Here is a 57671-nt window from a genome sequence, read left to right as displayed (position 1 = left end):
GGACGAAGTAGCCACCTACCAACAGAATCAAAGCAACATGTCGGAACAGGAAATACAGCAACGCGAGCAGCAACTGGCCGACCAGGAAGCGGAAATGCGTAAGTTCCAGCAAAGTTTACAATCGCAGATTCAACAGCGGCGCGCCGAACTCCTGCAACCCCTTTATGATGCCATGGATCAGGCTATTGCAGATGTGGCAGAAAGCAATGATCTGGATTTTGTTCTGAATGAAGCCACCACCAATGGAGAAAATGTGGTTTACTACTCTGCTGATCAGCAATTGAATATTACACAGCAGGTCATTGATAAAGTAAAGGCAGATTCTGAGTAAAAAGAATCCCGAAAAAATTAACACCGTAAATAGACTAAGTATTATGTTAAAACGACTACTATCAACATCTCTACTCTTTTTATTATTCATAGGATTTGCAGGAACTGCATCTGCGCAGGTTCAGCAAGATCTTAAAATCGGTTATGTTGACCCCCAGGCTATTCTAAGCAAGATGCCGGAAATGAAAGCGGTTCAACAGCGTCTCCAGAATTTTATGGAGAAGAAGCAGCAGGAACTGGCTACCAAACGTGAGGATTATCAGACACAGGTAACTGAATATCAGCAAAAGGAATCAGTTATCTCTGAAAGCGCTAAGCAGAAAGAAGAAGAGCGACTGGGCCAATTGGGGTCGGAATTGCAGCAGTTCCAGGCTCAGCTTCAACAGGAAGTTCAACAGAAGCAGCAAGAACTGGTAGGCCCACTGTTAGATCAGATTAATACCGCCATCAGTACGGTAGCAGATAATATGGATCTGACCTATGTGCTTAATACCACAACGAGCCAGGGCGATGTTATTATCCTTTATGCCTCAGACGAAGCACAGCAAAAATATGATATTACGGATCAGGTTATGACCGAGCTGGATATGTAAATATAAGCAGCATAACCAATCTTGATCTTATAAAAAGAGCAGTTTACTTCGGTAAGCTGCTCTTTTTTATTGAACCCTTCGTTTGCGATTGCGGATATAATCCTCGAAGATATATCCGCCTAAATTATCCAGTGAAGCAAAATAGGCCCGACCTTTGTTGGCTTCCGAAAGCTCCCGAACAAAATCTTGCAGGTAGGGATCGCGAGCAATCATAAAGGTAGTAATATCGATATTGTCTCGCCGGCATTTCACAGCCTCATCAAGCACCTTGTTGACAATCTTTCGATCCAGTCCAAAGCTGTTTTTGTACATGCGCCCGTTTTCAATAATACAGGAGGGTTTGCCATCGGTGATCATAAAAATCTGTTTATTGGCATATTTGCGCCGATGTAGCGTATGTCGTGCCAGCTGCAGTGCTTGTTGGGTGTTGGTGTGGTACGGGCCCACTTTAAGATAGGGCAGGTCTTCGATGTCAACTTTCCACGCTTCATTCCCGAAGGCTACAATATCCAGTGAATCCTTGGCATAGTTGTTAAGGATAAGCTCTGACAGTGCCATAGCAACTTTCTTAGCGGGCGTAATGCGGTCTTCACCATAGAGGATCATTGAGTGGCTGAGGTCGATCAGCAGCACGGTTGCTACAGAAGTATAATGATCGGTGTCATGCACACGGATATCATCTTCGTGCAGCCTCATCTGATCAATGTTGCTGTGTTTGAGCATGTTCACCATCGTGCCAACGCTATCGATGTTAGCGATGTCATCACCCTGTTGCCAGGCACGAGTTTCTGGTTGTCGCTCGAGACCACGACCCGTATGGTTAGTCTGATGCCCCCCAACGGAGCCTTTTTCGAGGTTCTTAAAAATTTCTTCGAGTGAACGCTTTCGCAGGCTACGCTCAGCCTTACGAGTTATAACCAGCATATTTTGTTCACGATCCTGCTCAATATACCCTCGTTCTTTCAGTTCATCCACAAAGTCACCGATGCCAAAATCATCAAACTGGTCGGTGATGCTATATTGGTCATCAAGTTCGGTGAGCCAGCGCAAGGCTTGAGAAACATCGCCGCTGGCAATGGTAAGGAGTTCTTCGAAAAGATCCATGAGCGTGTCAAAAGGAGATTGCTGAGCTCCTTTAGCAAATCGCGGGTCCCATTCTTGATACTTGAAATGCATAATAAAAACATTGACTTTAGCAGGAGTCTATTGTAACACTGCAAACCGCAAATTAATTCACATCAATGAAAAAATCAGCCACCTCATCCAATGAATTGAAAGATCGAATTCGCTTTGAGAAACAGCTTTGGGATGAAGGGTTTGAGCGGATTATGGGGCTTGACGAAGTGGGGCGTGGTTGTCTGGCAGGACCAGTAGTGGCCGGTGGAGTTATCTTTGAACCCGGAACTTTTGTGGAGGAAATCAGGGATAGTAAATCTCTCTCTCTAAATGAACGCCAGGACCTGACAGAAAAAATCAAGGAGATGGCAGCGTTTTGGACTATCCAATGGTGCATGCCCACAAAAATTGATGAGCTCAATATTTTGCACGCATCTATCAAGGCAATGACCAAATGCAGCGAGGCCGAGCAGGCAGAACCCGATTATTTGTTGGTGGATGGCAACCGGTTTAGCGGAGGTTTATGCCCGCATAAATGCTTGGTTAAGGGCGATGATCGTTCGATGAGCATTGCAGCAGCTTCGATTATTGCCAAAGTGTATCGGGATGAGTGGATGATTCGATTGCATGAAGAATATCCGCACTACAGCTGGGATACGAATGTGGGGTATCCTACGGCTCAACACTACGAAGGCCTGCAAGAATATGGGTATACCAAATATCATCGGCAGAGTTTTAAGCTGCGTACGGATAAAATGATTGATGATTCGTAACCAAGAAGAAACTATTGCGGAAGCAAACTTATCGGTAGATACTAAACTGTCGTTTGTGAAAGTCAAGGTTTAGGCAAATACCCAACATTAAGGTATTGGTAAGGAGCGCTGATCCACCATAACTAATAAAAGGCAGGGGCACTCCAATGACGGGAATAAGGGCGGTAGCAGAACCCACATTGATGAAAAAGTGGATGAAAAAGATGGTAGCAACACTTACAATCACCAGCTGGGCAAAAGGATGTCGGTGATTGAAGGCCGTTCGTAATAGTGTCAGGGTAAAGCCAAGGAGCAATAGAATAACCAGGCCGGCACCGATAAATCCAAACTCTTCACCGATAACGCAGAAGATAAAATCTGTCCATTGCTCTGGCAAAAAGCGAAGCTGGGTCTGCGTACCCTCCATATATCCCTTGCCATAGAGCCCTCCCGAACCAATGGCTGTCTTGGCTTGGATGACATTCCAGCCGGCACCCTGTGGATCAAAAGAGGGATTAGTAAATGCTTCGATGCGGGCACGCTGATGCGGCTGTAATATCTGGAATAAGGCGACCTGTACCCCAATGACCAGTAACAGGCCCGTTGCGAAAGAGGTAAATGTAAGCCAGGTACTTCGCTGCAGGATGAACACAAGCAAGGTAAGTAGAATAGCAGCAATAAGTCCCCAGTACCAGCCTATGATACTCATATATCCGATAACAGCCGGGGAAATAATGAAAAGGGAGATGCCGTAGGGCAGACCCGACCAAAAGAGAACAACGGGGATTAAAGATAAAAAGACGATAGCGGTACCGGAGTCATTTTGTAAGAAGACCAAAAGAGTGGGTACCAAAATAAGGGCAACTGTGATGAGCGCCGTTTTCAGGTTTTCTGCGGATATATCACGACGACTGGTTAGGTAATTCGCCACGGCCAGGATGGTGGCTATTTTCATAAGTTCGCTGGTTTGCAGGTTAAACGAACCAAGGGCAAGCCAGCTTTTAGCACCGTTCACTTCTCGGCCAACAAGAAGGGTGAGTACCATAAGTAGTAAGCCCACAATATAGAAAACATAGGAGCCCTCTTGAAAAGTACGGGGCGGAACGTATTGCAACGCCACCAGAAGAAAAAGCGCAATACCAAAAGAGATAAGTTGCTTATAAAAGTTTACCTGGATATAAGAAGGTAGAAACTGGGCTACAGGTCCCTGGGTTGCGCTATAGATAGCAATCAATCCCACTGTAACCAACCCAACCCACAGTGTGGTAAGCGACCAGTTGTATTCACTGATATTCATTCTTTTAGCTATCTTCTGTTTGATATTTAAATTCTTTTACTCGCTCATAAACATAAGGCCGGTCAATTTTACCGGTGAGATACCTTTCTACTAACAGGGATGCAATAGGTGAGGCAGATTGTGAGCCATAGCCTCCATTTTCGATAAGAACCGCAACGGCTATCTGCGGATTATCCAACGGGGCAAAACAGATAAACCAACCGTGGTCTTCGCCATGTGGGTTTTGGGCCGTTCCTGTTTTGCCAGCAACCTTTACGCTATCCAGGTCGGCATAGTAACGTCCACTTCCTGTGGTTACCACCCGACGCATACCAGCCTTAACAGTCTCGATTTCTTGTTGTCCAATCCAGCTAATTTTGATGGTATCCGGATTTACAAGATTGACTGTGCCATTACTTTGGGCAATGGAGTGAACGAGATGGGGTTTAACAGCATAACCTCCGTTGGCAATTTGTGAAGCAACCGTTGCCATTTGTAGTGGGGAGGCAGCCATAAATCCCTGGCCAATTCCCAAGCTAAGCTGATCACCAATTCCCCATGTTCCTTCGCCTAAAACATCATTCAGGTAGGTACTGTCCGGTAAAATGCCGGCCGTTTCGTTGGGCAGATCAATTCCAGTAGGTTGACCGAGGCCAAATGTAGAGGCAAGCTCATACCATCGGTCAATACTGTAGGTATGCACCATCTTATCCATCAACCAAAAGAAGAAAGTATTGCTTGATTCCTGTAGCGCCTTTCCAATGTTATACTGTCCGGGATCCGCAAGGTCGTTATAACGGCGCCCACGGGAGTAATAACCAGGATTGTAAATAGTTTTCCGGGGAGTTATAAGGTCCATTTCGAGCCCCATGAGTCCCATTAACGGCTTAAAAGTAGAGCCGGGCGGTTGTTTGCTGGAGCTGGCCCTGTTAAAAAGCGGGTTTTCGGGATCGGTATTAATATTTTTCCAATAGTCTCCATCAATACGGCCTGAGAGCCGGCGAATATCGTACTGAGGGGCGCTCACCATACTCAGGATACCCCCTGTTTGGGGATTCATTGCTACAACAGCCCCTCGTTTGCCGTCCATAAGATCCTCGGCCAAAAGTTGAAGGTCAGCATCAATGGTTGTACGCAGGTCAGCACCTTTGACCGGAGCTTCATCAATAGCCCCATCTTGGTATGATCCCAGGTTCTGCCCCATGGCATTTACCAGAACGTATTCGGTACCATATTCCCCTTTAAGCTGAGGTTCGTAGGTCTTTTCAAGTCCGGTCTTTCCTATCTTATCTCCCAGATGATAATTTTTCTGCTGTAGATATTCTTCTTTGGATACTTCGCGCAGGTAGCCAAATACATGGGAGGCCTGCAGGCTATCAATAGGATAGTCGCGTTTACTTTCAATCTGATGGCCTATCCCGGGAAGCTGCCAAATATTTTCCTGGATCATTGAGAAAGTTTTGAAATCAATTTCTGTGAAGAGGCGGGACGTTCGGTACCGGGAATACGAGCGGGCCTCCTCAATTTTATTTCGTACCTCTTTAACCGGCACGTTGAGCAATTCCGCCAATAGAGGGGTTTTAGTCGAGTCGTAACTGGCCGGCATTATGGTGATAGAATAAATTGGCTTATTATCAACCATAAGCTTACCATGCCGATCATAGATAAGTCCACGTGCCGGGTTTACATTTTGCTGACGCAGTGCATTTTGACGACTAAGGGGCTCGTAGGTTTTATAGTCCAGAATTTGCAGCTGGAATAACCGGCCCAAGATCACCAACCCAAGCAGAATGATGATTGCCTGTAAAACGCGAATCGAAATTTGGGTACGTTTCTTTTTGCGTTGTGCCATTTAGTTGCTGTTAACTTTTATTCCTAAACAGGTATATAACGCTTGCGATAACTGCCGAGTATAAGCTACTCCCAATTAAATGATTCCAAAACAGTAATTCTGCAGAATAGTTCTGGATGAACATATTGAGTCCTAAAAAAATGAGGTTTTGTAAAAAAGCAGCTAATAGTACGGTTAAGCCTACCGGGCCTATCGATAAGGTTATGGCTCGTGTCTTTGGGATGAAGCGATGGCTTATATAAACTAATAGGGTTTTGGTAAACATGTGCAAGCCCCAAAGATCCAGTAAGAAGTCCTGAAAGAAACCCAGAAGTGCTGCCATCAATAAGGCGGCTGTTCTGTTTTGCCTGCTCATGTACCACACCAGAAAAATGAGTACCAGATCCGGTTGTGCATGAAAAACAGTTAAATGCCTAAATAAAACAACTTGTAGAAGTAGAAAAACAAGCCCTATGCCTAAATGTGTTAGCTGTTTTTTACTCATTCTAATACTTCTTTATACTGTTCCCGGAGGTCTTGTATGGAAGTATCAGGAGTAAACTTTATCACAAAGCCAGCGTCCATTTGATACAGGTTAACCAAGGGTTTTAGAAAAATATTTTGGGTATCTTTTCCTTTTTGAGGTTCTGCCCGTATAACCTTTCCAATAGGAATATCCGGTGGAAATTGGTTGCTATAACCGGAGGTAATAACCGTTTCACCCGTATCTACAGCCACAGTCTGTGGAATATAATCAAGTTGTAACTCATCAATAGTTTGAGGGTTCGTGGAAACAATGCCATAGGCATTAGACTGTTGTAGTTTAGCACTAACTCTAAAAAGGCTGTTCAAAAAGGGCATAACCTGGGAATAGTTCTTATTTGTGAGAACAACTTTGCCGGCTAAGCCCTCGGAGGAGACCACCGGCATCCCTTTTTCTATACCTTGATTTGTACCGGCATCAATGGTAAAAAAGTTGGAAGTTTCTTTTAACTCTTTGGCAACTACTTGAACAGGGTAGAGGCTTAGGTTACTTTCCCGGCCAAATTCCAACAGCTGTCGTAACCGCTTGTTTTCCTGGTCTGCCGCTCGAAGGCGGCTAAGTTCATCCAGTAGCAGAACATTCTGTTTTCGCAGATAGGTATTGGTTTTAAGAGCCTGTCGGTAAATTCGGATACTGGAGAGTGGTTCTTCCAGATAACTAAATACAGTAACAGATGCTTTTCGAAGGTTATCGAGCCCTCCTTGATGCCGACCCATCATAAGCGCAATAGCAGCGACCAAAATAATCGCTGTAAGAATGTGATCTTTTAAATGAGCTATGCCGGGAAAAGGTAGTTGCATTCACTCTGATGTGGCTTATGTAATTACTGTTCGATAGTGTTCCAGATCTTCAAGGATGGATCCTGTACCACGTACAACAGCCGTTAGAGGTTCTTCGGCTATGTGAACCGGTAGCTCTGTTGTTTCCCTGATGAGCTTATCCAGGTTTTTAAGTTTGGCGCCTCCACCGGTTAACAAAATCCCGCGATCCAGGATATCAGCTGAAAGCTCGGGAGGAGTCTGTTCGAGCGATTTTGTAATAGATTCAACAATGGTATTTACCGATTCTGAGATGGCTTCTCGAACATCTTTGGAGGTTACGTGGCGTGTCCGGGGCACCCCGTTGACCAGATCCCGCCCTTTCGTATCCATTTCTAACTCTTCATCAAGCGGAGCAGCAGAACCGATCTCACACTTAATTTTTTCAGCGGTTCGTTCACCAATCAACAGGTTATGATTACGGCGGAAATAGTTGATGATATCTTCGTTCATTTCGTCGCCACCCAGCCGGACAGATTGTGCAAAAACAATACCCGAAAGAGCAATAACGGCAATTTCAGTCGTTCCACCTCCCACATCGACAATCATATTTCCGATGGGTTCATGAACGTTTAGGCCAATTCCAATTGCAGCGGCCATCGGCTCATCAACCAAGTGGACTGATTTGGCACCAGCATGTTCAGCGCTGTCGCGCACGGCTCGTCGCTCAACCTCGGTAATGCCGCTGGGCACACAAACGACCATTTGACGCGTGCTGGAATACCATTTCATTTTCACTTTATCGATCATGCCGCGAATCATCTGCTCGGCCACTTCAAAGTCGGCAATGACGCCGTCGCGCAAAGGGCGAACGGTACGAATATTCTTATGAGTTTTCTCGTGCATCAGCCGAGCCTCATGGCCCGTGGCAACTGGCTCGTTTTGCATGTTGAGTGCTACAATTGAAGGTTCGTTTAATACGATCCCTTCTCCTCGGGCATAGATAAGTGTGTTGGCTGTGCCTAAGTCAATGGCAATATCGGTATAGAGCCAATCAAACCAGCCTTTTTTGTTTTTTCTCCTTTTTGTTTTTTGTGCGTTTTTATCCATGTGTTAAGAATGTAGATGAGCTGACAGTAATCGAATTATGTCCTGATAAAAATATCAAAGTGAAAATACAATTTTGTCCGTCTATTTGCGAATAAATAAGAATAAAAGTGAAAATGAAAATCTGGGCCGAAATTAGTGTCTAAACAGTCGTTTTCCGGTGAATACCATTGTTAAATCAAGCTTGTTGGCGGCTTCTATAACTTGTTCGTCGCGAATGCTTCCTCCCGGTTGGATGACAGCGGTTGCGCCAGCTTCAGCGGCAGCTTCAACACCATCGGGGAAAGGAAAGAATGCATCGGAGGCAATGGCCGTGCCGTCGAGCGCTAACCCTTCTTCCTCTGCTTTGGCAATAGCTATTTGTGAAGCTTCCACCCGGCTTGTTTGTCCGGTGCCAATACCTATGGTCTGCTGATCTTTGGCATACACAATAGCATTCGATTTTACATGCTTAACGACCTGCCAGGCAAACAGCATATCCTGGATTTCTTTTTCGGTCGGTTCGCGCTGAGTTACAACTTTTAAATCATCTTCTGTGGTCACCTCAAAGTCGGCGTCTTGGCTTAACGCTCCCCCAAAGATAGAGCGAAACTGTTTTTCGGCTTTGCTGCTGAGCTGTTTCTTATGGAGGATGAGGCGCCGGTTCTTCTTTTGCTTGAGCAAGTCCAGAGCATCATCGGAGTATGAAGGAGCAATGATGATTTCAGTAAAAATTTCGTCAATGGATTCGGCGGTTGCAAGGTCCAGCTCCCTGTTTACTACCACAATGCCTCCGAATGGAGATTTGGTATCTGTCTGGAAGGCTTTATCCCAGGCTTTATGGAGGTTTTTATCCGTAGCAATACCGCAGGGTACTGTATGTTTGAAGATGGCGCAAGTCGGATCAGCCTGCTGAAAATCGGCAATCAGTCGCAGGGCTCCATCCACATCCAGGAAGTTATTATAGCTCAACTGTTTACCGTGGAAGCAGTCAATAAATTCATCCTGATAGCCATAGACCGCCGCTTTTTGATGCGGGTTTTCGCCGTACCGTAGTCCCTGCGACTTGGGCAGTGAGATATTCAGTTGTTCGGGCTGATCGTCTTCTTCTGCCGTCAATTCATTGAAATAGTTGGCAATGTGGGCATCATAGTGTGCTGTATGATTAAAGGCTTCTTTAGCCCACTGCCGACGTTTTTCAAAGGTGATTTTGCCTTCATTTTTAAATTCATCAATAAACTCCTGATACTGTTCCGGAGCCGTTAGGGTACACACATGCGCAAAGTTTTTCGCTGAGGCTCGAATCATAGTGGGACCACCGATGTCAATGTTTTCAGTGGCAATAGCCGGTGTGCAGTTGGGGTCAGCAGTAGCCTCTTGGAAAGGGTAGAGGTTTACAACGACCAACTCGATGGGAGCAATGCTCAACCGTTTCATTTCATCAACATCCGCTTGGTGGCTGGTTCGGCCCAACAGCGCGCCGTGGATAAGTGGATGCAAGGTTTTTACCCGTCCGTCAAGGCATTCCTCGAAACCGGTAATGTCGCTTACATCAGTTACCGGGATATCGGCCTCCCGAATAGTACGGGCTGTGCCGCCCGTGGAAATAAGCTCTACATCTGCATCGTGTAAAGCTTTAGCTAACGGAATGATATTTGTTTTATCTGAGACCGAAAGCAGGGCGCGTTTTATGGGAAGTGAATGCTGAGGAAGTTCGTCGAGAGGTTGTAAAGACACAGTTATGAGTTGGTTTTAGAATTTAGTTCGTTAGCAAGTTTAGCAATAACTTCTGGAAATAGAATATGTTCCTGTTCGAGTACACGAGCGGCCAGTGTTGAGGCGTCATCCGATTCGTAAACGGGAACTTTTCGCTGCCCCAGGATGGGGCCATCATCATAGATTTCCGTCACCAGGTGTACCGTACAACCGGATTCTGTTTCGTCATTATCAATGACGGCCTGGTGCACCCGATGTCCATAGAATCCTTTGCCCCCGTATTTAGGTAGTAAGGATGGATGGATGTTGAGAATTCTTCCTTCGTATTCCTGGATGACAGGGGCCGGAACTTTAATCATATAGCCGGCGAGTACGATAAGGTCTGTTTTCCATTGTTCCAGCTGTTCGAGAAGGGCTTCTGCAAAAGCCGAGGTGCCAGCGAAGTCAGTAGGGGTAATCGTAACATGATCAATGTTATGCTTCTGGGCCCGATCAATAGACTGGATACCGTTCTTATTTGTTATTAAGCCCCGAATTTGGCCCTTAATTTGACCGTCTTCGGCTGCATCAATGATAGATTGAAAATTGGTTCCGGAACCGGATGCGAATACAACGATATTTAGCAATGGAGAATGACGATAGAGGTTGCTGTCAGTTCGTTCGCAAAGATAAGTAAAAAAGATTAGATATTAAGGACCAAATCAATAAAATGCCTTTCCCGTTAGGTGTCAGGAGAGCCAACAGACCGAAAAACATAATAATTATTAAGGCTCCAGCGAATTTGGTTGATCGTAATTTTGATAACCGTAGCAATAGGGATAGCTACAAGCATGCCCAAAATACCCGCTATTTCGGCGCCAATCATGATAATAAATAGAATAGCGACGGGATGAATTTCTGCCGACCGTGAAAAGATGAACGGTTGGAGAATGATATTATCGAGCAGTTGTACCATCAGGATGGCTATGATGCAGGGCAGTACCAGCGAAAAATTTCCTACTTCGATAATGGAGACGGTTATAGAGAGGAGATATCCAATTGCAGGGCCAAAATAGGGGATGGTATTGGCCAGCCCAACGGCAATACCTACAGAAAGTGCGTTATTGAGTCCAACAATGGAAAGACCCAACCATGAGGTTAAAGCAACAATAAGACTCTGCAGCATCACACTTCGGAAATAGATGCCCAGGCGCGTCTCAATTTTATCGATTAGGCTGAGGGTTGTCTCAAAATACTTGTTGGGGACAAGTTGAAGAATGTCTCGACGAATTTTAGAGCCATCTTTCAAAAAGAAAAACGTTGCAAAGGGAATGACCAGGGAAGCCCAGAAAATATTTGTAAACAGGCCAATAAGGTTGCTTAAGGCTGTTGGTAGTTGACCGATGTTAAATACTTCTTGCAGCATCCCGGTAATATTTGTACTCAAGAACTGTTCCGGCAAGAAGGTGAAGTTTTTTGTAAGGCGTTCTTCCACCTGCCGGGTAATATCCTGGATGGTCTGAATGTTAAGCTGCCCGGCCAATTCTACCATCTGGTTGGCAATGACAGGGAAAATGTTGGTTGATATCCAGACGAGTATCAGGATGAGCGCACTAAGGGTAAGCACAATAGCAAAGGTGCGGTTGATACCGGCTGATTGAATACGGTTGACTACCGGATCAAGGATATAGCTAATCATAATGGCGACGATGGCATAGCCCACGAGCGTGCCAAAATAATAGAGCAGGTAGAATAGCAGCACTATTGCTGCAAGTGCCAGTGCTGATTTTATAAGTCGTTCGAGGGTAATGTTGTTCATTCTTCAATAACCGCCATAAGCTTATCGATGCAAGAATAAATGCTTGATGATCGATATCCCTTGCGAGCAAGATAAGCAATTACTTTCTTCTTGCGTTTCAACAGGTTTTGTTCTCGACGAAAATGTCGCTTCCTTTTAGTAATTAAATGTATAAAAGTTTCTGTTAAATCTTCATTTTTAAATACTTCTGTGGCGCATTTCTCTGCGATATTCCGACCTATCCCTTTTTGCATAAGGTGAGCCTTTATTTTAGATGGCCCCCAGTTATTAAGCCGTTTCTTGTTGGAAGCATACATTCGGGCAAAGCTGGGATCATCGATATAGCCCTTTTCTTCAAGCTCATCCAGAACAGAGAGAATGACCTCTTGGGTGTAATCCTTCCGGAGAGCTTTGTTAAGTAGTTCTTTCCTTGAATGGTTGCGACTACCCAGACGCTTAAGTAAATACGCTTTTACAGCAAACCGTCCCTCTTCTCGCTGTATCTTTTTAAAAAGCAAAGGCGTCACCTCAGCGCCTTTACGTAAACTGAATTTAATAAGTGTCTCTTCGCTGACGCCGATCAGGAATTGTTCATCAACAAAGATAGAGTACCGTTCTTTATTGTTTTTCTGTACGGCGATGGAGGTGATTGTTCCTGGTAGCTGATGCTCCTGTGCATTGCTCATTCCTAATCGTCACTTTTTTCCTCGTCAGAGCCATCCTCACCATTTTGGGCTTCGGTCTCGGGTTCTGGATTCATTTCATCACGGACCATCTGTTCGATATTTTCCGCCAGCTCCGGATCTGACTTAAGAAATTCAATCGCATTATCGGTTCCTTGACCAATGGGTTCTCCACCATATCGATACCAGCTGCCGCGTTTTTCAATAATATCATATTCGACGGCCATATCCAGTACCTCGGCCAGCCGTGAAATTCCTTTACCATACATGATGTTGAATTCCACAACCTTAAAAGGAGGAGCAACTTTATTTTTAACCACCTTCACTTTGGTTCGGTTACCGACTACATCGCTGCCATTCTTAAGAGATCCGATTCGACGGATATCCATCCGGACCGAGGAGTAAAATTTCAGGGCACGTCCACCTGAAGTTGTCTCCGGGTTGCCAAACATGACCCCGATTTTTTCACGAATCTGGTTAATGAAGATTACCGATGTTCGCGTTTTATTAATGATACCGGTTATTTTACGCATCGCCTGCGACATGAGACGAGCCTGTAAGCCCATGTGAGAATCGCCCATCTCGCCTTCCAATTCAGCCCGGGGTACGAGAGCGGCAACCGAATCCACAACAATAACATCTAAGGCGGCAGAACGGATGAGCGTTTCCGTAATTTCTAGTGCCTGTTCTCCACTGTCAGGTTGAGAGACCAACAGCTCATCGGTGTTAATGCCCAGGTTTTTTGCGTACCGCGGATCAAAAGCGTGCTCAGCATCCACAAAAGCAGCATAGCCGCCTGCTTTCTGTGCTTCTGCTACTATATGCATAGCCAAGGTTGTTTTACCACTACCTTCCGGACCGTAAATTTCGGTAATACGTCCACGTGGCACTCCGCCCACACCGAGCGCATGGTCAATCATAAGTGAGCCCGTTGAAATGCTGGGAACGTTTTTTACGGCCTCATCACCCAACCGCATGATGGTGCCTTTACCATGCTGTTTTTCAATTTGACCGATGGCCATATCCAGTGCCTTGTCGCGATCTTTGTTATCAGACATAATGTAGTTTCTAAATTAGCTTTAAATTTTTTCACTGGTTAATATATCAAATAAAACTGACAACATAGTGTCAGCGCAATTAAAAAAAATCAGTTGATAAATCGTTTTAATCCATTCTTTAATAGATTCACGTCGAAATTTATTAACAGACCAACTTTATAATTTCCAAGTCTCAAGTAGGTTAATAGCTGAGCTGTATGCACATCAGTTAATGTTTCTACAGTCTTTAGTTCTACAACAACTTTTTTGTCAATAAGTAAATCTAATCGATACCCATGTTCTAAATGAATTTTTTTGTAGATAACAGGAACGGGGACCTGCTCTTCGACCAACAGACCTGACTCATTAATCTCGTATGCAAGACATTGTTGATATGCTGATTCTAAAAGGCCTGGCCCAAGTTGTTTGTGTACCTCAATAGCAGCTTTTATAACATTATGTGTTATATCATTAAGTTTCATAAATTCCTCCGTGTAGCTCGGTGTTTGACACTGTGGTGCTCTGTGAAATATTACACTGAGTAACTCAAAGAAGTCACAGAGATACACTGAGTCTTTATAAGTAAGTACCTTTAAAAGCCAAATCCTTACAGATTTTTTTATGGCTGGAGGCGGTTTACGACTTTTGACAGCTCAGTGATGACGGTTTTGATCTGTTCAGAGGTAACATAGGGGGCAGGTCCCAGTCGCAGGACATCGCCACGGGCATCAGTATAGATGTTTTTTTCCATTAGCTCTGCACGAATCGTTCGAGCATAGGGAGATCGCAGGGCTAAAAAGCCTCCATTTTGTTCCAGCGGCTGGCGATGATATAATTTTATGAGTTTGGCATTAAAGTCTTGGGCCAGGAATTGTTTTCTGAGAAGTTTAAGCTGTCTCAGATACTGTTGGCGCAATACGGAAGGGGAGAGATCCTGCTCTTCAAAAAATGCAACGACCTTGGCAGCACGGAACTGGGCCGTGGGATCATAAGTGCCAGTTGCAAACCGCTGATTCCCGTCATCATATTCAATTTTTCCCGGAGAGCGGGGATCATCCAGTGTGCTAAAAGAAGCAAACCAGCCGGTAATGGCGGGCCTAAGAGCACAACCTTCAGGGAAGCGCAGAAAGCAGTTTCCTTCTCCCCATTGCAAGTATTTGTATCCACCGACCAGGAAATAACAGTCTTCAAGTTCGGCATCCCGAAGGGAGAGAGGCACTACATTGGTTCCGTGGTAGTCATCAACGAGCAAAGGAACGTTATTTTTCCGGGCAATTTCAGCAATATCTGATAAATGCTGATTAATGAGTCCGCTTTCAAAAAAGACGCGCGACAACATGATGGCCGCGGTCTTGGAATCAATGAGTTGCTCTATGTCTGAAGCGAGGGCATCGGAATGCCCTTCTGTATAGCAAATTTCCAGTCCTTCCTCTTCCAATCGATGCAGCTGCCGATACATAGAATGAAACTCACTGTCGGTAGTAATGATTTTAGGCTTCTCATTGAGGTCAAAGCTGGAGAGCCAGGAAACCAAAAGTTGATGCGTATTTTCTCCCTGGCAGTACAATCCATCGGGGTCATCATAATAGCCGCGCAGATAGTCGCGGAGGATCTCAGTTTTTTTGAAGGCTGTTTCCCACTTATTATCTACTTGGCCCGCAGCCACCTGGAAAGATTCTTCTACTCCTTTGAGGGCTACATCCGGCCAGGCCTGATGCGAATGGCCGGTAAAAAGCAGTCGGTTGGCTACGTTAAAATGTGCATAATGGGGCTGTAACTGGCTGGCCAGTTGGTCAATATCATTCATAATAATTATTTACTGGATTATATCTCAGATCTGATTTCCCATAAATCCGGGAAGATACGTCGGTGCAGTGTACGTCGAAGGTACTCTACCCCACTGGAGCCGCCCGTCCCCATTTTGTTACCGATCGTCCGTTCCACCATTTTAACGTGGCGGTAACGCCATTCCTGCAGTCCCTCGTCAAAATCCACCAGCAGCTCACAGAGCATGGTTTTCTCCGGATCGTTATTCATAATGTGGAGCAGTACGTTCTGGTTGTGAGACGAGGGGTCATATAGCAAGCCTCGGTCATTTTTACGCTCTGGGGTATGGATATCATATCCACTTTTTTGCAGGTATGTGCAAAAACATTCCCATATTGTTGGCTCTTCCATTCGTTCTTTAAGGCGCTGCACATATTGAGGGGTATCCTCATGCGTTTTGAGCATCCGCGGTGACCGGTGCCCGCACAGAATTTCAACTTCCCGAAATTGTACTGACTGAAAGCCGCTGGACTCATCCAGGAAGCCACGGAAGCTTTCGAACTCCAGGGGCGTCATGGTTTCCAGAATATCAATTTGGGCAACCATTGTTTTGAGGATTGTCAGAATGCGTTTCATCGTCTTGACGGCCCCCCAAGTCTGGGTTCCGGTTAAATTATTTCGTAACTTTGTCGTTTCATGTAGGATTTGTTTAAACCAAAGTTCATAGGTCTGATGGATGATGATGAATAGCATTTCATCATGTTCTTTTGGCTCAGATTGTAGTTGCTGAAGATCGAGTAATTCCTCAATTTTAAGATAGCTATTGTACGTCAGTTTCATCGGATGTTTGGTTTCTGCTTGAATTTGATCCTGAATGATAGGTAGAATTCTGGCGAGTCTCTATTTTAGAGCAGTAATTTTTCAAGATGTGAAGAAAAATTCTTAGATTTGCACGCAAATTATAAATAAAATGTTTCTATGAGTATTTTAATCGCCGACAGCGGCGCAACCAAGACAGAATGGTGTTTAAAGTCGGCAGACGAGCAAAAAATTATCAAAACCGAAGGGCTCAACCCCTATTATCATACCACTGAAAGTATCGAGAGGGTGTTAGATCAAGGACTCTCGAAACAGCTGGAAGATAAAGCCGATATATCGGATATCTATTTCTATGGAGCTGGTTGTGATAGTGAAGAGAAAAAGGAGGTTGTCAATACGGCACTGAATGCCAGCTTCCCAGATGCAACCATCCATCTTTTTCATGATTTGTTGGGTGCGGCCCGGGCTTGCTTCTTTGATAAGCCAGGGATTGCCTGTATTCTCGGCACCGGTTCCAATTCCTGCCTGTATGATGGAACAAAGATTGTGGAACACATTCCTTCCCTGGCCTTTATATTAGGCGATGAAGGCAGTGCCGGTTACTTTGGCAAGCAGTTGATCAATAAATATTACCGCTTTGAGCTTCCGGATGAGCTGAAGAAAGATTTAGAAGAGAATTATGATATGTCTCTCGAACATATTAATGAAGGACTGTATGACGGGTCACAAAAAAGTCGATTTATCGCTTCCTATGCGTCTTTTTTAGGGAAGCATGATGATCATCCATTCGTTAAGAAGATGCTTCACGAAGGTTTCGAAAATTTCATCACACGTATCGTAATGAAATATACGGATGCTCTCAAATATGAAGTCCGTTTTATTGGATCTGTAGCGCACGGACATCAGGAGATGATTAATGGAATATTGAACGAGCACGGCATGAAAGCGGGGCAGTATATTAGTAAGCCCATGAAGCGACTCGTTGAATATCATTCGATAGAAGTCCATTAGTCATTGTGATTGACACCCACTGCCATCTCTATTTAGAGCAGTTTGAGAAAGATATCGATAAGGTATTGAGCCGTGCAGCTCAGGCGGGCCTCTCGGATATCCTGATGCCGGCCATTACCTTTGATTCTCTGCCCAAGATGGACCAGCTGTCTCATCCGGATATAGATTTCCATAAAATGGCTGGTATCCATCCAACGTCCGTTAACGACGGTAAGCAGGCTACCGAGGAAACCCTCTATGAATATTGCAAACAAGCTGATATCATAGGCGTAGGGGAGACGGGCTTGGATTATTACTGGAGCGATGATTTTAAAGCTGAACAGCAAGAGAGTCTGCGTATCCATTGCAGGGTAGCCAAAGCCGTCCAGAAACCGATTATTTTACATAACAGATCGAGTACCGAAGATCTATTGAAAATTATTGAAGAAGAGCAGGATGGTTCTCTGTCGGGTATATGGCACTGTTTTAACGGTTCGGAGGAAGAAGGGAAACGGACTATCGACTTGGGCCTGCACTTGGGAATTGGCGGCATTTTCACTTTTAAGAATGCCGGCGTTGATAAAACGGTTGCTCAACTGCCCCTGGATAAAATGATGCTTGAGACGGATGCACCCTATCTGGCTCCTGCTCCTAAACGGGGAAAACGAAACGAGCCGGCCTTCATCGTACATACGGCAAAACGACTGGCCGAAGTTAAGGGGCTACCAGTGGATGAAGTTGAGCGCAAGACGAACCAAATAGCTCGAAAACTATTCGGACTGGCCGATTAGACCAAAGCCCAAATCAGTAAGCACCGGAAAACGATCAAAGTAGCTTGCCGGGAGCTGGATATGGCTGAACTCGTTCCGTAATGGAAATTCAGCGCGTAACTTATTAAAGAGTTCCCCGCGTTGATCTCTATGATTGTTCAGAATATGCTGAAGCCGTGCTTCATATTTTTTAAGTGGATGGAGTTGATGCAATAACTCACCCAAGCTACCAAAGTTATCAACGGTTCCTTCGATTGTTTGTCCTTCTGTTTGCCCTTTGGATGGAGCAGTGGACAAATCAAAGTGTTCAATCAGTGGGTCAGCGATAAATTTAGAGGCATTCTGTTTGGCCTGGATAGAATAGCCGGCGATATGGGGCGTCTTAAAAAATGCTTCTTCTGCTGTTGAAGGACGCAGGTCAGGTTCGTCTTCCCACACATCCAGAATAAAATTGCTCACGTTTTTATTTTGGTGGCTTTGTAAAAGTGACTGTTCATCAATGACTCCTCCCCGGGCCGTATTGATGATAAGCCTAAATTGTCGGGAAGAAAGTTTTTTTTCATTGAGCCAATGATAAGTTGGCCAGTTGCCATCCGAAACAAGGGGAGTGTGGAAGGTCAGAATATCAGCAGAAAGCACCTCTTCTAAAGACGACGACCTAAAGGGGGATTCCCGTTCTTCGCGAGGAGGATCGTAGCAAATAGTTGACATTTGCAGCTTCTCAAGCTGTTGTTCAACCTGAGTACCGACTTCACCCACACCGATAATACCCACCGATAGGTCTTGTAATGATTCGGTCTCTTTTTCTGCCCAAAGCAAGAGGCTGGTGATTACGTATTCAGCTACTGATCGAGCATTACATCCAGCTGCATTTGCAAAAGTGATACCCTGTTCTTTCAGGTAACTTTGGTCCACGTGATCAGTACCTGCCGAACCCGTTCCGATGAACGTAAGCTTTTCTGGAATTTCCGGCAGTGTTTGTGGAGTAATAGCATTTACGGTGCGGATTAACAGGGCGTGGGCTTTATGCAGGTTTTTTGGAAGTCCCTGAGCGGGATCGTAAAGTCGTAAATCAACCGATTCGGGAAGAAAGGAATCAATTTCATACAGATACTGATCTGCAAATACGGTAATCATCGGTTCGTGCTGTTAATTTTTGGGTAAAAATACGTTATTGCAAAGTCAATGAGAAAGTAATGTCTTTTGCCTATGGCTACAAACAACTACAACACTGTTTCACTCATTAGAAAAAAACGGGATGGCGAGGCCCTTGGTCAGCAGGAAATAACCTATCTGATTGAGCAATATACGAATGATCTGTTACCGGATTACCAGATGAGCGCTTTTCTGATGGCCGCTTTTTTAAAAGGATTGAATGATGGGGAAGCTTCTTCGCTTACTCATGCGATGCTGCATTCGGGTAAGGTATTGGATTTAAGTCATATTCCAGGAAAGAAAGTAGATAAGCATTCGACCGGTGGCGTTGGGGATAAGCTGTCGCTCATCCTGGCGCCTATTGTAGCAAGTTATGGCATCCCGGTACCGATGATTTCCGGGCGAGGGTTGGGCCATACCGGCGGCACGCTGGATAAACTGGAATCCATTACGGGCTTTACTGTGGATATGAGTCTTGACCGCTATGAACAGATTTTATCAAAGTGTGGGATGGTGATGGCGGGCCAAACCGAAGAGGTCGCTCCCGCGGATAAGCGGTTATACGCCTTGCGCGATGTGACGGCCACAGTAGAGTCGATTCCACTGATTGCCAGCAGCATCATGAGTAAGAAACTGGCCGAAGGCATCGACGCCCTGGTGCTGGATGTAAAATTTGGATCCGGGGCCTTTATGGAAGCAGAGGAGGATGCGCAGAAGCTGGCCGAGACACTGGTTGCCATAGGCGAAGACTTTGGTAAGGAAACAATCGCTTACCTCACAAATATGAATCAGCCGCTGGGATACAAGATTGGCAACTGGCTGGAGGTAGAAGAAGCAATGGAGGCCTTGCAGGGCCAAGGGCCGCAAGATGTGATGGAAGTGACACACTGGCTGGCGGGTACAATGATTATGCAGGGAGACAAGGCGGAAACCGTGCAACAGGGTATTGAAATGAGTAAAGAAGCGGTGGCTAATGGACAGGCTTTTGAAAAATGGCTGGGGTTGACCAAAGAGCAGGGCGGTGATCCTGCAATCCTGAGAGACTTGAACTTATATCCTGATCCCAAACATAGCTTTACATTTAAGGCGCCTTCGTCGGGTTATGTCTCTGCTATTGATGCTTACAAAACTGGCCTTGCTTCCCTGGAGTTGGGGGCGGGACGCAAAAAGAAAGAAGATGCTGTCGATCCGGTGGCTGGACTGGAACTACATCATAAGGTAGGGGACAAAGTCAGCGAGGGAGATATCCTGGTAACCGGATACACAAGCAAGGAAGCATTTATTGATGCTTCTCAAAAGGAATTAAAGGATGCCTTTACAATTGAAAGCAAAAAGCCAGATCCTATTAAAATGGTTACGCATCGAGTAGATCGGGGTGGACTGCATCCCATTGGTTAGGCTGGGGGGAGCGGTAAATGGGATCATGAGAAGAAGAAACTAAGATGGTGAGCTGCATAACAACTGGGTGTCGTTTTTTAGGACCATAAAACAAAAAGTGGAAATTGGTATAACATTTCAGAATACTTTTCGTAAAGGCTATAAAGATGGTTTTAACAGTTATTTCAATTATATTGCCAATGAACGTCATATAGCTTTACTTTGTATTACGACTGTAGACCTGAATTTAGGGCAGCCACTTTAAATGTTATTAATCAAGTGAAAACAATATAACCATATATACAGTGGTTAACTCTTAAAAATGGGCAAGGGCAAAAACCAATAAAATCAATATACATTATGTTTAAACGCTTTATTCGTGCTATCAAGTCGCTATTCGGTGGATTCGTAAGTTCAATGGAAGATCCCAAGCTTATTTTGGAGCAAAATATTAGGGATTTGAATGACCAAATTCCCCAGATGAATGAAAATATTGCCACAGTGAAGGCCAATATGATCATGCTTCAGAAAGAAGTGAAGAAATACGAAAACCGAATTGAGAATCTTACCTCTAAAATTAAGTCGGCTATTAATGCCGATCGCGATGATATTGCCGAAGGCTATGCGCTGCAGCTGGAAAAGGCGAAAGAAAACCTTTCCACTTCTAGAGAGCAGATGAAATTTGCAGAACAGGCCTATGAGAAAGCGCTGAAAGTTAAAAAAGCATTTATTCGTGAAAAAGACCGCAAAATTCAGGAGGCCAAAGAAGCCTTACGGGCCAGTGAACGAGCCGAGTGGCAGGGAAAGGTCGCCGATGCACTGGAGCAATTTGAAACAGGTGGGCTTGACCAAACACACGATGAAATGGTCAATCGGCTGAATGAAGAAACGGCTAAAAACGAAGCACGTATGGAATTGGCATTGGATAGCGTAGATACGGAAGCAATGGAAATTGAAGCCAATGCCGAGAAACTGCGGGCCAGTGAGCTGGTCAAACAGTTTAAATCAGAGATGGGTAAGGAAGAGACGACAGAAAAAGAAAAAAGCGTCGGCTCTTCCGAAGGAGGAGAAATTGAAATTGATGAAGAATCTACCGAAAAAGAGCAAGGAAAAACGATTGGAAATAAGGAACGGTCGCAGTCTTAAGTGAGAAGCGATCCGACAGACGTGAGAAGCTGGAAGGTTAAAATTACCTTTTGACATGATAATGAAGATTCGTCAGCGTCCTTTAACCTTTAACCTGTAACCTGAATGATGAGCGAAGAAAGCCGCAACGAACGTAAACGTCTCAAAGAGGAGTACAAAGCGCATTACCGAAAAATGCGGGAGGCTAAGGAGCGGCTGTCAAGGGCTAAGAAAACTCATAATATTTCGAAGGCTCTCAAAGATATGGACAAGACGCAGATGCTGGAATCGTTTGACAGCTTTTTGCACTCTGTCAAGCATAAGTTGGCGTCTGTTGAAGCGCGGCTGGATGTGGCTATGGATGACTTGTCAGGGGAAGGCCCATCTCCGGATGTGGAGAAACAGGAACTGGATGAACAGATGAACCGGGCTAAAGCTAAAGAAACCCTTAAACAGCTGAAGATGGAAATGGGGGTGCTTTATAAAGAAATTGAACAGCAGGCTGATACCATCCAGGTGAAGAAGACAATAGGGCCGGATACAACAAGCTCGGAAGAAAAAACAAGTCCTGAGTCCAATAAGAATAGTGCTAATAATCAATCGCAGAAACAATGAGTGAAGAGCAAGCCATAAATTTTACGCGTGAGGCTTTCTTACATCCCGTCAATTTGGGAATGTTACTGATTGCAACCATATCAGCCTTTGTATTGAGTGATGTGGGTATGTTATCCAGTCTTATTTTGACCATGGCTTTTGGAACGGAGCTGATGTATTTGGGTATTCTTCCTCGACTGCCCCGCTATCGGAAACGGGTAAAGTATCAGAAGTTGCATGAGCAGAATGCAATGGATAATGAGCGATCGACCTTTCAGGAACTGGATGCTCAAAGCCAGAAGCGATTCTTAACGTTGAAGCGATTGACTAAGCTGGTCAAAGAAAATTTTGATAAGCTTCCTTACAGCTCTCAGGGTCTGTTGGAAAATATCAGGCAAAAAATACAGGAGCTGGTTTCCAACTATCTTACGTTGTTGGATCTTCATAAGCGCTATCAGCTGTATATGAATACATCGGTAGAGGAAAGCCTGAAGGTGGAGGTGCAAAAAGAGGAGCGGAAAATGGAGAATATGCAATCCGAGCGTCTGAAGCGAACCACCAATCGTCGGGTTGGTATACTTAAGAAGCGACTCAAGAAATTCGAGATTGCCAAAGAAAAATATCTTATCTGTGAGACTCATCTCGAGACTATTGAGGATGCTATTCAATATATCTATGAGCAGTCGATGACGATGAGTAAGCCCGAAGAGATCGGTTTTCAGCTAGATAACCTGCTTGAAGAGGTAGAAGAAACATCGCAACTGATTGACGATATGGATCGGGAAATCTTACCTTTCAACTCAAGTTTTAATGATTTAGATCTGGATGCAGAGTTCCTGGAGATGGAAAAACAGCAACAAACCGGTTCAGAATCCAGTGGAAATCCTTCAAATCGTGTCAAAGAATAAGCTTTATGAGTCAACCGTATGAAACGATTATCCTTGATACCGATGATCAGGGAATTGCTACCGTTACCATCAATCGCCCCAAAAAATTAAATGCCTTAAATACTCAAGTTCTGGAGGAATTGTCTGATGTTTTTACAACCATCCAGAATGATGAGAGCGTCTTAGCCGTCATTGTTACCGGCACGGGCGATAAAGCATTTGTTGCCGGGGCTGATATTAAGGAACTGCGGGCATTGGATAGCCCATCCGGCAAAGAAAAGTCGCGAAAAGGGCAACAGGTTTTTCAGCAGCTTGAGGATCTTCGCAAGCCGGTGGTAGCAGCCGTTAATGGATACGCACTGGGAGGAGGAGCTGAATTGGCCATGGCATGCCATTTGCGCGTTGCGGGAACCAATGCGGTCTTTGGATTACCGGAAGTAGGACTGGGACTCATTCCGGGATACGGAGGCACGCAGCGGTTACGGCATATTATTGGCCAGGCTCGTGCTCTCGAGTTGATTCTGACAACAAAGCAGATTAAAGCAGAAAAAGCATACCAATGGGGTTTAGTCAACCGCATTGCTGAAGAGGATCTGGAAGAAGCTGCCCGTTCGCTCATCCATAAGATATTAGAAAATGGTCCCATTGCTGTTAGATATGCCATAGAAGCCGTTTACCAGTCTGGTAAGGAAGCTGGCTTTGAGAAAGAAGCTGAACTGTTTGGCAGTCTGTGTGAAACCGAAGATTTCGTTGAAGGGACGTCCGCTTTTCTGGAAAAACGAAAACCGGATTTCAAGGGTAAGTGATTGGATTTATGAGAAATAAGGGGAATGAGGAATGCAATACCGATAGGGATAAAATATATAATGTTAGCTCTGAAGATAACATTGTTACATTAGTTGTTTGGACTTTAACTTTATAGATAAAACCCAATTTAAAGAAGGAACGAAACTGATTGAAGATGCAAAAATTACGTTAAACGGTTACATCGGATATGTGAAAGAGCAGAAAAATAAATCATAGGTCAAGGTATTTGGGAATTCAAAACACTTTGACCTTATATCCTTATACCTGTATTCCTTATAGCCAATATCAAAATGACGGAATTTTTTCTTATAGTTTTAACCATTTTCCTTAGCGGATTCTTCTCTGGATCAGAGATGGCCTTTGTGAGCGCCAACCGGCTAAAGCTGGAAATTGAATCGCGCAAGGACTCATGGACCGGACGAATGGTCAATAATTTTGTCCGGAACCCGGAGACATTCCTTACCACTACCCTGGTTGGAAATAATATCGTGAATGTGGTGTATGCAACCTTAATGGCGATTTTTTTAGTATCTCCAATTACCACTCTCTATCAAAACTGGGTGGGAGCGCTTCCCTCTGAAGTGACCATCCTTATTCTTCAGACCATTATTGCTTCCGTAGTTATTATGCTTTTCGGGGAGATCTTACCCAAAGCACTTTTTCGGATCCACGCGGATTGGTGGATGAAAATTATCGCGGTTCCCCAGCAAATATGCTATTATTTGTTTAAGCCCTTTATTGTGATTGCCAACGCAGCTTCCAAAATGGTAATCAAATTAGTACAGCCCAATTCTGTTTCAAAAGACCAGATATTTAGCCGTGAAGACGTGGAGATGATCTTCAAGGAACTCCGCGATACCGGGGGACAGGATTTGGATAAAGAGGATTCCGAAATTTTGCACAACGTATTGGAGCTATCCAATATGCGGGTTAAGGAATCAATGATTCCCCGAACAGATATTGTAGCCGTAGAGAAAGGAACGAGCATTGACGAAACCTTAAAGCTTTTCATTACTTCGGGCTTCTCCAAGCTGCTGGTATATCAGGAATCCATTGATGACATCATTGGGGTTATCTTTGCATACGATCTGTTCAGCCATCCCGAGAATTTAATTGAGATTATGCGTCCCGTTAAGCTTGTGCCGGCAACACAGCGATCCAAGGATTTGCTTACCGAGTTTAGAAAGTCGAATATTTCTGTAGCCGTTGTGATTGATGAATACGGAGGTACCGCTGGAATGGTTACCATCGAAGATCTCCTGGAAGAAGTAGTGGGAGATATTCAGGATGAATATGATACCGAGGATCAGTTTATGAAAAAGATTTCCACCAACACCTACATTCTGAGTGGTGGAATTGAGATGGAAGACCTGATGGAGAAGTTTCCTGAAATTGAATTGTCCGATAAATCAGGAGAATTTGAAACCGTAGCCGGTTATGTCATCAACTCACTGGGACGTATTCCGAAAGTAAATGAAGAGTTGTTCATTGATGGCAATAAAATAATCATCAGCAAGGCCACAAGCAGCCGAATTGAGACCATTAAACTGGTAACACTGGACTAAGAAAGTAAAGTATAAAAAGTGAGAAGCAAGAAGTGTAAAGTTTTAAGTTTGGCAGGTGGAAGCTGGAGTTTAAAGGTTGGATGCTGGAAATTGGAAACTAGAAATAATCCTTGACAGGGAGATTGAAAATCATCACCCTCCGCTAACCGCTAACCGCTAACCGCTAACCGCTAACCGCTAACCGCTAACCGCTAACCGCTAACCGCTAACCGCTAAGTGAATGTTTAATCATTATCCAGATTGGGCCGGGGAATTTGCCCGTAAATATTTGAGTCGTACGATTAACCAGTTCATCTTACATGGAAATGTCCATGACCTGGTTCCTTTAAAACGAGAATCCACAACTGAATTTGTACGTCTCAAATCTTTTCTTTCTGAGGAGTTTTTTGGTGCACGAGATTATGTCATTTTTTACGATCGCTCTTCGGGCATCTATTTTCGGGATCAGGAAAGCCGAAAGGATTTCAACCAGGCGTTAGCGGGACGTGATTCTTTACTCGGAACGGAATATGCGGATAAGCTTCCCAAAGATCCGGTTCGTGTCTTTTCGCTACTCGAGCAATACTTCCGCGTTCGCATTGACAGTAATAAAAGTATTGCCCTGATTGTCGATTATGCCGAAACCATCATTCCGATGAATGAAGCGGGTTCAACCGGTTCCGAAGATCGCACCTCCATGGTTTATCTATCGCGCTGGGCTCATGATCCTATGTTTTTAGCGGCCGATTTTACTACCGTACTTATTACAGAGAACCTGGCGGACTTGAATAAGACCGTCGTCCAAAATCCATATACTGATAGTATTCGGATTAATATTCCCAATCAGCAGCAACGGGCACAGTTCGTTAGTAATGAATTGAAAGAAGAGCAGTTTCAGGCGTTGTCGGAAGTCAGCAAAAAAGTAGTCGCCCAACAAACTGCGGGACTTAATTTTATTAACATCCGTAGCGTATTATCGAATGCCCGAGAGAATAAAGAAAAAATAACACATCGCAGGCTATCAGAGGCCAAAAAAGAGCTCATTGAATCAGAAGCATATGGCTTGTTAGAATTCGTAGATACCGACTATACCCTGGATAATGTAGCGGGCCATACGAAGGTAAAACAGCATTTGCGTCAGGCGGTACAGGCACTTAAAAATGGCCGGCGTGATGTTTTGCCCATGGGGTATCTGGTTTGCGGTCCTGTGGGGACGGGTAAAACATTTCTGGTAACCTGTTTTTCGAATGAAGTGGGTATCCCTATGGTGAAGCTGAAGAATTTTCGAAGCCAGTGGCAGGGCGTCACCGAAGGAAACCTGGAAAAGATTTTGAGCCTCCTCAAAGCGATGGCCCCGGTAGCCGTCATGATTGACGAAGCCGATGCTTACCTGGGCGATCGGGATGCCGGCGGAGACAGCGGCGTCTCAAGCAGAGTGTTTTCACAAATTGCTACGTTTATGAGTGACACGCAGAATCGTGGACGTATTCTCTGGTTCCTGATGACGGCGCGCCCTGACCTTATGCCGGTAGATCTTAAGCGGCAGGGAAGAGCAGAAGAGCACCTGGCCTTGTTTGCTCCCCACACAAAGGAAGAAAGAATTGAGCTCTTTGAAGCCATGAAAAAGAAAACGGGGCTGGATCTTACAGAAGAATATGTACCCAAGGTAATTGAACAGGGATTAAAATCATTTTCTGGTGCAGATATGGAAGCAGCATTGACAAGAGCTAAGTTTCGGGCGGCAGCGCAAGATCAAGAGAGAGTGACGCCGGAAATACTGGATATAGCTTTAAATGACTTTTTGCCCCCCACTTATCCCGAAGAAATTGAGCTGCAGACCTTAAGTGCTGTCATTGAATGTACCTCCAAAGAATTACTCCCCGAACGCTATCGCGAAATGGACAGGGGAGAAATTTTATCCAAAATTGATGAACTAAAATTTCGCATCGGATAGCTATTAAAATTCTAATAATTATTTAAAAGGCCTTCCAGAATTATTCTGGAAGGCCTTTTTTATTTAGATGAATAGATAGAAGACGTGCTAACTATAAAATTCAACCAAATAGTTGAATTTTATAGTTGAATGTTTTAGTTTACTATTGAACTGAGAAAAAATAATCAACAGATCATGTCAGATAATAACCAGGAAACCGAAGAGCAGATTTTTGAAGCGGCCAGCCGGGTATTCCAGCAGAAAGGGTATGCCGGTGCCCGGATGCAAGAGATTGCCGATGAGGCAGAGATTAACAAATCGATGCTTCACTATTACTTTCGAAGCAAGGACAAGCTGTTCCAGAAGGTATATCAGCGTGAAGTGAGTCGTTTCTTCCCGGTAATTTTTAGCGTTTTAGGTGCCGAAGCTTCTTTTGATGAAAAAATTGAACAACTTATTGACACCTACTATTCCTTTCTGGATGACAATCCCCGGATTGCGCAGTTTATCATTTATGAGATGAACCAAAATCCGGATCGGTTTCGGAAGTTCATCAAGGAGAAGGATATCCATCCCCCCAAGGCTTTTGAAAAGCAAATCAAAGAAGAAGTACAGGCTGGACGAATGGATGAGGTAGAACCCCGGCAACTGTTGGTCAGTATTGTAGGGATTATCCTATTCCCATTTATTGCCCAGACAATGGTTGAGGCCCTTTTTGAGTTTGATGAACAGGACTTCGGGGCATTTCTGAAAAAGCGTAAAGCCTTTTTGACAGAGTTTATTCTTAACGGCATAAACTATAAGCGACCATGATGTTCTTTATAGCCTTAACATTTGTCTTTACTACTTTTTCTGGAGGAGCTCCTGCTGATTCCATCACCTTGGACTATTGTTATCAACAGGCCTATGAAAATTATCCAAAAGTTCAGAATATTGAGTTTCAGAAAAAAATCACGGAATTAAATATCCAGATAGCGAATACCGGACATTATCCAGATGTCAGTATCAATGGGAGGGCCAGCTACCAATCGGAGGTTACGGATTTTTCGTTGCCCGGTGGAGGAGGCCCGCCCGCTATAAGTAAGGATCAGTACCAAGCCTCGGTGGATGTAACGCAGACAATATTTAACGGGGGCGCAGTAGGGATCCAAAAAGAGCTGGAAAAAGCAAAGGGTAAACAGGAGATCTATTCGACTGAAGTAGAGCTACACCAGATTCGCTCACAAATAGACCAGGTTTATTTTGGTATCCTGCTTTCTCAACAGCAGTCTAAGACTATTGGATTACTTATTGCAAATCTTGAAGAACAGCTTTCCACGGTACGTTCAAAGGTAGATAATGGCGTACTGTTGGCCAGTCAGCAGCATATTTTGGAGGCCGAGCTGATTAAAGCAAGACAGGATTCGGTTAATAGCCACTCCAATGTAGTAGCCGGTTACCGGGTACTTGGCGAACTTATTGGAGAGAAGGTGGCAACCGGTACTAAACTCCAGCTGCCGCAACAAAATATTGATCACCAATCGTTACAACCACATCGATCTGAATACGATCTCTTTGAAAGTACAGAAGAAACGATAGAGCAACAGAAGAGGTTAGCTGGGAGCCAAAAATGGCCGTCTTTATCCGCTTTTGGTACAGCTGCTTACGGTCGCCCGGGGCTGAATTTCCTGAACGATGATTTTCATGAGTATTACACGGTCGGGTTGAAGGTACGGTGGAATTTTTGGGCTTCATACAATGCCGGAGAAAAGCAACAAATGCTACAGCTCCGGCAGCAGCAGGTTGAACAGAATCGTCGCTCTTTTACCCGGCAGTTGCATGCTTCGCTTAATCGTATCCAGGAGCGTATGAGAGCAATTGAGGAAAACATAGAGCGGGATAAGAAAGCAATAGCCCTGCGGAAGAAAATTGTCGAAGAAAATGTCAGTCAGCTGAATAATGGGGCCATAACGGCCAGCCAATATGTGACAGAATTAAACCGGGCTCATCAGGCCAGGCTTTCGCTGTATATCAATCGTGTACGGCTGGCACAGGCGCAATCCGATTATTTGACAACCTTAGGAGTTCCAATCCAATAAAGGAGCAATGTTATGTATTTGATCAACTTGCGGTCAGAAGGTAGTGAAGGCAACACATTTTCAAAATTTGAGCAAATAAACAGCTACAATAGCCAACAGATGGAAGCAGTGGAGCAAAGCGATTTACGGTCGGCTATTGGCGGTAAAAATATCCTGTTAATCATCCATGGATTTAATAACTCGATGGACGATATCTTATCCTTATATGAACATTTGGATGACCAGTGTAATACATTTTTTAGCGACAGCTACCATGCTACTATTGGCTTTGTTTGGCCCAGCGGGGAGTCGGAATTCAGCTATTTCCAATCCAAAGAAAATGCAAAGCAGGCAGGGACTTACCTAAGAGATTGGCTGCACCAATTTACTCAGGCAGGGTGCACCATCGATGTAATGGGGCACAGTATGGCTACGATTGTGGGATATAACGCTCTTCAATCATCCCAAACAATAAATATCAGAAACGTTTTTTCACTCGGAGCAGCGGTCTCCCAATCGTACCTGGTAGAGCGGATTACCGCAAACATGATGGAGAAGGTTCAAAATCTTTATCTGTTTTATACCAAGCGGGATGATGTGTTGAGATACTGGTTCAGGCTGGTAGAGTGGGAAGAAGCCATCGGCTATTCAGGTCTTGAAAAATATGAAAAGCTGCTGTCCTATTTTCAGCAGCTTACGCTAATAGACTGCAGCAATATTGTTCATACTCACACCGGGTACTGGGATTCGAAGGTAGTGTTTGAGTGCATGAGTAATATCCTGGATGGTAAACAGTATCCGCGTTCCTATAAGCTATTACCGGGTCTGCGAAACGTATTCGATCGTTTTCTTACATCAGGAGATCCCCCAGAGAATAAGCTCATCAAAACGAGTGACCAATAACATCAACGATATCAGTAGAACAAAATGTCAAAACCAAATCATTTAAACGTCAAGTCGATGAGATTAGAAAGCAGTCGAACGTCCTCTTTGTTTTTGTTGCTAATCGGCATATTAATAGTCGTTACAGGCTGCAATAGTGAAGAAAAGTCCGATGCATATGGACAGTTTGAAGCAATAGAGACCACTATTTCGACAGAAATTGGGGGTAAACTCCTTGCATACAATGTAGCGGAAGGGGACAGGCTTGAAAAGGACCAGACAGTAGGTTTGGTAGATACGACCCGGCTTATTTTGCAGAAAAAAGAATTGGAAGCCAAAGTGGAATCCATTCGGTCTCAAATAGTAAATATCAATGCTGAAGTTGAGGTGCGGCAAGAAGAGCTTACTTTGGCCGGGATGAACCTGAAGCGGACGCAAGCAATGCGAGAAGATAAGGCAGCCACGGCTCAACAGTTGGATAATGTTCGTTCCAAAGTGGAGACCATCCGAAAGCAGATAAGCGCCCTGCAAACCCAGAAACAATCTATACGAGCAGAAATTAGTGCTACCCAGGCCCGTATTGAACAGGTGCAGGATCAGCTGCAGGATACCCGTATTATCAATCCAGTTGCCGGGACGGTGCTCACCTCTTACGTAGAACCCTATGAACTTGTTCAGCAGGGGCAGCCGCTCTATCAGATTGCAAGTCTGGATACGCTGGAACTGAAAGTCTATGTCAGCGGGGCCCAACTCCCGTCCATAAAAATTGGCCAGGCGGTGCAGGTGCTTGTAGATTCGACGGCAGAAAGGAACCAGCAGTTAAGTGGAAGGGTCAGTTGGATTGCATCGGAGGCCGAGTTTACCCCCAAAATGATACAGACCAAAGAAGAACGGGTTACCCAGGTATATGCCATGAAGGTTCGGGTACCTAATCCAAATGGTGTGCTAAAGATTGGTATGCCCGGAGAAGTTAATTTCAGGGCAGAAAATTAGTTAATGGTTGCTAGGCACGACCTGTTAACTAATAAGAAATGACAAATAACTAACCCATGAATCCAATTAGTGTTCAAAATTTAAACAAATCGTACGGAGGCGTTGAGGCTCTGGCAGATATCTCCGTTGAGGTGGAGCCCAACGAACTCTTTGGCTTCATCGGTCCTGATGGAGCGGGTAAAACGTCGTTGTTCAGGATTTTGACAACGCTGCTCAAACCGGATTCCGGGGAGGCATCGGTGCTGGGCCTGGATGTGGTTGATGATTACCGGACCATTCGCACCAAGCTTGGTTACATGCCCGGGCAGTTTGCTTTATACGAAGACCTGAGTGTGCGCGAGAATATGGATTTCTTTGCCTCGGTTTTTGGAACGACGCTCGAGGCTAATTACGATTTAGTCGCCCCCATTTACAGTCAGCTTGAACGTTTTGAAGATCGGCTGGCCGGTGCACTCTCCGGGGGGATGAAGCAAAAGCTGGCCCTGAGCTGCGCGCTCATCCATAAGCCCGAACTGTTGGTGCTGGATGAACCCACTACGGGCGTGGATGCCGTTTCGCGGCAGGAGTTTTGGCAGATGCTTCAGCAGCTGAAATCACAGGGCATTACCATTATTGCTTCTACCCCTTATATGGATGAAGCCGAGCAGTGCGACCGGGTGGCCCTCATTGACAATGGACATATCCTTAATATCGATACGCCCGAGCAGGTGGCTCGTAACTTTGATCAGCCACTGTTGGCGATTAAAGCCTCAAGTATTTACGAACTCATAAAAAAGTTGCGCTCGTACGAGTGGGCAGATTCGGTACAACCGTTTGGGGAGTATGTTCACTACACCGATAAACGGGAAGAACCAGATATAAGTAAGCTTGAATTATACCTAACCGAGCAATGTGGACTGTCTGAGGTGGAAATAAAATCCATAGAACCGGATATCGAGGATAGTTTTATGAATCTAATGCAAAAAGAAGTGACATAATTTAGCCACAGATCTATACAGATAGATACAGGAATTATTTGTTTAAATCTGAGGCCCAATAAATTAATTAATGAACGAAGAATTAGCCATACAAGCCAACGACCTAACCCGAAAATTCGGGGATTTCGCCGCGGTGGATCAGATCAGCTTCGAAGTAAGCCAGGGTGAAATATTTGGATTCCTGGGAGCCAACGGGGCGGGAAAAACAACCGCTATCCGCATGCTTATTGGGCTGTTGGCCCCGACTTCGGGCAAGGCATCCGTCGCAGGATTCGATGTTTATACGCAGGCAGAAGCCATCAAACGAAAGATTGGTTACATGAGCCAGAAGTTTTCGCTTTATACCGATCTGACGGTCTGGGAAAATATTCGGCTCTATGGCGGCATTTATGGTCTTTCCGAAGATAACATTAAAGCCAAAGCGGAGGAGTTATTGAGCAGTCTTCAGCTGGAAAGTGTACGCGATAAAAGAATTGGCTCATTACCCCTGGGATGGAAGCAAAAGCTGGCATTTTCGGTTGCTATGCTGCATGAGCCGGATATTGTCTTCCTGGATGAACCCACCGGGGGCGTCGACCCCATTACCCGCCGGCAATTTTGGGAACAGATCTACCAGGCAGCCGAAGAGGGAACCACCGTTTTCGTGACGACTCACTATATGGATGAGGCCGAATACTGCGATCGCGTATCGATAATGGTGGATGGAAAAATAGAGGCCTTAGATACACCCGCAGGATTAAGGCAAGCGTACCAGGCGGATGATATCGAAGATGTGTTCATCGAACTGGCCCGTGGAGCTGATCGGGCTGAGTAACTAACAACCATTAACCAATAACTATGAGCTCCTTCAGAGCATTTGTAATCAAAGAATTCAAGCAGATTTACCGGGATAAGCGAACATTAGTCGTACTCTTCGGGATGCCGATGATTATGATGATCCTTTTCGGATATGCTATCCGCAACGAGGTGGAAAATGCCCAGGTAGTCGTTCTGGATGCTTCTCAAGACGAAGTGACGCGTCAGCTGATTAGCAAGATTGACGCTTCCAACTATTTTTCGGTGGAAGGCAGCATTCAGCGCTATGATGAAATAGAAACATTATTTCAGCAGGGTTCTGTTGATGAAGTGCTCATCTTTGAAGCTGACTTTGCCCGTAAGTTGAAGCGGGGTGGACAGCCGGCTGTAAACGTTATTACGGATGCTTCCAATCCTAACCTGGCCCAGCTTATCCAGCAGTATTCATCGTCCATTATCATCGACTTCCAGCAACAATGGTCCGCAAATGGGGGGACCGGTCCGGGAGGTATTTCAACGCATGCCAATATGCTGTTTAATCCCCAGTTGGAGAGTGTAAATCTCTTTGTACCCGGACTTATTGCAGTTATCCTGATGCTTATTTCCTCACTGATGACGTCCATATCTATAACACGGGAAAAAGAGATGGGAAATATGGAGATTCTGCTCGTTTCTCCGCTCAGGCCCATGCAGATCATTATTGGTAAAGTGTTACCATACCTGGTGCTTTCTTTTGTGAATGTGTTAACCATTCTGGCCTTGGCGCAATGGGCCTTCGGCGTGCCTTTCCAGGGATCCTATGGATTATTTTTGCTGGAGTCGGTCCTGTTTATTTTCATGGCCCTGGCGCTGGGTGTCCTGATTTCTACCAAAGCCGAGGATCAACAGACCGCCATGATGGTATCGCTGGCCGGATTGCTGCTGCCGACGGTGCTGTTATCGGGATTTATCTTTCCCATTTCAAGTATGCCGATGGTGTTACAATGGATTAGCAACCTGATTCCGGCGCGCTGGTTCCTGGTGATCGTCCGCAGTATCATGCTCAAAGATTCGGGACTGCTGTTTATCTGGAAAGAAACGCTCATCCTGCTGGCGATGACCCTTGGATTTATCGCGCTCAGCATCCGAAGCTTTAAGGTGAGGTTAGAGTGATCAGTTAGCAGTTGGCGGTAGGCAGTGAGAAGTATCAAATAAAATCTCAAAATTAATCTTTGACACCAAGCTCAGAAATGCCCAGCACTACTAACTAGTGCCGAATTTATTAAATGAATCAATCAATGGATTAACAAGTACGTCATGCGAACTATTAAATTTCTCCTTCAGAAAGAGTTTTTACAAATTTTCAGGAATAAAGGCATGCTTCCTATTATCTTCCTGATGCCGATGATCCAGTTGGTGGTGCTCTCGTTTGCGGCTACTTTTGAACTTAAAGAAGTAGATGTGCACCTGGTGGATTTTGATCGGTCGGCTACTTCCCGAGCCTTGGTCACCAAGATGCAGGCGACGGGCTACTTTAATATTCAAAGCCATTCCCAGGATGTAGATGACGGCATCCGGATGATGCGCAGCAACGATATTCAGCTTGCATTGGTGATTCCCCAGCATTTTGAGCGGGATGTTACGTCGGGAAGCCCTACTTCCGTACAACTAAATATTGATGCGGTCGATGGATCCACGGCCGGACTGATCCAGGGATACGGACGATCGATTATTCAGGATTTTAGTGTCGAAGTACAGCCTCAAATAAAGCAGATTCAACAGCAGAGAAGACGAGCCGGTATCAATATTATTCCTGCCAACTGGTACAATCCCAACCTCGACTACATCAAATATATGGTGCCCGGCATTTTAGTGGTATTGGTTTCGATGATCGGGATGTTTTTGTCGGGCATGAACATCGTACGGGAGCGTGAAATTGGTACCATTGAGCAGCTGAACGTGACGCCCATCAAACGATACCAGTTTATCGCCGGTAAGTTGCTGCCATTTTGGATTATCGGTCTTTTTGAGCTGGTCGTTGGATTGCTGATCGCCCGCCTTGGTTTTAATATCCCTTTTGTAGGCAGTGTATTACTGCTATTGGCTATTGCCGGAATATACCTGCTGGTAGTAGAAGGCATCGGGCTCTTCATTTCTACTATTACCTCTACCCAGCAGCAGGCAATGTTTATTGCCTGGTTTCTGATGGTTGTTTTTATCCTGATGGGCGGATTGTTTACGCCGATCGAAAGTATGCCGGGATGGGCACAAGATTTAACCCTCTTTAACCCGGTCGCGCATTTCATTAAGATTATGCGGATGGTCTTGCTAAAGGGAGCCGGATGGGCGGAAGTGCAGCACCTCGTTGGCATCCTCACCCTGATGGTCGTCATCATTCTGCCGGCTGCCATCTTTCGATACCGAAAATCAACGGGGTAAGTTATATTTTTTGGGGTTTGATCCGCCCCGAAGTTGGACAAGGTTCTTAAATTAGTGGAGAGAAGCCAATGCTCTATTTTAAATAGCTCTTATAGTATTTGTCACTTCGAGCCCAGCGAGGAGTCTCAAAAGAGAAATAAGCTAATCACTCATCGGATGAGTGATGTTGCTCAATATGTTTCCATTTCTCCTGGTACTCATCCGATGAGTATTTTCGGGCCTCAGCCTCCTCTCCTTTAAACAGGAAAGGAGGACACCTGGCTGTTTCAACATACGAGGCGGAAAAATAATGGGAGGCTAAACTTATTTTTCCCTTAAATATTAGGAGAAGAGACTTCTCCTAAGCTAATATGGCCTCTATTTTGCGTACTACCGCTGGCAGAGAGCGATGATTACAAAATCCATATTTAGTTGTAGAAATGGCTTCCGTAATTTGCAGCTAAATAAATTCCTAATTAAACTTTCATTAGAGTGATTATTCTGATATTCTATCCGTTTTACTCAGAGCAACAGAACCACCGGATATGTCGGACAAATTAGATAAAATACGCAAACTCCTCGACGAAACAGACCGAACCATTATTAAAGCGTTGGCTAAGCGTCAGCAGCTTGTACGTGATGTCTCTTCCTTTAAAATTGATGAAGCCAAGAACATCAGGGACTATGAACGTGAAGAGCAACTGTTGGATAAGATAACGGATCTTGCACGCGAAGCAGGGTTGGATCGTTATTTTGCTGAGCAGTTGTTTAAAGATATTATTGACCACTCCGTTCGGTTTCAGACGCATACACTGGTGGATCACCAAAATGTAAAGAATAATGCGGAATATGTACGCGTAGCCTACCAGGGAACGGAAGGCGCTTACAGTGACCAAGCAGCGATGCGTCATTTCGAAGAACGATATACAGAGGTTCATTCTGTCGGTTATGATACCTTTCGTCAGGCAGCACAGGCTGTAGAAGAGGGGGAAGTGGATTATGCCATCCTGCCGATCGAAAATACAACGGCGGGATCTATTAACGATACCTATGATATTCTGGGCGATGGCAGGTTACATATCGTTGGAGAAGAAGCCCTGCGGATCATCCATTGCCTGCTGGCTATTGATAATGTGCCCATCGATAAAATTCGTCGGATCCTGTCACACCCACAGGCTATTGCACAGTGCAGTAACTTCTTAGCAAAGCAGCACCGTTGCAAAGTAGAGTCGTATATCGATACGGCCATGTCGGCCAAGAAAGTGCTGGAAGATGGAGACCTTTCCCAAGCGGCCATTGCCGGGGCCCACGCGGCAGAGATCTATGACCTTGCTATTTTGAAGCGTGATCTGGCCAATCAATCCGAAAATTTTACGCGTTTTGTGGTGGTTAGCACCGATCCCGTAGAAGTGGATCCACAGATTCCCTGTAAAACGTCTTTGCTCATGGTGACCAGTCACGATAAAGGAGCACTCATCAGCTGCCTGAATGTGTTGGGCGAGCATGATATCCGGATGACCAAACTGGAGTCACGCCCCAAACCCAATGAGCCCTGGAAGTACCAGTTTTACCTGGATATCGAAGGCAATATCGCCCATCCTGATACGCGGGTAGCCCTTGAAGAGCTGGAGCGGAAGGCAAGTTCACTGAAGATTTTAGGGTCGTATCCCGCACAGGTCGGGAATGGTGATGAGTGAGTAGTTGTTAGTAAGGCTTAATTTTACTACCGCTTTCTTACATTTTTTGGTGGCCAAAAAACACCGGCTTAGTAAATATTCGCTGTGCTCACCTCAGCTGTGCTAAGATCATGTAACGTGTCAGGGGGCAACAGGCCCTGAATGCTTGGGAGTTGACGCTCACGTTCGTGCGGTCCATTGACACGGTGATTTCCCCATTCAAGGTCGGAATTGAACAATACATGCAAGGCAGATAAAATCTCCCTTATTAAAGGGAGTACCGCCGAAGGTGGGAGGGATGTCTGGATCTGCCGGTATAAATAGATATTCACATTAATAGACAGGGCAGAGACAGATAGAATCTGCCTCTATATTATCACCACTGCCTTGGGTGTCCAAGAGACGCATGCAATGCGTCTCTACAGATTATAATATGAGGCCCAAAATAATAAGGTTCTTTGTGGAGCCCACCCCTTGCTGGCGCAAGGTTATAACTTGTGCCAGTAGGAAGACTGCGTGTTTTGTTATTTTGGAATCGGATTATCTTTAAGAACTAAGAACTGGTCTAAGTTGCAAACTTGAACCCGTAATGAGAAAAGCTTTAAATAATAATTTATGTGTTATAGCTACTAATAAACCTAATAACTAAACACTAATCACCATTCAGGGGCCGTGGTCGATCGGCTACACCGCTTTTATAGGCTGCTTCTTTCACCGCTTTTGCCACTTTGGGTACAACCTTTTTGTTAAAGACGCTGGGCACGATATAAGATTCACTAATATCATTATCATCAATGCTGTTGGCAATGGCGTGGGCGGCAGCCAGCTTCATCTCTTCATTGATATCCTTGGCCCGGGCATCAAGCGCACCGCGGAACAGGCCGGGAAAAGCCAGCACATTATTAATTTGGTTCGGATAGTCACTGCGTCCGGTAGCAATAATACGAGCAATAGAGTGGATTTCTTCCGGTTGTATCTCAGGGACCGGGTTGGCCAGCGCAAAGATAATGGGGTCATCCGCCATATGCTCCACCGCCTTCCGAGGCACGATGCCCGGACCGCTAACACCGATGAGCAGGTCAGACCCTTCCGTAGCATCCATCAGGGAGCCCGTTTCATTATTCGGATTGGTATTTTCAGCCAGCCAGACTTTGCTGGCGTCATAATCGTCAATACGATCTCTATTGATAATGCCTTCACGGTCACAGACTAACACTTCCTCAGCTCCGGCCTCCAAGAGAATACGAGTAATGGCAATACCCGCTGCTCCTGCCCCTACAATAACGATGCGCAGGTCTTCCATATTTTTGTCGGTGACTTTAAGGGCATTGATCGTCGCGGCCAGCGTCACCACTGCGGTACCGTGCTGATCGTCATGGAAGACGGGGACATCCAGGATTTCCTTTAGTCGTTCTTCAATTTCGAAACAGCGCGGCGCCCCGATATCTTCGAGGTTAACGCCGCCGAATCCGGGCGACATCCATTTTACGGCAGAAATAATTTCATCCACATCCTGGGTATCCAGGCAGATAGGGTAGGCATCGATATCCGCAAACTCTTTGAAGAGCATGGCCTTTCCCTCCATCACCGGCATGGCCGCTTCCGGACCGATATTGCCAAGCCCAAGCACGGCCGAGCCATCACTGACTACAGCTACGGAATTCTGTTTGATGGTAAGCGTGTGAGCCTTTTCTGGTTTCTCAGCGATGGCCTCGCATACACGTCCCACTCCCGGTGTATAAGCCATGGAAAGGGAGTCGCGGGTATTGACAGGCACCTTGTTTTTGATACGGATTTTACCTCCCAGGTGGAGCAGGAAAACCCGATCAGATACGTTGCGCACCTTGATGCCGTCAATTTTTTTAACGGCTTTGACGATCGCCTTTGAGTGCTCTTCATTGCGGGCACTGACAGTAAGGTCGCGCACTTTGTATTTACCCTCCACCTTTACCACATCCACTGCACCGGGATCGGCTTTTTGTTCGGCGATAGCCTCCAGCACTTTAGCCAGCATACCGGGCTTGTTTTCGATATACAGGCGCATGGTAAAGCTATAACTGACGCTTGGCTGGATCTCACTCATATCAAAGTCGTTTTATTGAAATTATTTTATGGCCTCAAAAATGCGGCTAAATTGAGAAACAATAAAGGGGAAACTCATAGTTTTCAAATTATAACAATACCCAAAGATCTTTTGAAATAAATGCAAAAATAAGAACGACAAGTTATGGCCTCTTAACTTCAGTAAGATACTGTTTGTTTCGGATTTGAGATTTCTCACATTTGTACTCTTACATCAGAGTTCCGGTGTGCTCTGTTTGAGGTGACATAAAAGTTGCTATTGTGAATTAATAGTGAAACTATTTATACATATACCTTTGAAATATTTCCTCATAAATCCCTTTTAAGTCGTTAGGAGGGGGCTGGGAGGTCAAAGAAATAGAATGTCAAAGGTCTCATATGACAGGTTCTATGAGCTCCGATATAATCGAATCAAATTCGATACGCCGTATAGCAGCAGGAAGGTGGCGGCGAGGTAGCCCACCGAATCGGGATTGATAATGATCAGCAGGGCGATGATGAGGGTGAGTCCGCCGATAAAGGCAAAACCGAAGCTAAGTAAGAGCAGCAATCCGAACAGTCCCAGGAAGGTCGCAAAAGTGATGGGGATCAGTTCCGGAAAAATAAGGATGATAATCCCTGCGATGATGGGAATAATGGCCAGGGGCGTGGGAATACGAAAAGGAATAAACAGCGCACCGAGGGCAATCAGGTAGCCACCGGCGATAAGATAGAGGAAGTTGGGATAGATCAGCGTCAGGATGCCCGTCGCCAGCGCCAGCAGGGCGTTCCAAAGATGATGATTTTTACGGTCACTGTCGTGGATCTCGATGCGGTATTGGGTCAGCATAGGGCTTGAATGAAATTATGGCAAGGTACGGTGATGCTCTGGTAACTTAATAGATAGAAGGATAATTAAAAATTAGGAATTATAAGTTGCAAAGGTTTTAGCCTGTCTTGAATTTTTAATATTCAACAATTCAATTAGGCTTAAAACTTAACACTTTGGGCTTTATATATTTTGAAAGGACAACCCTCCCCGCTCCGCGGGACTCCCTTTTCTAAGAGAGATTTTCCAGATCCTGGCCCTGCCTCAAACTTCTAACATCTAACTTTTCAACCTTCAACGGTTGCCTTTCCATCATCCCATTCAATAGTCGAGGGTTTCTGGGTATCATAGTCTTCGGCAGAGCGGATCCACTCATCATCCTGCCAGATACGGGAGTATCCCTGCTCGAGGGGCGTATTGGGATTTTGCAGTTCCAGACGATGCTGCAGAGCGTTAAGCTTATTATGTTTTTTCATCAGTGAGACTTCCTGTCGGTGGTGCAGGCGTTCATCCAGTCCGTGAATACGTTCGGCCAGGCTGGAAACCTTCTGCTGCACGGCTTGCAGGGCGTGTGAGTCCACTAACTGTGTAACCCGATCTTTATGATTTTGGATAAGGTCCTCCATGGCCGTATGCAGCCGGGTATCGAGATCATCAGCATACATGCGAATTTCGTTCACGTCGGGGGTTGCCAGGATGGCCGCCTGGGTAGGAGTAGCGGCCCGTGCATCCGCTACGAAATCGGAGATACTAAAGTCAACTTCGTGTCCCACAGCACTGATGGTCGGAATTTTGCAGTTGAAGAGCGCGCGGGCCACCGCTTCTTCGTTGAAGGGCCAAAGGTCTTCCAGCGAGCCGCCGCCACGCCCCACAATCAGAAGGTCCACATTTTGGGCATCGGAAAACCAGTTGATGGCTTTCACCAGCTCCGGTGCGGCATTGGTGCCCTGTACGCTGGCATGATGCAGCAGCACTTCCGCCATGGGCCAGCGCCGCTCGAGGGTATCAGTGATGTCATGAAAGGCAGCCCCGGTGGCCGAGGTGATAACCCCGATTTTAAATGGAAAAGCGGGCAGGGCTTTTTTATGCTTCTCCTCAAACAGGCCTTCTTCCTTGAGTTGTGCTTTAAGCTTTTCAAATGCTTTCTGAAGGGCCCCGATCCCGGCCTGTTCCACGGACCGAACGATGAGCTGGTATTTACCGTGCGGCGGGTATACCTGGATGTCCCCTCCGGCCACAATCTGTTGTCCGTCGGCCAGCTCAATGTCCAATCGCCGGTTAATGCCCCGCCAGATGACGCATGAAAGCTGTGCTTCTTCATCTTTGAGCGTAAAATAAGTATGCCCACTGCGACTGGTGGAGGCATTACTGACTTCGCCCTCTACTTTGATATCCAGGAAGTTACCTTCCAGCAGCGCTTTGATGTCCTGGGTGAGTTCAGAGACGGAAAGCTTGGAGGGCGTAAATAAATCAGGTTGTGACATGGACAGGGATCAGTTAACGGATTCAGTTATCAGTTTAGTTCTTAGTAGCCGGGCATTTTCAGCATGTCTTTTCCTAAAATAAGGAGTAAATACTTAAATACAGAATGGGGAGCGGCGGTATTTTGCTCGTTGAAAATGTAGGATTCTTAGTTTCTTGTTCCATTTTTTCAGTCAAGCAAAAAAGTGACCCAAAAACTCACCGGCTGAATAAATTACTGCTGCCGTTCGCTTCGCCTGCGCTAAAAATCATTTAACTCGTCGTTAATAGCTCCTCAAACAGGGAATGACTTTTTACGCTTCGGCTTCGGTCACTTATCCCAGCAGAATTTATAAGGCCGGGTTGTTGAAGAAATCAGAATTTAGAATATAAGCTAAAAGAGGTGCCATTAGCCTTGTCACTCCGAGGAACGAGCGACGAGGAGTCTCAAGTGGAAAATAGGCTGTCCACTCATCGGATGAGCTTTTGCCCCATCCCCAACTCTTCCCTCCGAGCAGGGAAGGGAGCGTTAGGATTGAATGTGTATGTAGGGAAGCTTTCCCGACAATATCAATTGGAATGAGGGTTTTTCGGTACGCCAACTGTCGCAAGTTTGCAACTTGTGACAAGGAAAGAGACCTATAACCGCTGTTTCCAGGTAGAATGTCTGTCTGACGAGCAATTAGTTCTGAGTTTAATTAAAGGTAAAACAGTTAATACGAGTTCTCACAGAAAAATCTGTGATTATCAGCCTAATCTGTATTATCCGTGTTCTATTCATCCATTATTGAATTCTGTTGAAAACACGTATATTCACCATCAAAAATAACCGAACATTTTTATGAGTTACAGACCTAATTTATTACTGAAAAATGTAAAGCCTGTTGGTGCGGACTTCGATGGATCAAAACAGGTTGACATTCGTATCGCCGACGGCACAATTGTGGAAATTGGCACGGAGCTGGAAGCAGGAGATTCCGAAGAAACCTTTGATGCCGAAGGGGCTTATCTTTCCGGAGGGTGGATGGATATGCATGTCCACTTGCGCGAGCCGGGCTATGAACACAAAGAGACTATCAAAACCGGCTGTGCCGCTGCAGCTTTCGGTGGATTTACCGAGGTGGCCTGCATGCCAAATACCAATCCGGCTATCGACTCGCGTGATGTCGTTGAATTTATCACCAAGAGGGCAGAGGAGCTGCCGGTCAATGTGCACCCCATAGGTTGTGTATCCAAAGAGCGGGCCGGCAAAGCCATTGCTGAGATGTCCGATATGAAAGAAGGCGGGGCCGTAGCTTTCAGTGATGATGGAGATCCGGTGTATAATGCACAACTTATGCGTGTAGCACTGGAGTATTCTTCTATGCTGGAGATGCCGATCATCAATCATGAAGAAGATTTAAAGCTCTCGCGTCCGGGACACATGCACGAAGGCCGGGTTTCTGCACGGCTGGGAATCGACGGCACACCCGGCATTGCCGAAGAGACGATGATTGCGCGGGATATCCTGCTGGCAGAGTTTACCGGCGGACATATTCACGTGGCACATATCAGTACGGCCAAGGCCGTGGAGCTGGTCCGCCGGGCCAAAGCCGACGGCATCAACGTGACGACAGAAGTTTGTCCCCACCATTTTGATCTGACCGACGAAGAGATCGAGCGCCGCGATTTTGATACCAACGTCAAGATGCACCCGCCGCTTCGCACCCAGGAAGATGTGGATGCCATGATCGAGGGACTCGCCGATGGTACGATTGATGCCATCTGTACTGACCATGCCCCGCATGCTATTGAAGAAAAGGAAGTGGAATTCATCTATGCGCCGAATGGAATTATCGGTCTGGAGACGGCATGGAGTGTTAGCGTACGTCAGTTACTGGAACCCGGAGTCCTAGAGCTGACAGACCTGTTAGATAAGTTTGTTAAATATCCGCGAGAAATTTTGAATTTGGACGTTCCGCAAATTAAGGAAGGGGCTGAGGCTAACCTTACGTTGTTCAATACGGATGAAAAGTGGACGTTTGCAGAGTCGGTTGTTAAATCTAAATCTAATAATTCACCGTACCTGGGCAATGAGATGACCGGGCGAGCAGAAGCAATTTACAACAACGGACAGTTTGTTGTGAATGAGGTTTAGTTGGAAAATTGAACCTAACTACTTGTCATGCTGAACTCGTTTCAGCATCTCGTATGGCTATAAGCCTCTAAAGGAGATCCTGAATAATAAGTGAAACAAGTTCATGATACGATTCAGGATGATAAGAGTCCTTTTGAATTTCTCACAGAATGAATGTGCTGTTTGCGCGTTATGATATTCTAAATATTAATTTCAGGTATACTTTTTTGTTGCGGTATTTAGTTTCTTTGGTCCTTATTTGTTGTGTGAGTTTCAGCTTGGCGGATGCCCAGGATGGAAGCGTGGACGCAGAATTTGGTGTTATCCCGGATTCCCTTTTCAACATTACAGCTCCCTCGAACAGCCAGACCTACCCTTATATCGTCACTAATAAAGAGATGGATGTCTCTTTCCAGGAATCGGGCGGCGGCATCATGGCCGTGCTTAAGCACCATACCCGCCTTAAGATATTTGATGCATCGGCGCGCGAAGCTTCGGTAGTAACGATTCCCTATTACTTTGAGGATAACATGGAACAGCTCTCGGACATCCAGGGAATAACTTACCTGCCGAATGGAGAGCGGCATAGGTTGGATGAAGGGGCCATCAGGACGATCAACATCAACAGCCGCTACAACGTAAAGGAATTTACGATGCCCAACGTAGAAGATGGGGCCGTGGTAGAATACAGCTATGTGGTGCAGCGCCGTTATATCGAAGAGCTCCCGGATTTTTACCTGTCACAGAAAGTGCCCACGAGCCATGCCAAGGTTGAGATTACCTACCCCCAGTACTTACGTTACGAGGGGGTGATCGAAAACTATGATAGCCAGGTGCAACATGACTTTGCTTACGTGGATACCAGTTCGGTGCCCAAGATTTTTACGCTTCCCCGGCCCGACCCTGTAGTTACCGAGCGTTGGGTTGCTTCCGAAATCCCGGCGGTAGAACAAGAGGTTTTCATCTCTTCACTGGATGATTATCGCGGGCAGATTAAGTTTATCCTCAGTGCCTTTGGGCTTCCACGTCAACAGCTGGATACCAGTTGGGAAGTCGTCGTGGCCAAGCTGCGCCGCAATACAAATCCACTGGAAGCGATTAAGAGATACAGCTATGCGCGTTCCATCGGAGATTCGTTGGCCCGGTCGTTACAGGGCATTAGCCGTTTGGCCCTGCAGGATTCTATTTATCGGTATGTAAACGATCGCATGAATTTTTCCGAAGCATACGCACCCTACAGTACCGAGTCTGACTCGGCCGTGCTTGCAGCCCAGGCGATGGGACAGGCAGCCATCAACCAGACATTGCTGGCTATGTTGCGTGGAGCTGGTATCACGGCCTATCCGGTACTGACGTCCACCCGTTCTTTTGGCACAATCAGTAAGGATTTTCCGTCCTTCTACCAGTTTAATGCGCTGGCAATACAGAGCGAAGTTGAAGGACAGAAATATATGATGGACGCAAGCTTTCCGTACAGTCAGCCGAACCTTATTCCCACAGAAATGAGCAGCGGACGGGGCTTGATCATGAAAGAGGATTCTTTTTCATGGGTATCCATGCAGGCGGATAAGAGTTCCTTTGATATCCGGGTGGAAGTTGATGCACAGCTCCAGCCCAATGGCACGCTTAGTGGAAGAGTGATTTCGTATCAGGATGGCTACCCGGGCCAGCTTATCCGCCAGAAGAAAGCCGATGGAGCCTCGGACCTTGACATTTTTAAGCAAACCTTGTTTGACGGTTACAGCCAGGTCACGGCGGATAGCCTGCGCATTAGAAATTTGCAAAACTATGCGCGTCCCGTTGAGATCCGGGCCACCTTTGCAATTGAAAATTATGCCACCAGTTTTACCGATGGCTTAGAGTTTAACCCCATGGTGGTGGGCTACCTCCGGCAGAACCCCTTTGAAGATAAGCAGCGGGATTTGCCGGTCACCCTGGATGCACCAGAGCATTTGGATGTCTCCTATTCTATCCGACTGCCCCGCGGATTTACGGTGGGGGAGCAGCTTCTGGATAAAAATATCGGGCTGCCGGGCGCACGATTTGAGGAGCGGTATAATTCTACAGCTAACACGCTGCAGTATGATTTCCGGATTGACATTTCACAAAATAAATTTGCTCCTGACCGATATCCCCGGCTTCTGGACCTCTACAACCGATGGGTTCAGCTCAGCAACAGTACGTGGCTGATTCGTCGGTAAGCTATCGATAATTTGGATGCGTATATTGAGATAATATCGTTTGGATCCAATTTATCAGAGTTACCAGAAAAGAGCGTATATTTTGGATTGGAGGCATTAGTTCACTGGCGGGGGAATTACTTTCCGCGCTATAGATAAAATTTTTATTTTAACGCGTTTACCTGTTGAGGTAACGGTTAATTAACTATTAGAATAAGTCAATCTCCCTGAATCCCTCTTCTCCAAAGCTTGTCCCGACCACGATCGGGGAGGGACTTTGTGTGTAGTTTCCTCTACATGTTGTGAACTATCTCCGAGTATTGAAAATGAGTTCCTCCTTGGAGAAGGAGGACAGGAGGATTGAACAAATATCACTTATAACTTAGAAGAACTTTAACTGGTAGGAGGTTTTGCAAAGCCTCTGGTAAACGAATTTTCTCTCAGTTCTTGTTAGCAATATCGACATTAAAAAAGTACGTAATACATGATTTTAGCACTCGAAACCGCGACGAATGTCTGCTCCGTTGCTTTTTGCGATGAAAACGGAACGATCCACGAACTCCGTGAAGAGCAGCGAGGTTCTCATTCCGAGAAATTGTTTCTTTTTATCGAAGAGCTGCAGAGTGAGCATGGCTTTTCCATTGATGACCTGGATGCCGTGCTGGTCAGTCAGGGGCCGGGCTCATACACCGGTTTGCGTATCAGTGCCAGTGCGGTTAAGGGATTACTTTTTCAGACGGATGTGCCCTTATTTGGCGTCAACACATTGGCTTCTTTTGCGATGCAGGCGATGCGCGAACATCCGGCGGCGGAGAACATTCACAGTATTATTGATGCGAGGCGGGTGCATGTTTATCATCAGCATTTTACAGCCACTCCTTTGGAATCTGATGATGAGGTTTCGGTTACCCCCATTAAAGAGCTCGAAAAAAGGGTACAGCGCTATGATGTAATCATTGGGACGGGGCTGGAGCGCCTGGATGAAGAGGTTCAAAAAAAGGCGATTACGTATGGGGCGGAAGCCATCACGGCAAAGTCATTAATTTATTTATATAAAGGGGGGCTCTATAAGAATGGGTTACGAGCGTTTTATCAGAAAGATGACCCGGAATCCTTTGCCCCCCGCTACTACACCTCGAACCAAGTAAGTTGAGCTGCTATTTGATGTTTAGGAAGTATCAAAATCATGGTTATGGGTCGTTATGACTAATACGATAATTATGAATAAAACCAAGGCTCCAAGTATTAGGCCCGAGAAATGTAATAAATGGGCAATAAAGCCAACGACCAGTAAGGCCCCAATGCTTATTATAAAATTGGTGGGGATACCTGCAGAGATAGATTTATAAAACATAAGGCTTCCCAACAGGTAGATAATGGGGCCAAAGATGGTAATAAGGATACTGGGCAGATGAACAGCGGTATCAGGATGAGCAATGATCTTTTCTACAGCTACCGCTATGATGATAGCTCCACCCACCATAACACCATGGGCATACGTTAGGCCTGAACGTCCGACTTCGGCGTGGTTTTCTATATGCGAAAATATCCGTTCTCCTTTTTCAGCGGTTTCAATAAAGTAGAGCCACCAAACCGATACGATAATCAAGAAGCCTACAATAGCTGCTAATGTGCTATGGAAATTGAGATTTGTATCCAAAAGTGTTCCGCCTAATAGGAGTATAGACTCCCCTAATGCAATAATAAATATTAGCTGGTTGCGCTCTACCAGGTGCAAGCCGGAAAGAGGCCAGCTGCTCATAGGGGTGCTCCCTATTTTAGGTAACCAAAAGCCGATCAAAGGGGACATGTAGTCAACAAATACTGCTATCACCCAAAAAAACAGGCGAAATTCAGCATAGACGGCCCCGGCGATCCAAAAAAGACCTGCAATACCACTCCAGGCCGTGAGTTGGGCATAGTTTTTACCCATGGTCTCTCCACGGAATACCAAAGCCATGTAGATGCCTCTTATGAGCCCCATAGCTATATAAGCGCCTACAAATAGAGCAGCTGTTTCCGTATAGGCCGTAGGTATGGCAACGGCCATTGTTAAGGCACAGCCCATTAAGCACACCATTAGTAAACGCCCGGAGGTATGGTGGGGATTGATCCAATTGGTGGCCCAGGAGGTATAATTCCAGGCCCACCATACAGCTAAAAACAGGGTGGCAACCTGTGCAACTCCTGCCAGTGTCTGATGGGCAAGCAGGTAGTGAGAAAGCTGAATGATGGTGAAAACGTAAACCAGATCAAAAAATAGTTCCATATTGGTGACAGGAGGCGTCTCACCATCTTTAGTTTGACGAAGAGCTGCTTTGGGAGCAAACCAGGAAAGTAATCTATTCATAGCAGAATTAGGTCGGATTGATAGTTAACGATTGATGTTAATCGGAAAGGGGGTGGCCCAAATAGAGCAATACCAGCGGCATAATCAAAAAAGGTAACTCTATGAAGGCGCTTCTTACATCGCTATGCAAAAGCTGAGAAACGATGATATAAATAATAACGATACAGGTAATAATGTTTCCGGGGGTAAATGTTGGGGGAAATAGTATTAAGATAGCGGCTCCCAGCGTCATAATACCAAGTATCTGGGCAACGGTAGCGCCTATTCCCCATTGGCTAAGCATATTCAGCATGTCGGCACCTCCGGTAATCATTGGCCACCCCTGTTTTATCCCCATATAAAGTGTAATTAGGATTAGAATGCCGCTAATTATCTTAAAGATCGTAGATGTTCGTGTCATAAGTTCATCTCCAAATTAATGTTAATAGTATTTGTTGTTTGGTGTGGACCATTACGGTTGTCTTAATCCGGTATATGAAAGCCGGTGTCCGTTTCGCTGCTGAATTTGCTTATCATGATACCGACCAACACCACCGTATAGAAGTGTCCGATAATACCTAACAATGATACAATAAGTTCGGTGTAGTAGACGGTGGGGGTAACATCTCCAAATCCGATGGTCGTGAATATGATGCTGGAGAAATAAACCAGGTCCATGTAAGTGGCTGCAATACTGGAAGTACTAATATTTACGAATGATTCCGGATTGCGATAAAAGAAGAACTGCAGCAGAAAAACGCTTATTTCGATGAGTAAAAAATATCCGCATGCAGAGGCTGAGATAATATCCACGTTAATATAGCCCGGCCGTATTAAAAACCGCATGATCTCGAAAAATATGTAGGCAAAGAAAATTACATACAGCAGGCTCAGAACCTGCATGGCAAAAGGCACATGGGTTACAAAGGGAAGGCCGAGCGGCAGGGCGAAGACGATGAGCAGGAGAATATTCTTAATCATATTTCGCCAGTACCCCTTTTCCTGGAAAATACCCACACAGGCGAGTCCCAGGATTAACATGTTGATGGGCCAAATAACACGAGCATAGAAGGTGAGATCTCGCAGGAAGATCCCTATAAAAAGGTGAGCAACAAGAGCGATTAGCAGTATTTCATATTTTCTTCTTTGAAGAATGCCGAGTGTCGGTAGTCTCATGTATCCCAAATAAAGTTGTATGATATTGTGTCTCGATGAAACGACTTCCCTATACCAGAGGCCAAAATCATTGCTTCCGTATGAAATTAGCAGTGGGTTGTAACAAATTCCAGTACGATTTGTTTTCCTAAGGAATTGATAGAGATCGAGGTGCTCCGCCCTCGATCTCTTGTATGATTGTTTAGCGGGTGGTATATCCGCCGTTGGCAAAGATTGTTTGTCCGGTAATCCACCAGCCGTCGGTGGCCAGAAATTTTATAATAGGTACGATATCCTCAATGTTAGTGAGTTTGCCGTTCATGCTTTGTGATTTATGAAACTCTATAGCTTCTTCCGATTCTGCCGGATAAAAGAACGGCGTATCCATTGGACCCGGAGCTACATTGGCTACCGATATCCCTTTGGAACCGAATTCTTTGGCTGCTGCCCGGGCAAAGTGTTCTACGGGTGCTTTCCCACCGGCGTATGTAGAATAGAGACCTGTAAAGGCAGCAAGCAACGAAGTAACGATCGTGATGATACTTCCTTCGCCATCGATGCGCTTGCCGGCCTCCTGAATAAAGAAATAGGCCGCTTTGGCGTTGATATCGAACATGCTGTCGAATTCCTCTTCAGTGGTATCCACATAGGGCTTTTTGAGAACCTTCCCAACGGTATTGATGGCGATATCAATCTTTCCAAATCGGTCAATTGCTGCATCAAACAACTTCGCAATTTCTTCAGGCTTGGTGAGATCTCCCTGAATCATAAAGGCATCGCTGCCCGTTTCTTTCACGGCAGCAACGGTCTTCTGTGCAGCTTCCTGGGTAGAATCGCTATGGTAATGGACTGCAATGTTAGCACCTTCTTGGGCAAATGTTCGGCTGATGAGTCCGCCAAGGTTTTTGGCTCCTGCTCCTACTACTATAACCTTATCTTTTAATGTACGATTAGACATACTATGTTTTATTTTTGATTCATTTAGATTAATGATGTCTAGCCTATATAAGTGTAACAGAAAGGAGAGTCTTGAAGAAAATGATGACAGATTGAAGATTTTTGATATGTCCTCAGGAATTACGGATCTCTCCCGGTGTCAATCCTGTGTGCTTGCGCATCGTCCTTGTGAGATGGCTTTGGTCTGCAAACCCGGTATTTAATGCCACAGCTGAAATTGAATGATCCGTATTGATTAATTGATCTTTGGCAAAGGCTATCTTCCGTTTAAGAATGTATTGATGAGGTGTTATACCGGTTGCATTCTTAAATAGGGTGATAAAATGGGAGGGACTAAAGTCTGCTATCTGTGCAAGCCCTTCAAGAGTAAGATTTTTGCCAATATGCTCATTGATATAATCAATAATCCGAGATAGTTGGACGGGCGGCAACCCATTTTTCTGGATTGGCTGTTTATGGTTGCCATCCCGGGAATATTTTCTGATCAGATGGGATACCAAAGCATAGGTTAGCGATTCGGCATAAACAAGATCAGGTTTGGGTTTATGCTCAAATTCATTCACCAATTTTCGGGTCATCAGGTCAAGAAATTTATCCCGAAATTTGAAGCGTGGAAAAAGGCCAACACGGGCCGGACAATTCATTTCTTCGGCAACAAATTGGATGAATGTTGGATTAATAGCCAGCACGAGCAGTTCAACATCTGTCTCCCAGTGGGGGTTGGCGTTTAATCCTGCGGGATTGATAATTAGATCGCTAAGCCGGAAACGTTCCTTTTTTCTATTTCCATTGATTTTCCATTCTAATTCATTTTGGTGATTGTTATGAAGAACCAGGATGTGTTTGTCAGGCTCAATCGATAAGTCGCGATATTCTTCCTTAGGTTGTTCAATATTGCGCTCCGCAATTAACCCATGTAAGGAGTTCTTTGTGGTCGAAAGATTTAAAAAATGGGGTTTGATAAGAGAGCGTTGCTCTGACATCCTAAAAGACCTATTTCTAAATTAGTTATGGTGACGATCATCAATAATATAACAAAGTGTCTAAAGATAAGTCTATTGGCAGGCAAGGTTCTCCCTTGCTCATGAGAGGTCATTAAACAATTACAGATGCAATTTAACTTCTATTCGATAGGAAATAAAAGATTTTAGCTTCGGTAGAGATTCATTATTTTTGGGTTCCATTTAAATTAAATGATTTAGCATGGCTTGGTTTCAGCGAAAAGATAAGAATATACAAACCGATCAGCGTAAAGAGATGCCGGAAGGCGTCTGGGTAAAAGTTCCTAAGACGGGTGAAACCGTTCATCGCAGGGAATTAGAAGATAATCTGTGGGTGGATCCATTAAGCGGATACCATTTTCGCATTGGCAGCGATGAGTATTTTTCTTTCCTGTTTGACGATGGGGAATTTGAAGAAATTGGTGAGGAAATTAAGCCTACCGATCCGCTCGAATTCGAAGATCGCAAAAAATATAGCGATCGATTGGAAGAGTACCAGGAAAAGACCGGCCATTCTGATGCCGTCCGCGTAGGGCTTGGAAGTATGAATGAGCTGGATATTGTCATAGCCTGCATGGATTTCGATTTTATCGGAGGCAGTATGGGATCCGTTGTGGGTGAACGCATTGGCATGGCTATTGATCATGCCCGGGAGCAGGAAAAACCGCTGATTATTATTTCTCAGTCCGGCGGCGCTCGGATGATGGAAAGCGTGCTCAGCCTGATGCAGATGGCCAAGACCTCGGCCAAACTGGCACAGCTGGAAGAAGCGGGCGTGCCCTATATTTCATTGATGACCAATCCCACCACAGGTGGTGTGACAGCCAGTTTTGCGATGCTGGGTGATTTTAATATTGCCGAACCTGAAGCTTTGATAGGCTTTGCAGGTCCACGGGTTATACGTCAGACGATAGGGCGAGACCTTCCTGAAGGATTTCAACGCTCAGAATACCTGCTTGAGCATGGTTTTTTAGATTTTATTACCCCTCGTAATGAGCTGAAAAGTGAATTAACTAAGTTGCTGAAAATACTGCTTCACAAGTTTGAAGAATAGTTGTAGAGTGAAGCCCTGATTTTTTTGCAATGCTCGTACGGCTAATACGTTTAGCATGTACTCCTTTTGTATAAGCGGATTAGCTGATCTAATTTTTAACCACGTTAGCAACTATGAAACGACTTTTTTTCCTCTTTATCGTTATTGGATGGCTTGTACAGCCCATTCAGGCTCAAAAGAAAACGCTCACCTACAGCCACATATTTAATGATACGTTTAGTCCAGAGGGTATCCGTAACGTAAATTGGATGAAAGATGGGCGGTATTATACCACCTTGAAACGGGTCAATGGTGATATTGAGATTCGCAAATATGACATCCTTAGCGGGGACTATGATGTGTTGCTTTCCACATCAGATTTAAAGGTAAAAGGTCGTGATAAGCCGATTATTATACAGGATTATCAATTTTCAGCGGATGAAAGTAAGCTGCTGATTGAAACCGACATTGAGGCAATATGGCGCAGGAGTACCCGGGAAAATTACTTTATCTACAACTTTAAGACGGGAAAGACACAGAAGTTAACTCAGTCAGAAAAAAAGCAGCAGTATGCCCAACTTTCTCCATCTGGAGAAAAAGCGGCCTTTGTGCAGGATAATAACTTATACTGGGTGGACTTAAAAACGGGGGAAGAGACCGCTATTACCACCGATGGAGAGCATAATAAAATTATTAACGGGGCCACGGATTGGGTATATGAAGAAGAATTCGGCTTTGCCAAAGCCTGGTACTGGTCACCGCAGGGAGAAAAGATAGCATTTTATCGCTTTGATGAATCTGATGTGAAAGAATTTTTTATGACCGAGTGGGGGCACCTGTATCCGGGACAAACCCGCTTTAAATATCCCAAAGCCGGAGAAACAAATTCGACCGTTAAAATCGGAGTGTATGACCTGCAAGAGGATAAAACCACCTGGATGAATATTGGGGCTGACGAAGAACAATATATTCCGCGACTTAATTGGACGGCCACTTCATCTACGCTTGCCATACGGCGTATGAATCGATTGCAAAACAAGCAGGATTTGATGTTGGCTAACACCAGTACGGGGGAAACAGAGGTCATTAAGACCGAAAAAAGTGATGCCTGGATTGATGTAAACGACGATTTGAAGTTTCTGGATAACGGAGAGCAATTTGTATATACAAGCGAGGAATCGGGATATAACCATATTTATCTCTATAATAAGGGTGGAAAGCAAATCCGGCAGGTTACCAAAGGAGATTGGGAAGTCACCAACTACTTGGGCTATAATGAGCAGACTGATCGATTTTATTATGTAAGTACCGAGGAGTCGCCTCTGCAGCGGCATCTTTACAGTATCAAAAGCAACGGAAGCGACAAGAAAAAGCTTACCAGTGGTGAGGGCTGGCACAGCATCAACATGAGTAAAGATTTTAAGTATTATATTGAAACATACTCTGCACCCAGTATTCCACCACAGTATACATTGCATGAAATAAATGGAAAGGAAGTACGCTCGTTGGAGAAAAATATGGAACTGCAGCAGAGGCTGGCTGATTATGATTTGCCGACCAAAGAGTTTATCAAACTTCCGTTGGAGCAGGCCGAACTAAATGGCTATATGTTGAAGCCCCACGACTTTGATCCCTCCAAGAAGTATCCGGTGCTGTTTTATGTATATGGTGGGCCTGGAAGCCAGACCGTCCAGAAGAATTTTGGATCTGGCCAGCGTGCCATGTGGCACCGTTACCTGACCCAAGAGGGCTACATAATCGTTAGTGTGGATAACCGGGGCACAGGAGCCCGCGGACGCAATTTTGAAAAACAGATCTACAAACAGTTAGGACAATATGAGGTTGAGGACCAAATTAATGCTGCTGATTACCTCATTGACACCTATGATTTTATTGATGAAGATCGTGTGGGCATCTGGGGCTGGAGCTATGGCGGCTATATGTCGTCGATGGTGCTGGCTCGTGGAGGCCAAACTTTTGACACCGCAATAGCCGTTGCACCTGTTACAACCTGGCGGTTCTATGATACTATTTATACGGAACGGTTTATGCAGACTCCTCAAATGAATCCGGAGGGGTACCGGGAAGGATCAGTCTTAAATTATGCCGACCAGATTGACGGTAATTACCTGCTTGTACATGGCACTGGAGACGACAACGTTCATTTCCAGAATTCTGTTGAACTAATAAATCGATTGGTAGCTTCTGAGGTACGGTTTGAAACCATGTATTATCCCAATCGAAATCACGGTATCTACGGTGGAAACACCCGCGAGCACCTTTACAAAATGTTGAATGATTACATCTTAGAGAATCTATAAGTATGGGTCGAGTACAGTTTGCTGATTATGCCAAAGTTTATGTAAAAGGAGGTCATGGAGGAGCCGGTTCGGTTCACTTTCGACGAGAAAAGTATGTGCCGCGCGGTGGACCAGATGGCGGTGACGGTGGTGATGGGGGCGATGTTATTCTCCGGGGAAACGAGCAGCTGAACACTTTGTTGGATCTTCGTTATCACAAATACGTGAATGCGAAGGACGGTCAGCGTGGTGAATCAAGTAAGCGCAAAGGTAAAGATGGAGCTGATGAAATTATGGAAGCTCCCATGGGGTGCGTTGTCTATGATGCCAATACCAAAGAACGGTTGGGCGAAATTACCGAGCATGAGCAAGAAATTGTGGTTGCCCAGGGTGGTAAAGGAGGGTTAGGAAACTGGCATTTTCGCAGTTCAACCAACCAGACGCCCCGCCACGCTCAAGATGGCAAAGAAGGAGAAGAGCGGGCTATCGAAATAGAGCTTAAACTCATTGCCGATGTAGGGCTTGTCGGCTTCCCCAATGCAGGTAAAAGTACGCTCCTATCGGCTATTTCAGGGGCAGAGCCTAAAATTGGATCCTATCCGTTTACGACTTTACAGCCCAACTTGGGGGTCGTTACAATGCCGGACTATCGGACTTTTGTCATGGCGGATATTCCCGGGATTATCGAAGAAGCGCACGATGGGCGGGGCCTTGGTATCCAGTTTTTACGCCATATTGAACGCAATAACGTGCTGCTCTTCATGGTGAGCTCGCAACAGGATATTGAGTACGAATACCAGGCATTGCTGGATGAACTACGTGCCTACCGGGCCGACTTGTTGGATAAACCCCGCATTCTGGCTATTACAAAAATGGATTTACTGGAAGATTATCAGCTTGATGAGGAAAAGAAAGTAGATTTAGATATTCCAACAGTTGAAATTTCCGCTGCAACCAATTACCATATAGATGAACTGAAAGAAATCATCTGGGAGCAGATACAGGCTGTTGAATCATCAAGAGAAGATAACGAATCCACCGGTTAGAGAGTTTACGGCTCTTCATCTAATTTCTAATTTGGGAGCGCAGCGCATTCGCCTGTTATTGCAGGCCGTGGATCATCCACAGGATATCTTTCGGATGAAACAGCACGAGATCGAATCCGTGTATGGTATAGGTCCCAAAACGGCCGAAGAAATTATCACTTTTGATGACTGGCAAGAGGTCGACCGGATTTTAGAGAAGACCGATAGAGTTGGTGCTGAACTTATGACCTACTGGGACGATGACTATCCGGCCTTACTGCGCGAGGTTTATGATCCTCCTATCTTACTTTGGATTAAAGGAAACCGTCGATCCCTGCAGACCAGCAGCATCGCTATTGTGGGCACCCGAAAAGCAGGAACGTATGGGAAAGATGCCGCGAAATATTTTGCTACCGAATTAACGAAAAAAAGTATCACGGTTGTTAGTGGCCTGGCACACGGCATTGATGGTGCGGCCCATCGTGCTACCGTTGCCGCTGGTGGGTGTACCGTGGCAGTGCTTGGTTCCGGTATCGATGTTATTTACCCCTCCCAGCATAAGAAGCTGGCCGCTGATATCATCGAAACGGGAGGAGCCGTTATTTCGGAATTTCCATTGGGTACAGCCCCTGATGCTGGTAATTTCCCGGTCCGTAATCGCATTGTTAGCGGTATGAGTTTAGGGACCCTGGTTGTGGCTTCAGGCATCAATGGGGGCAGCATGATTACTGCGAAGTCAGCGCTGGATCAAAATCGGGAAGTATTTGTTGTACCCCATCCCATCGGTACGCCGAACTCAATCGGATGTAATAGCCTTATTCAGCGGGGTATGGGTAAGCTGGTACAAAATGTGGAAGATATCCTGACCGAAGTAGATGTTCATATAGCCCAAATGAAAGCCGAAGGCCATACGGACACATCGCCAACTACTCCCAAATGGAAGTCACAGGAGCTGGATGACCTCTCTACCGCCATTTGTGAAGCACTGTCTGCTGAACCACTTCATATTGATGTTCTGGCAGAACAGCTTGAAATGGAGTCACATAATTTGCTTTCCAAGCTCCTCGAGTTAGAAATGAAGCAGTGTGTGCGCCAAAAAGTTGGTAAGAATTTTGAGCTCCTCTAAGCTTAAAGCTTTATAATACAGTTGATGGGGTGCTCACATTTTGATTCGCTTTAAGAAATTGTATTTTCGATTGGTATTATATGGAGATGCACTCTTTTTATATTAAATTATATTTTCAGACCACAAATCAAAAAGAAGGTAAGAAGCTTTTAAAGTATGCTTAAAACGGGTCAACAGATGAACCAAAAGCAGACGCAGAAACAGCGTCTGTCGCCGCAGCAAATACAGTATATTAAGTTGTTGCAGCTGCCTACCGTTGCCTTGGAACAGCGGATTAAGGAAGAACTGGAGGCCAATCCGGTACTAGAGGAGGGAGACCCTTCCGAAAGTCTTGAGGAGTTGGAATCGTCGGACTGGGAGGCTGAAGCTGATGAACCGAACCAGAACGAAGAGCTTGAACCGGTAGATCAGAAAGATGAGGTGGACTGGGATGAATTTATGCAGAATACTGATTATGAAGGAGAAAAATACAGCGGTGGATCCGGCTATTCCGGTAATCAGGAGTGGCGCGACCTGCCAGATCCCTATCACGAGTCTTTTTTAGAAGAGCTGGAGCAGCAAGTAGGTCTGCTCGACCTGGATGAAGAACAGAAGCTGATTGCCGATCAAATTTTGGGTTCACTGGATCAGGATGGGTATTTTCGTCGTGAAATTGAAGCCGTAGTTGATAATATTGCCTTTAATAAAGGAGTGTTAACCAATAAAAAAGAAGTAGAGAAAGTCCGGAGACAGATACAGCGTCTGGACCCTCCGGGTGTAGCCTCCCGCGATTTGCGCGACTGCCTGCTTATTCAGCTGAAATTGATGGAGCATGATGCCGAAGGGAAAAAGAACGCGATTGCAATGCTTCGTGATCATTGGAAATTATTTGAAAAGAAACATTTTAAAAAGCTCAAAAAGAAACTTGGCATTGATAATGAAGAGCTAAAGTCAGCTTTTGACTGTGTTAAAGGATTAGATCCTAAGCCGGGCGGTGGTGGTAATGCAGTAGATGATACCCAGAATTATATTGAGCCAGATTTTGAGGTCTATTACCAACCGGCGGAAAATGAGG

52 protein-coding genes (2 of these 52 cut by a window edge) are annotated in these 57671 nt (G+C 45.3%); 29 read left to right on the top strand and 23 right to left on the bottom strand.

Annotation, left to right across the window (positions count from 1 at the left end):
* Positions 1-331, top strand: partial view of an OmpH/Skp family outer membrane protein gene (locus tag J6I44_RS12880; RefSeq protein ID WP_265766555.1) — the 3' portion only. It extends 200 nt beyond the left edge of the window; only the last 331 of its 531 coding nucleotides appear in the window; the start codon falls outside the window, past its left edge; the stop codon is at positions 329-331.
* 43 nt (positions 332-374) lie between these two features.
* Complete coding sequence (locus J6I44_RS12875) at positions 375-923, top strand: OmpH/Skp family outer membrane protein (RefSeq protein WP_265766554.1); 549 nt, start codon at positions 375-377, stop codon at positions 921-923.
* A gap of 66 nt (positions 924-989) precedes the next feature.
* Here J6I44_RS12875 and J6I44_RS12870 read toward each other — a convergent pair whose 3' ends face one another.
* Complete coding sequence (locus tag J6I44_RS12870) at positions 990-2099, bottom strand: vWA domain-containing protein (protein ID WP_265766553.1); 1110 nt, start codon at positions 2097-2099, stop codon at positions 990-992.
* 65 nt (positions 2100-2164) lie between these two features.
* On the opposite strand from J6I44_RS12870, the gene rnhB reads away from it, so the two are divergent.
* Positions 2165-2812: a ribonuclease HII gene (gene rnhB, locus J6I44_RS12865; protein WP_265766552.1), complete on the top strand. Its 648-nt coding sequence runs from the start codon at positions 2165-2167 to the stop codon at positions 2810-2812.
* A 28-nt stretch (positions 2813-2840) separates the two neighbouring features.
* Here rnhB and rodA read toward each other — a convergent pair whose 3' ends face one another.
* From rodA to J6I44_RS12800, 13 genes are all read right to left on the bottom strand, one after another.
* Complete coding sequence (gene rodA / locus J6I44_RS12860) at positions 2841-4088, bottom strand: rod shape-determining protein RodA (protein WP_265766551.1); 1248 nt, start codon at positions 4086-4088, stop codon at positions 2841-2843.
* A 4-nt stretch (positions 4089-4092) separates the two neighbouring features.
* Positions 4093-5919, bottom strand: coding sequence for a penicillin-binding protein 2 (mrdA, locus tag J6I44_RS12855; protein WP_265766550.1), 1827 nt, complete (start codon positions 5917-5919; stop codon positions 4093-4095).
* 10 nt (positions 5920-5929) lie between these two features.
* Positions 5930-6403: a rod shape-determining protein MreD gene (gene mreD / locus J6I44_RS12850; protein WP_265766549.1), complete on the bottom strand. Its 474-nt coding sequence runs from the start codon at positions 6401-6403 to the stop codon at positions 5930-5932.
* Complete coding sequence (gene mreC / locus J6I44_RS12845; RefSeq protein WP_265766548.1) at positions 6400-7242, bottom strand: rod shape-determining protein MreC; 843 nt, start codon at positions 7240-7242, stop codon at positions 6400-6402. Before mreC ends, mreD begins: the two co-directional genes overlap by 4 nt.
* A 15-nt stretch (positions 7243-7257) precedes the next feature.
* Positions 7258-8310, bottom strand: coding sequence for a rod shape-determining protein (locus tag J6I44_RS12840; RefSeq protein WP_265766547.1), 1053 nt, complete (start codon positions 8308-8310; stop codon positions 7258-7260).
* 132 nt (positions 8311-8442) lie between these two features.
* Positions 8443-10023: a bifunctional phosphoribosylaminoimidazolecarboxamide formyltransferase/IMP cyclohydrolase gene (gene purH, locus J6I44_RS12835; protein ID WP_265766546.1), complete on the bottom strand. Its 1581-nt coding sequence runs from the start codon at positions 10021-10023 to the stop codon at positions 8443-8445.
* 2 nt (positions 10024-10025) lie between these two features.
* Positions 10026-10628, bottom strand: a complete 603-nt coding sequence (gene purN / locus J6I44_RS12830) for a phosphoribosylglycinamide formyltransferase (RefSeq protein WP_265766545.1) — start codon at positions 10626-10628, stop codon at positions 10026-10028.
* Between the two features lie 95 nt (positions 10629-10723).
* Positions 10724-11800: an AI-2E family transporter gene (locus tag J6I44_RS12825; RefSeq protein ID WP_265766544.1), complete on the bottom strand. Its 1077-nt coding sequence runs from the start codon at positions 11798-11800 to the stop codon at positions 10724-10726.
* A complete protein-coding gene (locus tag J6I44_RS12820; protein ID WP_265766543.1) occupies positions 11797-12465 on the bottom strand; it encodes a regulatory protein RecX in 669 nt (222 codons plus the stop codon). The genes J6I44_RS12825 and J6I44_RS12820 overlap by 4 nt, the downstream gene beginning before the upstream one ends.
* 2 nt (positions 12466-12467) lie before the next feature.
* Positions 12468-13520 carry a recombinase RecA gene (recA, locus tag J6I44_RS12815; RefSeq protein WP_265766542.1) on the bottom strand — a complete coding sequence of 351 codons (1053 nt, stop codon included), beginning with the start codon at positions 13518-13520 and terminating at the stop codon, positions 12468-12470.
* An 89-nt stretch (positions 13521-13609) separates the two neighbouring features.
* Positions 13610-13981, bottom strand: coding sequence for a GxxExxY protein (locus J6I44_RS12810; protein ID WP_265766541.1), 372 nt, complete (start codon positions 13979-13981; stop codon positions 13610-13612).
* A gap of 137 nt (positions 13982-14118) precedes the next feature.
* Positions 14119-15306, bottom strand: a complete 1188-nt coding sequence (locus J6I44_RS12805) for an aminotransferase class V-fold PLP-dependent enzyme (RefSeq protein ID WP_265766540.1) — start codon at positions 15304-15306, stop codon at positions 14119-14121.
* A gap of 17 nt (positions 15307-15323) precedes the next feature.
* A complete protein-coding gene (locus tag J6I44_RS12800; protein ID WP_265766539.1) occupies positions 15324-16106 on the bottom strand; it encodes a tryptophan 2,3-dioxygenase in 783 nt (260 codons plus the stop codon).
* Between the two features lie 138 nt (positions 16107-16244).
* Between J6I44_RS12800 and J6I44_RS12795 the strand changes: the two genes are divergently transcribed.
* Positions 16245-17096: a hypothetical protein gene (locus J6I44_RS12795; protein ID WP_265766538.1), complete on the top strand. Its 852-nt coding sequence runs from the start codon at positions 16245-16247 to the stop codon at positions 17094-17096.
* Positions 17097-17101: 5 nt separating this feature from the next.
* Complete coding sequence (locus J6I44_RS12790) at positions 17102-17866, top strand: TatD family hydrolase (RefSeq protein WP_265766537.1); 765 nt, start codon at positions 17102-17104, stop codon at positions 17864-17866.
* Here the strand turns inward: J6I44_RS12790 and J6I44_RS12785 are convergent.
* Complete coding sequence (locus tag J6I44_RS12785; RefSeq protein ID WP_265766536.1) at positions 17846-18982, bottom strand: 4-phosphoerythronate dehydrogenase; 1137 nt, start codon at positions 18980-18982, stop codon at positions 17846-17848. The genes J6I44_RS12790 and J6I44_RS12785 overlap by 21 nt on opposite strands.
* Before the next feature lie 72 nt (positions 18983-19054).
* On the opposite strand from J6I44_RS12785, the gene J6I44_RS12780 reads away from it, so the two are divergent.
* From J6I44_RS12780 to pheA, 16 genes are all read left to right on the top strand, one after another.
* Positions 19055-20398, top strand: a complete 1344-nt coding sequence (locus J6I44_RS12780; protein ID WP_265766535.1) for a thymidine phosphorylase — start codon at positions 19055-19057, stop codon at positions 20396-20398.
* 339 nt (positions 20399-20737) lie between these two features.
* Complete coding sequence (locus J6I44_RS12775; protein ID WP_265766534.1) at positions 20738-21523, top strand: PspA/IM30 family protein; 786 nt, start codon at positions 20738-20740, stop codon at positions 21521-21523.
* A gap of 105 nt (positions 21524-21628) precedes the next feature.
* Entirely contained in the window at positions 21629-22117 is a 489-nt protein-coding gene (locus J6I44_RS12770) for a hypothetical protein (protein WP_265766533.1), read from the top strand.
* Entirely contained in the window at positions 22114-23004 is an 891-nt protein-coding gene (locus J6I44_RS12765; RefSeq protein ID WP_265766532.1) for a hypothetical protein, read from the top strand. Before J6I44_RS12770 ends, J6I44_RS12765 begins: the two co-directional genes overlap by 4 nt.
* 5 nt (positions 23005-23009) lie before the next feature.
* Positions 23010-23789: an enoyl-CoA hydratase/isomerase family protein gene (locus tag J6I44_RS12760; RefSeq protein ID WP_265766531.1), complete on the top strand. Its 780-nt coding sequence runs from the start codon at positions 23010-23012 to the stop codon at positions 23787-23789.
* 291 nt (positions 23790-24080) lie between these two features.
* Positions 24081-25355: a hemolysin family protein gene (locus J6I44_RS12755; RefSeq protein ID WP_265766530.1), complete on the top strand. Its 1275-nt coding sequence runs from the start codon at positions 24081-24083 to the stop codon at positions 25353-25355.
* Positions 25356-25575: 220 nt separating this feature from the next.
* Positions 25576-27288: an ATP-binding protein gene (locus J6I44_RS12750; RefSeq protein ID WP_265766529.1), complete on the top strand. Its 1713-nt coding sequence runs from the start codon at positions 25576-25578 to the stop codon at positions 27286-27288.
* A gap of 174 nt (positions 27289-27462) precedes the next feature.
* Positions 27463-28080, top strand: coding sequence for a TetR/AcrR family transcriptional regulator (locus J6I44_RS12745; protein WP_265766528.1), 618 nt, complete (start codon positions 27463-27465; stop codon positions 28078-28080).
* Positions 28077-29345, top strand: a complete 1269-nt coding sequence (locus tag J6I44_RS12740; RefSeq protein ID WP_265766527.1) for a TolC family protein — start codon at positions 28077-28079, stop codon at positions 29343-29345. The genes J6I44_RS12745 and J6I44_RS12740 overlap by 4 nt, the downstream gene beginning before the upstream one ends.
* Positions 29346-29357: 12 nt before the next feature.
* Positions 29358-30227, top strand: coding sequence for a DUF726 domain-containing protein (locus J6I44_RS12735; RefSeq protein ID WP_265766526.1), 870 nt, complete (start codon positions 29358-29360; stop codon positions 30225-30227).
* Between the two features lie 57 nt (positions 30228-30284).
* Positions 30285-31199 carry an HlyD family secretion protein gene (locus tag J6I44_RS12730; RefSeq protein WP_265766525.1) on the top strand — a complete coding sequence of 305 codons (915 nt, stop codon included), beginning with the start codon at positions 30285-30287 and terminating at the stop codon, positions 31197-31199.
* A 56-nt stretch (positions 31200-31255) separates the two neighbouring features.
* Positions 31256-32176, top strand: a complete 921-nt coding sequence (locus tag J6I44_RS12725) for an ABC transporter ATP-binding protein (RefSeq protein WP_265766524.1) — start codon at positions 31256-31258, stop codon at positions 32174-32176.
* 70 nt (positions 32177-32246) lie between these two features.
* Entirely contained in the window at positions 32247-32990 is a 744-nt protein-coding gene (locus J6I44_RS12720) for an ABC transporter ATP-binding protein (protein ID WP_265766523.1), read from the top strand.
* 23 nt (positions 32991-33013) lie between these two features.
* A complete protein-coding gene (locus J6I44_RS12715; RefSeq protein WP_265766522.1) occupies positions 33014-34123 on the top strand; it encodes an ABC transporter permease in 1110 nt (369 codons plus the stop codon).
* A gap of 144 nt (positions 34124-34267) precedes the next feature.
* Complete coding sequence (locus J6I44_RS12710) at positions 34268-35389, top strand: ABC transporter permease (protein ID WP_265766521.1); 1122 nt, start codon at positions 34268-34270, stop codon at positions 35387-35389.
* A 524-nt stretch (positions 35390-35913) separates the two neighbouring features.
* The gene (gene pheA, locus J6I44_RS12705) at positions 35914-37065 is read left to right on the top strand and encodes a prephenate dehydratase (RefSeq protein ID WP_265766520.1); all 1152 of its coding nucleotides are present in this window, start codon (positions 35914-35916) and stop codon (positions 37063-37065) included.
* 631 nt (positions 37066-37696) lie between these two features.
* Here the strand turns inward: pheA and J6I44_RS12700 are convergent.
* The 3 genes from J6I44_RS12700 to xseA all read right to left on the bottom strand — a co-directional run bounded on the left by J6I44_RS12700 (position 37697) and on the right by xseA (position 41418).
* Positions 37697-39127, bottom strand: coding sequence for an NAD-dependent malic enzyme (locus J6I44_RS12700; RefSeq protein WP_265766519.1), 1431 nt, complete (start codon positions 39125-39127; stop codon positions 37697-37699).
* A 387-nt stretch (positions 39128-39514) separates the two neighbouring features.
* Entirely contained in the window at positions 39515-39955 is a 441-nt protein-coding gene (locus J6I44_RS12695) for a hypothetical protein (protein WP_265766518.1), read from the bottom strand.
* 266 nt (positions 39956-40221) lie between these two features.
* Positions 40222-41418 carry an exodeoxyribonuclease VII large subunit gene (xseA, locus tag J6I44_RS12690; RefSeq protein ID WP_265766517.1) on the bottom strand — a complete coding sequence of 399 codons (1197 nt, stop codon included), beginning with the start codon at positions 41416-41418 and terminating at the stop codon, positions 40222-40224.
* Between the two features lie 818 nt (positions 41419-42236).
* On the opposite strand from xseA, the gene J6I44_RS12685 reads away from it, so the two are divergent.
* The 3 genes from J6I44_RS12685 to tsaB all read left to right on the top strand — a co-directional run bounded on the left by J6I44_RS12685 (position 42237) and on the right by tsaB (position 46844).
* A complete protein-coding gene (locus J6I44_RS12685; protein ID WP_265766516.1) occupies positions 42237-43532 on the top strand; it encodes a dihydroorotase in 1296 nt (431 codons plus the stop codon).
* 245 nt (positions 43533-43777) lie between these two features.
* Positions 43778-45712, top strand: coding sequence for a DUF3857 domain-containing protein (locus J6I44_RS12680; protein ID WP_265766515.1), 1935 nt, complete (start codon positions 43778-43780; stop codon positions 45710-45712).
* Positions 45713-46175: 463 nt separating this feature from the next.
* Positions 46176-46844, top strand: coding sequence for a tRNA (adenosine(37)-N6)-threonylcarbamoyltransferase complex dimerization subunit type 1 TsaB (gene tsaB / locus J6I44_RS12675; protein ID WP_265766514.1), 669 nt, complete (start codon positions 46176-46178; stop codon positions 46842-46844).
* Positions 46845-46859: 15 nt separating this feature from the next.
* Here the strand turns inward: tsaB and J6I44_RS12670 are convergent, their stop codons facing one another.
* The 5 genes from J6I44_RS12670 to J6I44_RS12650 all read right to left on the bottom strand — a co-directional run bounded on the left by J6I44_RS12670 (position 46860) and on the right by J6I44_RS12650 (position 51115).
* Entirely contained in the window at positions 46860-48041 is a 1182-nt protein-coding gene (locus J6I44_RS12670; RefSeq protein ID WP_265766513.1) for a low temperature requirement protein A, read from the bottom strand.
* Positions 48042-48078: 37 nt separating this feature from the next.
* Entirely contained in the window at positions 48079-48441 is a 363-nt protein-coding gene (locus tag J6I44_RS12665) for a hypothetical protein (RefSeq protein WP_265766512.1), read from the bottom strand.
* A gap of 62 nt (positions 48442-48503) precedes the next feature.
* Positions 48504-49196 (bottom strand): ion channel, encoded by a 693-nt coding sequence (locus tag J6I44_RS12660; RefSeq protein ID WP_265766511.1) that lies wholly within the window; start codon positions 49194-49196, stop codon positions 48504-48506.
* 181 nt (positions 49197-49377) lie between these two features.
* Positions 49378-50133, bottom strand: coding sequence for an SDR family oxidoreductase (locus tag J6I44_RS12655; protein ID WP_265766510.1), 756 nt, complete (start codon positions 50131-50133; stop codon positions 49378-49380).
* Positions 50134-50245: 112 nt separating this feature from the next.
* Entirely contained in the window at positions 50246-51115 is an 870-nt protein-coding gene (locus J6I44_RS12650) for a helix-turn-helix domain-containing protein (RefSeq protein ID WP_265766509.1), read from the bottom strand.
* A 220-nt stretch (positions 51116-51335) separates the two neighbouring features.
* Between J6I44_RS12650 and accD the strand changes: the two genes are divergently transcribed.
* From accD to rpoN, 5 genes are all read left to right on the top strand, one after another.
* Complete coding sequence (gene accD, locus J6I44_RS12645) at positions 51336-52187, top strand: acetyl-CoA carboxylase, carboxyltransferase subunit beta (protein ID WP_265766508.1); 852 nt, start codon at positions 51336-51338, stop codon at positions 52185-52187.
* Between the two features lie 113 nt (positions 52188-52300).
* Positions 52301-54487, top strand: a complete 2187-nt coding sequence (locus J6I44_RS12640; RefSeq protein WP_265766507.1) for a S9 family peptidase — start codon at positions 52301-52303, stop codon at positions 54485-54487.
* A 2-nt stretch (positions 54488-54489) separates the two neighbouring features.
* A complete protein-coding gene (gene obgE / locus J6I44_RS12635; protein WP_265766506.1) occupies positions 54490-55512 on the top strand; it encodes a GTPase ObgE in 1023 nt (340 codons plus the stop codon).
* Complete coding sequence (dprA, locus tag J6I44_RS12630) at positions 55475-56617, top strand: DNA-processing protein DprA (protein WP_265766505.1); 1143 nt, start codon at positions 55475-55477, stop codon at positions 56615-56617. Before obgE ends, dprA begins: the two co-directional genes overlap by 38 nt.
* A gap of 156 nt (positions 56618-56773) precedes the next feature.
* Positions 56774-57671, top strand: partial view of an RNA polymerase factor sigma-54 gene (gene rpoN / locus J6I44_RS12625; RefSeq protein WP_265766504.1) — the 5' portion only. It continues 629 nt past the right edge of the window; the window shows 898 of its 1527 coding nt (coding positions 1-898); its start codon is at positions 56774-56776; the stop codon falls past the right edge of the window.

The sequence above is a fragment of the Fodinibius salsisoli genome (genome assembly GCF_026229185.1).
Classification (GTDB): Bacteria; Bacteroidota; Rhodothermia; order Balneolales; family Balneolaceae; genus Fodinibius; species Fodinibius salsisoli.
The sequence above is the reverse complement of the archived record's forward strand: the minus strand, read 5'-3'. Positions and strand labels throughout refer to the sequence as shown.

Excerpts from the sequence above, each read along its gene's own strand:
- mreD (WP_265766549.1), bottom strand. The coding sequence starts at position 6,403 with ATGAGTAAAAAACAGCTAACACATTTAGGCATAGGGCTTGTTTTTCTA.
- J6I44_RS12710 (WP_265766521.1), top strand. The coding sequence starts at position 34,268 with ATGCGAACTATTAAATTTCTCCTTCAGAAAGAGTTTTTACAAATTTTC.
- J6I44_RS12810 (WP_265766541.1), bottom strand. The coding sequence starts at position 13,981 with ATGAAACTTAATGATATAACACATAATGTTATAAAAGCTGCTATTGAG.
- J6I44_RS12740 (WP_265766527.1), top strand. The coding sequence starts at position 28,077 with ATGATGTTCTTTATAGCCTTAACATTTGTCTTTACTACTTTTTCTGGA.
- J6I44_RS12825 (WP_265766544.1), bottom strand. The coding sequence starts at position 11,800 with ATGAACAACATTACCCTCGAACGACTTATAAAATCAGCACTGGCACTT.
- J6I44_RS12870 (WP_265766553.1), bottom strand. The coding sequence starts at position 2,099 with ATGCATTTCAAGTATCAAGAATGGGACCCGCGATTTGCTAAAGGAGCT.
- mreC (WP_265766548.1), bottom strand. The coding sequence starts at position 7,242 with ATGCAACTACCTTTTCCCGGCATAGCTCATTTAAAAGATCACATTCTT.
- J6I44_RS12765 (WP_265766532.1), top strand. The coding sequence starts at position 22,114 with ATGAGTGAAGAGCAAGCCATAAATTTTACGCGTGAGGCTTTCTTACAT.
- mrdA (WP_265766550.1), bottom strand. The coding sequence starts at position 5,919 with ATGGCACAACGCAAAAAGAAACGTACCCAAATTTCGATTCGCGTTTTA.
- J6I44_RS12800 (WP_265766539.1), bottom strand. The coding sequence starts at position 16,106 with ATGAAACTGACGTACAATAGCTATCTTAAAATTGAGGAATTACTCGAT.
- J6I44_RS12640 (WP_265766507.1), top strand. The coding sequence starts at position 52,301 with ATGAAACGACTTTTTTTCCTCTTTATCGTTATTGGATGGCTTGTACAG.
- J6I44_RS12805 (WP_265766540.1), bottom strand. The coding sequence starts at position 15,306 with ATGAATGATATTGACCAACTGGCCAGCCAGTTACAGCCCCATTATGCA.
- J6I44_RS12655 (WP_265766510.1), bottom strand. The coding sequence starts at position 50,133 with ATGTCTAATCGTACATTAAAAGATAAGGTTATAGTAGTAGGAGCAGGA.
- J6I44_RS12730 (WP_265766525.1), top strand. The coding sequence starts at position 30,285 with ATGAGATTAGAAAGCAGTCGAACGTCCTCTTTGTTTTTGTTGCTAATC.
- pheA (WP_265766520.1), top strand. The coding sequence starts at position 35,914 with ATGTCGGACAAATTAGATAAAATACGCAAACTCCTCGACGAAACAGAC.
- J6I44_RS12745 (WP_265766528.1), top strand. The coding sequence starts at position 27,463 with ATGTCAGATAATAACCAGGAAACCGAAGAGCAGATTTTTGAAGCGGCC.
- rnhB (WP_265766552.1), top strand. The coding sequence starts at position 2,165 with ATGAAAAAATCAGCCACCTCATCCAATGAATTGAAAGATCGAATTCGC.
- J6I44_RS12735 (WP_265766526.1), top strand. The coding sequence starts at position 29,358 with ATGTATTTGATCAACTTGCGGTCAGAAGGTAGTGAAGGCAACACATTT.
- J6I44_RS12760 (WP_265766531.1), top strand. The coding sequence starts at position 23,010 with ATGAGTCAACCGTATGAAACGATTATCCTTGATACCGATGATCAGGGA.
- J6I44_RS12750 (WP_265766529.1), top strand. The coding sequence starts at position 25,576 with ATGTTTAATCATTATCCAGATTGGGCCGGGGAATTTGCCCGTAAATAT.
- xseA (WP_265766517.1), bottom strand. The coding sequence starts at position 41,418 with ATGTCACAACCTGATTTATTTACGCCCTCCAAGCTTTCCGTCTCTGAA.
- J6I44_RS12820 (WP_265766543.1), bottom strand. The coding sequence starts at position 12,465 with ATGAGCAATGCACAGGAGCATCAGCTACCAGGAACAATCACCTCCATC.
- J6I44_RS12685 (WP_265766516.1), top strand. The coding sequence starts at position 42,237 with ATGAGTTACAGACCTAATTTATTACTGAAAAATGTAAAGCCTGTTGGT.
- accD (WP_265766508.1), top strand. The coding sequence starts at position 51,336 with ATGGCTTGGTTTCAGCGAAAAGATAAGAATATACAAACCGATCAGCGT.
- J6I44_RS12665 (WP_265766512.1), bottom strand. The coding sequence starts at position 48,441 with ATGACACGAACATCTACGATCTTTAAGATAATTAGCGGCATTCTAATC.
- J6I44_RS12775 (WP_265766534.1), top strand. The coding sequence starts at position 20,738 with ATGTTTAAACGCTTTATTCGTGCTATCAAGTCGCTATTCGGTGGATTC.
- J6I44_RS12700 (WP_265766519.1), bottom strand. The coding sequence starts at position 39,127 with ATGAGTGAGATCCAGCCAAGCGTCAGTTATAGCTTTACCATGCGCCTG.
- J6I44_RS12660 (WP_265766511.1), bottom strand. The coding sequence starts at position 49,196 with ATGAGACTACCGACACTCGGCATTCTTCAAAGAAGAAAATATGAAATA.
- J6I44_RS12670 (WP_265766513.1), bottom strand. The coding sequence starts at position 48,041 with ATGAATAGATTACTTTCCTGGTTTGCTCCCAAAGCAGCTCTTCGTCAA.
- J6I44_RS12720 (WP_265766523.1), top strand. The coding sequence starts at position 32,247 with ATGAACGAAGAATTAGCCATACAAGCCAACGACCTAACCCGAAAATTC.
- J6I44_RS12875 (WP_265766554.1), top strand. The coding sequence starts at position 375 with ATGTTAAAACGACTACTATCAACATCTCTACTCTTTTTATTATTCATA.
- J6I44_RS12650 (WP_265766509.1), bottom strand. The coding sequence starts at position 51,115 with ATGTCAGAGCAACGCTCTCTTATCAAACCCCATTTTTTAAATCTTTCG.
- recA (WP_265766542.1), bottom strand. The coding sequence starts at position 13,520 with ATGTCTGATAACAAAGATCGCGACAAGGCACTGGATATGGCCATCGGT.
- J6I44_RS12755 (WP_265766530.1), top strand. The coding sequence starts at position 24,081 with ATGACGGAATTTTTTCTTATAGTTTTAACCATTTTCCTTAGCGGATTC.
- J6I44_RS12715 (WP_265766522.1), top strand. The coding sequence starts at position 33,014 with ATGAGCTCCTTCAGAGCATTTGTAATCAAAGAATTCAAGCAGATTTAC.
- J6I44_RS12770 (WP_265766533.1), top strand. The coding sequence starts at position 21,629 with ATGATGAGCGAAGAAAGCCGCAACGAACGTAAACGTCTCAAAGAGGAG.
- J6I44_RS12780 (WP_265766535.1), top strand. The coding sequence starts at position 19,055 with ATGGCTACAAACAACTACAACACTGTTTCACTCATTAGAAAAAAACGG.
- J6I44_RS12785 (WP_265766536.1), bottom strand. The coding sequence starts at position 18,982 with ATGATTACCGTATTTGCAGATCAGTATCTGTATGAAATTGATTCCTTT.
- J6I44_RS12795 (WP_265766538.1), top strand. The coding sequence starts at position 16,245 with ATGAGTATTTTAATCGCCGACAGCGGCGCAACCAAGACAGAATGGTGT.
- tsaB (WP_265766514.1), top strand. The coding sequence starts at position 46,176 with ATGATTTTAGCACTCGAAACCGCGACGAATGTCTGCTCCGTTGCTTTT.
- J6I44_RS12695 (WP_265766518.1), bottom strand. The coding sequence starts at position 39,955 with ATGCTGACCCAATACCGCATCGAGATCCACGACAGTGACCGTAAAAAT.
- J6I44_RS12840 (WP_265766547.1), bottom strand. The coding sequence starts at position 8,310 with ATGGATAAAAACGCACAAAAAACAAAAAGGAGAAAAAACAAAAAAGGC.
- rodA (WP_265766551.1), bottom strand. The coding sequence starts at position 4,088 with ATGAATATCAGTGAATACAACTGGTCGCTTACCACACTGTGGGTTGGG.
- J6I44_RS12725 (WP_265766524.1), top strand. The coding sequence starts at position 31,256 with ATGAATCCAATTAGTGTTCAAAATTTAAACAAATCGTACGGAGGCGTT.
- obgE (WP_265766506.1), top strand. The coding sequence starts at position 54,490 with ATGGGTCGAGTACAGTTTGCTGATTATGCCAAAGTTTATGTAAAAGGA.